Source organism: Pseudomonas sp. MWU12-2319 (assembly GCF_023242525.1).
Lineage (GTDB): Bacteria > Pseudomonadota > Gammaproteobacteria > Pseudomonadales > Pseudomonadaceae > Aquipseudomonas > Aquipseudomonas gingeri_D.
Map to the genome: position 1 here is coordinate 337932 of NZ_JALJES010000005.1, position 55348 is coordinate 393279.

Here is a 55348-nt window from a genome sequence, read left to right on the forward strand (position 1 = left end):
AAGCCGGCGGCGAACACCCCGGCAGTGTTGACCAGTTGCACCGTGGGGTTGTCGGAAGGAAAAAACGCCGGGGCGAAATAGATCGCGCAGAAGGCATAGACGTAGAAGTCGAACCACTCGACCAGGTTGCCGGAAGAAGCACCGACAATCGCAAAAATTCTCTTGTTACGTTCTTCGGAGGTGTACGGCATCGTTGTTGTTGTCATGTCTCATCACTCGAAGGAGGTAAGTTGCAGTCTAGACATACTTTGCAACAGACCTGTTTTGCAAGAACATTCGCCCGAATGACAGTGCGTGGCAGTCATCCGGGCGCCTGTTTTGTTGCCTGTGGATCTCAGATCCGCTCAATCGCCAGCGCCAGCCCCTGCCCGACGCCGACACACAGGGTTGCCAGGCCCTTGCTGCCGCCGGTCTTTTCCAACTGGTGGAGTGCTGTCAGCACCAGGCGGGCCCCGCTCATGCCCAGCGGATGACCGAGGGCGATGGCACCACCGTTCGGGTTGACCTGCGGCGCATCGTCAGCGATGCCCAGTTCGCGCAGCACCGCCAGGCCCTGGCTGGCGAAGGCTTCATTCAGTTCGATAACGTCGAAGTCGCTGACGGCCAGCCCCAGGCGCTCGGTCAACTTGCGCACGGCCGGTACCGGGCCGATCCCCATGACCCGGGGCGCGACACCGGCACTGGCCATGCCGAGCACTCGGGCACGGGCCGTCAGGCCATGTTTCTTCACGGCCTCGGCGGAGGCCAGGATCAGCGCGGCGGCGCCATCGTTGACACCCGAGGCATTGCCCGCGGTGACGGTCTTGTCCGGACCGTTGACGGGCTTGAGCCGGGCCAGGGCCTCCAGCGTCGTGTCCGCCCGTGGATGCTCATCGTGCTCGACCAGGGTTTCGCCTTTTTTGTGGGCGATTCGCACCGGCACGATTTCCTCACTGAAAAAACCGGCGGCCTGGGCGACAGCCGTGCGTTGCTGGCTGCGCAGGGCAAAGGCGTCCTGATCAGCGCGTGATACCTGGTAATCGTCGGCCACATTATCGGCGGTCTGCGGCATCGCATCGACACCATATTGAGCCTGCATCAGCGGGTTGATAAAACGCCAGCCGATGGTGGTGTCTTCCAGTTTCATATTGCGGGAGAACGCCGCGTCGGCCTTGCCCATCACGAAGGGGGCACGGGACATGGACTCCACGCCGCCGGCAATCGCCAGTTCCATTTCGCCGCTGGCAATGGCGCGGAACGCGGTGCCGATCGCGTCCATTCCCGAGGCGCAGAGACGATTGAGGGTCACGCCGGGCACCGTCTCCGGCAACCCCGCCAGCAACAGCGCCATACGGGCGACGTTGCGGTTATCTTCGCCGGCCTGGTTGGCGCAGCCGAGAAACACTTCATCGACCTCGCTCCAGTTCACCGACGGGTTGCGCGCCATCAGCGCCTTGATCGGCACAGCCGCCAGGTCATCGGCGCGCACACCGGCCAGGCCGCCACCGAAACGACCGATGGGGGTACGAATGGCGTCACAGATAAAGACATCGCGCATCAGGCTTCTCCAGGGGTTTGGCCGTGGGCCGCGGCGGTGCGGGTTTCGAGGTCGCGCAAGGCGTTCAGTTCGATCTCGCTGGGGGCATCGCTGACCGCAACCTGATCGGCAAAGCGCACGGCCCAGCCGGTGGCGGCGATCACTTGCTCGCGGGTCACCCCCGGGTGCAGCGCGGTCACCACGAACTCGTGGCTGGGGGCTTGCGGCTCCATGATGCACAGGTCGGTGATGATCCCCACCGGGCCGGCCCCCGGCAGACCCAGGCGTTTGCGCGAATCACCGCCTTCGCCGTGACCGACCGAGGTGATGAAGTCCAGCTTGTCGACGAAGGAACGTGCCGACTGTTTGAGGATGATCAGTACGCTTTTCGCCGAGCCGGCGATTTCCGGGGCTCCACCGGCACCGGGCAGGCGGACCTTGGGCGAAAAATAGTCGCCAACCACGGTGGTGTTGATATTGCCGAAACGGTCGACCTGGGCCGCGCCGAGAAAGCCGACATCAATGCGCCCGCCTTGCAGCCAGTAGCGGAAGATCTCGCCGGTCGGCACCACGGTGTCGGCGGTTTCCGCCAGTTCGCCGTCACCGATGGACAGCGGCAATACACTGGGCTTGGCGCCAATCGGCCCCGACTCGTAGATCAGCACCACATCCGGCGAAGAGGTCAGGCGCGCCAGGTTGGCGGCCTTGGAGGGCAGGCCGATGCCGACGAAGCAGACCGAACCGTTCTTCAGGCGGCGGGCGGCGGCCACCGTCATCATTTCATTGGTGGTGTAGGTCATCACTTAACCTCCGAAGCGTGGGCCAGTTTGCTCTGGAACTCGGCAAAGTTCGCGGTGCCATGGATGTACTCGTCGATCCAGGCAGTGAAGGTGGCGCGGTCGCGGGCGATCGGGTCCCAGGCCTGGTAGAAACGGTTATCACGTTCGGTATAGCCATGGGCGTAGGACGGATGGGCACCGCCGGGGACATGGCAGACGGCGCTCAGGGCCCAGGTCGGCAAGACGCAGGCGTTCATCGGGGCCTGCAGATCGTCGACGATTTCCTCGACGGTGACGATGCAGCGCTTGGCCGCCAGGGCCGCTTCCTTCTGCACCCCGAGAATGCCCCAGAGCAATACATTGCCCTTGCGGTCGGCTTTCTGCGCATGGATCACGGTAACGTCCGGGCGTACCGATGGTACGGCGGCCAGCACTTCACCGGTGAACGGACAGGTGACCGTCTTGATCAGCGGATTGACCTTCGGCAGATCAGAGCCGGCATAGGCCCGCAGAACCGCGAACGGCAAACCGGAGGCGCCGGCCACATAGGCGTTGGCCAGGTCGGCATGGCTGTGCTCTTCGATTTCCAGCGGGTGCGGCCAGTGTTTCTCGACGGCATCGCGCAGGCGGTGCAGCGAGCCCACGCCCGGATTGCCGCCCCAGGAGAAAATCAGCTTGCGGGCGCAACCGGCACCGATCAACTGGTCATAGACCAGATCGGGCGTCATACGTACCAGCGTCAGGTCTTTCTTGCCCTGACGAATGATTTCATGACCCGCCGCCGTCGGAATCAGATGGGTGAAGCCTTCGAGCGCGACGGTATCGCCGTCGTTGACGAACTGCTTCACCGCGTCATGCAGCGAAAGGATTTCAGCCATGGATGCAGACTCCCGGTTTCAAAACACCTGAGGGGCGGCGCGAAATTCAGCGCCGTGATGAGCTCAGGGTAAGCCGGGGGTCGGCGGCCAAACAATCCGATAATCGATTAACTGTTCGATAATCGAACGCATTGTTTGCAAGCTACCGTTTAATCCTTCAAGCGATTCGCCCAGGAAAGCGCAGCCGCGTCGGCTCAGGAAAACAGCTGCGCACTCAGTTCACGACTGGCCTTGAGCATGCTCGGCAGGAAACGTTGCTCCAGTTCGCTACAGCTGACACGCCCGGCATGAGCGCTGACGTTCAGCGCCGCCAGCACTTGCCCGGAGGCGTCGTAGACCGGTACGGCAATCGAACGCAAACCTTGCTCCAGTTCCTGGTCGACAATACACCAGCCTTGCTGGCGAACCTGTTGCAGGCATTCGAGCAAGGCGTCGGGGGTATGCAGGGTCCGGCTGGTCTTGGCCTGCAGGTCGGCGTGTTCGAGATACTCGTGCAAGGAAGCATCGTCCAGCGCCGCCAGGAGGATTCGGCCCATGGACGTGCAATAGGCCGGCAAGCGGCCGCCCACCGAAAGATCGACCGAGATCAGCCGCCGGGTGGTGGCCGAGCGGGCGATATAGAGGATGTCGTCGCCTTCCAGGGTCGCCATGTTGCAGGCTTCGTGCAGTTGCTCGCTCATGCGATCGAGATAGGGCTGCGCCGACACCGCCAGGGGCGTGGACGACAGGTACGCGTGTCCCAGGGTCAAGACCTTGGGCAACAGCGAATAGGTTCGTCCGTCGGTGGTGGCATAACCGAGCTTGATCAAGGTATGCAGGCAACGTCGCACCGCCGCCCGCGGAATTTCCGTACGGTGGCTGATCTGCGCAATGGTCAGGTGTCGCTTGCGTTCCTGGAACGCCTGCACCACCGCCAGGCCACGAGCCAGCGAAGTCATGAAGTCGGGGTCGCCGGTAAACGCCTGGATACGCTTGGCCGGCGAGGCGACGATGGGCGGTGCCACGGAGGCGAAGGCATCACGCAGTTGGTCGTTCATTACAAGTTCCTTGTCTGCCGTGGAGGCCCATTACAGGCCGGGCCCGGGCGGATAGGCAAGCCGGGGCCACTCAACTTTGTGCGATTATCGAACCACTGGCCGATAATCGCAATTGACCCTGATCGCCGCAGCTTATACCTTGGACGCGCCGCTGCGGGTTTCCCGGGATACTGGTCAGGTACCCACCGGGAGGGCTGCGTCGGTCCGGCCTCACCCACGAAGTGAGGCCGTTTTTTTAATCCTCTGGCGGTCACGCCCAGGGCGTCGATCAAGAAATTGAACAACCGCGCCTCAACAGAACCGGGATTGTATTTCCAAGTATCGGGTTTATTGCACTGCAACTTGAATTGATAACTGTCGTCAAAAAACAGGCAGCGGTTACCTCGCCCTCAAGTTACAGTTAAAAACTCCTACACCACAAAACTCACCAACAAAGTTGACGAATTCCCTTATCTTCGCGATAGTATCAGTCAAACCGACCGCTATAATACCCTGTACGACCTCAAGGCCGTCTGGCCCGACAGGGGTTCCGACTCTCAGCGCTCAAGCCCGAGATTGAACGTCTCGTCAGGGCGGTTGTGTTTAATTGAACACAATAACTCAACTCAAATTAGGTAGTACTGTGACGAAAGACGAACTGCGCGCGGAACTTGAGCGCCAGGAACAACGTTACAAGGATGTTTACGGCGGGGCTGTCACCACCTACGCCGCGCAACCCGATCCGGAGCGCAAACCCTGGCGCAAACGAGCCAGTCTTCTGGACCAGGCATTTACCCAGGAACTGCAAAAAATGGAAAAGGAACTCAAGGCCGAAGAGCCTTAGGCCTATCGGTATTGATACCTTGCCGGGCCTCGCCCCTCGCCGCCAGGCCTTTCCTACCCGGACAACGCCTGGTCCGCTGGACACCAAGACCTACGCCATCCGCGTGTCAACCGTCGGGCCTGACCGCCCACCCAGGTCAAATGGCGTCAGGCAGGCCCTCACCTGAAAGTTTTCTGGCATAATCGCGCCCCCTTATGACCGGGTCAGAAAACCTTCATGATCGATTTATTCAGCGGACTGGATGCCTGGGTGATTGTAAGCCTGGTGCTCGCCCTGGCCTTTGTCCTCAGCTTCGAGTTCATCAACGGCTTTCATGACACCGCTAACGCGGTGGCCACTGTTATCTACACCAAAGCCATGCCACCTCATCTGGCGGTGTTCTTTTCCGGTGTATTCAACTTTCTCGGCGTGCTGCTGGGCGGGGTCGGCGTCGCCTATGCGATCGTCCACCTGTTGCCGGTGGAACTGCTGATCAACGTCAACACCGGACATGGCCTGGCCATGGTGTTTTCGCTGCTGGCGGCGGCCATCGCCTGGAACCTGGGCACCTGGTACTTCGGTATCCCGGCCTCCAGCTCCCACACCCTGATCGGCTCGATCCTCGGTGTCGGCCTGGCCAATGCCCTGCTCAACGGTATTCCCGTGAGCGAAGGGGTGAATTGGCAGAAAGCAGTCGACATCGGCGCCTCGCTGGTCTTCTCGCCGATTGCCGGCTTGCTGGTGGCGGGCCTGATACTGGTTGGCCTGAAATGGTGGCGCCCGGAGTCCAAGATGCACAAGACCCCGGAACAGCGACGCAAGATCGACGACAAGAAGCATCCGCCGTTCTGGAACCGCATGGTGCTGGTGATCTCCGCCATGGGCGTGAGCTTCGTGCACGGCTCCAACGATGGCCAGAAAGGCATCGGCCTGATCATGCTGGTGCTGATCGGTATCGTCCCGGCGCAGTTCGTCCTCGACCTGAGCACCACCACTTACCAGATCGAACGCACCCGCGACGCGACCCTGCACCTGAGCCAGTTCTATCAGCGCAACAATGCCACCCTGAGCGAATTCCTCGCCCTGGGCAAGAATGTTGCCGACGATATGCCGGGCAAGTTCCGCTGCAACCCGCAACGCACCGAAGCGAACATCAACGCCCTGATGAGCAACCTCACGGGCGTGACCGACTACCATTCGCTGTCCCCGGACAAGCGCATTGAAGTGCGTCGCGACCTGCTCTGCCTGGATGACACCGCCAAGCAAGTCGGCAAGTTGCCGGGCCTGGATTCCCGGGAAAAGGCCGACCTGGAAAAACTGCGCAAGGACCTGACCGCCACCACCGAATACGCCCCGTTCTGGGTGATCATGGCGGTAGCCCTGGCCCTGGGCCTGGGCACCATGATCGGCTGGAAGCGCGTGGTCCTGACCATCGGCGAGAAAATCGGCAAACAGGGCATGACCTATGCCCAGGGCATGTCGGCGCAAATCACCACCGCCGGTTTGATCGCCCTGGCGAATATCGTCGCCCTGCCCGTCTCGACCACCCACGTGTTGTCGTCAGGCGTGGCCGGGACCATGATTGCCAGCAAGAGCGGCCTGCAAGGCAGCACCATCAAGACCATCCTGCTGGCCTGGCTGCTGACCCTGCCAATGACCATCGGCTTGTCCGCCGGCTTGTTCTGGCTGGCGACGAAGGTGCTCGGCAGCTGATTCCGGGCGGATAACAAAAAAGGTGCGCTCCCATCGGGACCGCACCTTTTTTATTGTCGATAAAAAGAGCAAAAAAAAGGGCGACCGAAGTCGCCCAAAATGCCTTGCGTGCTCGTTCCCTGGAAGCTCTACGGTTTTTTCCGTTTATGTGAGTCTTTCCAGATAAAAAATCCAAAACCGGCGAAGAACATCACCATGAGGCCGACGGTCAGCACTCCGGCGATCACCACGTTATCGAAGAACATGACTGGCCTCCTGCACTTGCCCTGTTGCGATGGGGCTAAGTTAGCCCAGGGGGCACAGTGAAAAATTGACCAGGATCAATGCCGCCCAAGGCCGGGCGCGGGAGAAGGGGAATAACTGATCCATATCAAGAATCAGCGGGGGTATCAGCGCTTTTTCGGTTTGTTCTTCGGTTTTTTCTTGCCCTTGCCCAGCGGCATGGCCTGTTCGAACGCCTGGCGAACTTCATTCAGGCGTTTTTCATTGAGATCATGGACACGCTTGGCCCGTTCGGCATTAAGGTCGATCAACTTGTCATCTTGGTTCATGGTCAGATTACATCGCTATCCGTCGAGTTACATCAAAGGGCCACTATCGGTAACCTTCAACACGCGCTATGGGTTAATAATGCGGGCAAGTCAGTCGGTTATCCAGACCTCACGCACAACAAGGTCTGGGCAGTCCCGCAATTTCCCAGCACAATCCCCCGACCACGATCAAATGCAAAGGAGCGCCGAAGTGGCGTTACACCGGGATCTGCCGCCCTTGATGGCCCTGCGCGCCTTCGAGGCCGTGGCCCGCCACCTGAGCTTCATCAAGGCCGCCGATGAGCTGTGCGTCAGTCAGAGCGCTATCAGCCACCAGGTGCAGAAACTCGAACAGCATCTGGGTCGACAACTATTTATCCGACGCACCCGCGCCATTGATCTCACAGAGGATGGCGACCAGTACTACCAGCAAATACGCCCGGCCCTGGAGCAGATCGCCCTGGCGACCCGCCAGCTCAGCCTGCCCCGAGCCAACCAGGTGCTGCGCATTGGCCTATTGGCCTCCTTCGCCACCCTCTGGTTGGCGCCGCGCCTGACCGACTTCACCCTTCGCCACCCACAGATCAAGGTCGAGCTGGAACCCACGATCCAACTGGCCGATGTGGCCGGCGCCCAAGTGGACCTGGCGATCCGCTATGGCAAAGGCGGCTGGCCCCATGTCGACGCTGTACGCTTGATGGGCGAGCGCCTCTTTCCGGTCTGCAGCCCGGCCTTCAAGGCCAACGGCATCGAACACGGTCCGCTGCTCATGTCACAGGCACCGCAACCGTTCGAATGGATCGACTGGTCCCGCCACTATCACCTGGACGTTCAGCACTACCCCAGCGTCATGCTCCACGACTACAACATAGTGGTCGAAGCGGCCATCGCCGGGCAGGGTATTGCCATGGGGCGCCAGCGCCTGATCGAGCGCCGCCTCAAGGAAGGTGTGCTGGTGAATGCCTTCGACCAACCGGCCTTTGAAAGCGAGATCGGCTACTGGCTGGTCAAACCCAACAGCGCATTGAGCCCCGCCGCCGAATGCTTCTGTGAGTGGTTGCTGGAGCAGTGCAGCGCCGCCGACCCATGAGTTATCTGGATACGTCGTATTGAATCTATCCGTTTGTCGGCCCCAGGCCGGCCCAGCATGCTCAGGCCTCTTTCCCCGAGGTTTGCCCAATGAATCATTCCCTGTCCGACCGAGTGGCCCAGCTGGGCCTGAACCTGCCGCAACCGGGGCAGCCGATCGCCAACTATGTGAACTACGTCATCAGCCAGAACCAGCTGTTCATTTCCGGACAGATTCCCCTGCAAGACGGCAAGCCGGCCTTTATCGGACGCCTGGGCGACAGCCTGGACGAGGCCCAGGGTGCACAGGCCGCCGAACTCGCCGCGCTCGGCCTGCTGGCACAACTGGGCCACGCCCTTGACGATGATCTGTCGCGCCTGGTGCGGATCGTCCGTCTGGGTGTCTTTGTCGCCAGCAGTCCCGATTTCCAGCGCCAGGGAGCCGTGGCCAACGGCGCCTCCAACCTGCTGGTCAATGCCCTTGGCGACAAGGGCCGCCATGCGCGCACCGCCGTCGGCGTCGCCAGTCTACCCAGCGGTGTGGCCGTGGAGATCGACGCGATTTTCGAGCTGCGGCCATGAACGATCTGCTTGCGGACGAAATCGTCCGCCTGCGTGCCGCCACCCCTGGCTGCGCCCGGGTGATCCATTTCAATCACGCCGGCGCCTCCCTGCCCAGCCAGGCCACGCTGGACGCCATCAACGCGCAACTGCTGCGCGAAGCGACCATCGGGCCCATGGAAGCCGGCGTTGAAGGGGCCAGGCTGCAAGAGCAGGCTCGCCACTGGGCGGCCCGACTGCTGGACACTGACAGCGCCGCCATCGCCTTTACCGGCAGCGGCTCGGCGGCCTGGGGCATGGCCTTCAGTGCCCTGGGGCAGTGGCGCCCGGGCGACCGGATTCTGGTGGGGCGGCATGAATGGGGCGGCAACCTGGCCTGCATGACCCAGGCCGTCCAATCCGGAGCCCGGATCGAGGTGATCCCCTGTGACGAGAGCGGCGCGGTGTCGGTGCCCGCCCTGGAACAGATGATCGATTCGCGCGTGAAGCTGATCGCCCTGACCTGGCTACCGGCCAACGGTGGCCTGATCAACCCGGCCCGGGCCATCGGCGAAGTGGCACGCCGACATGGCATTGCCTACTTCATCGACGCCGGACAAGCACTGGGCCAGTTGCCCTGTGATGTCCAGGCCCTGGGCTGCGATGTGCTCAAGGGCGCCGCCCGCAAGTTCCTGCGCGGACCAAGGGGAACAGCGCTGATGTATATACGCCCGGAATTCATGGCACGACTCAGGCCGGTCCAGCTCGATGTGCTCTCGGCCCCCTGGGACGGCCATGCCTTCACCCCGAGGAACGATGCGCGCTGCTTTGAAACCAGCGAAGTCTCCCTGGCGCTGCTGGCCGGACTGGCAAATGCGCTGAAAGAAGCCGTGGAGGTGGGAATCGAGCGCATTTATCAGCGAATCCAGGCGTTAAGCCAGCCACTGCGCCAGACCCTGGGCCAGATCAATGGCCTTGAACTGCGCGACCTGGGCCTGTCCGGGCAGCAATCAGGACTGATTGCGTTCACGCTGGAAGGTTGGGATGTTTTTGAATTGAAACAGCGGCTGGCCGCAAGCGGCATCAACCTGGGAGCCAATGGCACGGCTTATACGCCACTGGATATGCAAGCCCGGGACCTGCCGGCCATTGCGCGGATCGCCGTCAGTCATCTCAATACCGGGGAAGAAATCGACACCTTGCTCCGGGCCCTGCGGCTACTGGTCAACGAGCGCCGTCAGACCTCAACGTCCACCAGCAGGCCCTGACGCGGCTGATCGTCCATCAGCGCCACCACCGGTACGGTGTTGTCGGCATTCAACTCATCGCCAGGGACGGCCAGGTGCAACTCGGGGTCGTCGTCGGCTTCGCGGCGGCGTTGTTGCTGTTCCTGCTGGCGCCGCTGTTCCTCGCGCAGCAGCCAACCGGCCTCGTCCGGGTCACGTTTTTGCAGGTCGATGGTGCTCTCATTGGAGCTTTGCTGGACCGGCACCACGGGGGGGATATTCGGTTGCGGTCGAATCGGATCCGTCTGGGACGTAATCGGTACGACACTCAAGGGCAATATGGGTGGCAGCATTATGGCATTCTCCTGTCGTCAGGCTGTCGGCGGCGCGCTCGGCGACTTGAGCCCAGGATGGCCAAACTGTGACCGGATTAACAGACAAAGGTGCCCGAGATCCCGATGAGCTACCCTTTCCTTCAGGTCTCGCACCGACTAAAGGCGGGATGCTCGCTAAAAGCGCGGTATTTGTGAGCTTCTTTTGGCCTGAAAGCGTCGATTCCGTTAACATAGTCGGCTTTTTCAAGGCGGGAGTCAGGCAGCATGGCGCAGCAGTATCAACCGGGGCAACGCTGGATCAGTGACAGCGAAGCGGAGTTGGGTTTAGGCACCGTTCTGGCACAGGACGGCCGCTTGTTGACCGTGCTCTACCCGGCCACTGGCGACACCCGCCAGTATGCGCTACGGAATGCGCCCCTGACCCGCGTGAGGTTCTCGCCGGGCGACACCATCACCCACTTCGAAGGTTGGAAGATGACCGTGCGGGAAGTCGACGATGTCGACGGCCTGCTGGTTTATCACGGCCTCAACGCGCAGAACGAAGCCGTCACGCTGCCGGAAACCCAGCTGTCGAACTTCATCCAGTTCCGCCTGGCCAGCGACCGCCTGTTCGCCGGGCAGATCGACCCGTTGGCCTGGTTCTCGCTGCGCTACCACACCCTGGAACACACCAGCCGCCAGTTGCAATCCTCGCTCTGGGGCCTGGGTGGCGTGCGCGCACAACCGATCGCCCACCAGCTGCATATCGCCCGGGAAGTCGCCGACCGCATCGCGCCACGGGTCTTGCTGGCCGACGAAGTGGGCCTGGGCAAGACCATCGAAGCCGGCCTGGTGATCCATCGCCAGTTGCTCTCGGGCCGCGCCAACCGCGTACTGATCCTGGTGCCGGAGAACCTGCAGCACCAATGGCTGGTGGAAATGCGCCGGCGCTTCAACCTGCAGGTCGCGCTGTTCGACGCCGAACGTTTTATCGAAAGCGATGCCAGCAACCCGTTCGAAGACACCCAGTTGGCCCTGGTGGCCCTGGAGTGGCTGGTGGAAGACGAGAAGGCCCAGGATGCGCTGTTCGCCGCCGGTTGGGACCTGCTGGTGGTCGACGAAGCCCACCACCTGGTCTGGCACGAAGACCAGGTCAGCCCGCAATACGCCCTGGTCGAACAACTGGCCGAAACCATTCCCGGCGTCCTGCTGCTGACCGCGACCCCGGAACAACTGGGCCAGGACAGCCACTTCGCCCGTCTGCGCCTGCTTGACCCGAACCGTTTCCACGACCTCAAGGCCTTCCGCGCCGAGAGCGAGAACTATCGCCCGGTGGCCGAAGCCGTCCAGGAACTGCTGGACAAAGGTCGCCTGTCGCCTGCCGCGCACAAGACCATCCAGGGTTTCCTCGGTGATGAAGGTGAAGCCTTGCTGACCGCAGTCAACGACGGCGACGCCGAAGCCAGCGCGCGCCTGGTGCGTGAACTGCTCGACCGCCACGGCACCGGCCGCGTGCTGTTCCGCAACACCCGCGCCGCCGTGCAGGGTTTCCCGGAGCGCAAGCTGCACGCCTACCCGCTGCCATGCCCGGACGAATACCTCGAACTGCCCCTGGGCGAACACGCCGAGCTGTACCCGGAAGTCAGCTTCCAGGCCCAGCCGGACACCGACGACGAAGCTCGCTGGTGGCGCTTCGACCCGCGTGTCGAGTGGCTGATCGACCAGCTGAAAATGCTCAAGCGCACCAAGGTCCTGGTGATCTGTGCCCATGCCGAAACCGCCATGGACCTGGAAGACGCCCTGCGCGTGCGCTCCGGGATTCCTGCCACGGTGTTCCACGAAGGCATGAATATCCTCGAACGTGACCGCGCCGCCGCCTACTTCGCCGATGAAGAGTTCGGTGCCCAGGTGCTGATCTGCTCGGAAATCGGCAGCGAAGGCCGCAACTTCCAGTTCTCCCACCACCTGGTGCTGTTCGACCTGCCGTCCCACCCGGACCTGCTGGAGCAGCGCATCGGCCGTCTCGACCGGATCGGCCAGAAGCATGTGATCGAACTGCATGTGCCGTACCTGCAGACCAGCCCGCAAGAGCGCCTGTTCCAGTGGTACCACGAAGCGCTGAACGCCTTCCTCAACACCTGCCCGACCGGCAACGCCTTGCAGCACCAGTTCGGCCCGCGCCTGCTGCCGCTGCTGGAAAACGCCGACGACGGCCAGTGGCAGGCGCTGATCGACGAAGCCCGTGGCGAGCGTGAGCGCCTGGAAGCCGAGTTGCACACCGGTCGCGACCGCCTGCTGGAACTCAACTCCGGTGGCGCCGGCGAAGGTGACGCGCTGGTCGAGGCGATCCATGAGCAGGACGACCAGTTCGCCCTGCCTATCTATATGGAAACCCTGTTCGACGCCTTCGGCATCGACAGCGAAGACCATTCGGAAAACGCCCTGATCCTCAAGCCGAGCGAGAAGATGCTCGACGCCAGCTTCCCCCTGGGCGACGACGAAGGCGTGACCATCACCTACGACCGCAACCAGGCGCTGTCGCGCGAAGACATGCAGTTCATCACCTGGGAACACCCGATGGTGCAGGGCGGCATGGACCTGGTGCTGTCCGGTTCGATGGGCAACACCGCCGTGGCGCTGATCAAGAACAAGGCGCTCAAGCCCGGTACCGTGTTGCTGGAACTGCTCTATGTCAGTGAAGTGGTCGCGCCGCGCTCGCTGCAACTGGGCCGCTACCTGCCGCCGGCGGCATTGCGCTGCCTGCTGGATGCCAATGGCAACGACCTGTCGACACGGGTGGCCTTCGAAACCCTGAACGACCAGCTGGAAAGCGTGCCACGGGCCAGCGCCAACAAGTTCATCCAGGCCCAGCGCGACAGCCTGACGCCGAAGATCAACGCCGGTGAAGCCAAGATCGCACCACGTCACGCCGAGCGTGTGGCCGAGGCCCAGCGACGCCTGGCGGCGGATACCGATGAAGAGCTGGCACGCCTGACCGCGTTGCAGGCGGTCAACCCGAGCGTGCGGGACAGCGAGCTGGTGGCGTTGCGTCAGCAACGTGAGCAAGGTCTGGCCATGCTGGAAAAAGCCGCGCTGCGCCTGGAAGCGATTCGGGTGTTGGTGGCGGGCTGATAACTACCTGACGGTCCTGCATCGTTAGAACTGACGTCTTCGCGGGCAAGCCCTGCTCCTACAGTGCTGTGTCGTACACACCATCAGTGAACGACAATGTACTGTAGGAGCAGGGCTTGCCCGCGCAGAGACCCTTGAACCTTGCGAGGATCTGGCGTCAGGCGGTAACCGGCGCCACAGCCGGCGCATCCGCCACCATCCCCTCGCGCATACGCTGCGCATCCTTGCTGAAACACCGCGCCGCCTGGAACAGGAACGCCAGCGTCAATAACAAGGCACCCGGAATCAGGTACATCGCGTCATGCAGCCCGACCGCCTTGAACGCCTCGCTCATCTGCTCGGCCCCCGCCGCCAGCATCGCCGCATGGGCGAAATGATCGGACAGCAAGCCCACCACCACCGGGCCCAAACCACCCCCCAACAGATACAAACCGGCAAAGTACACGGCCATCGCCGTCGCCCGCAGCCGTGGCTCGACCACGTCCTGAATCGCCGTATAAACACAGGTGTAGAAGTTGTAGGCAAACAGCCAACCGACGCTGAACACCGCCACGAACACGCCGATCTCGATCCGCCCGGCATGCAGCGCCCAGCCGGTGGTCAATGTCGAGATCACCAGACTTACCGCGGCGAACAACAGCCGACCATTGGCAATCCGCTGGTGCAGCTTGTCCGCGACCCAACCGCCCAGCGTCAAGCCAACCAGGCCGGTGACCCCGACAATAAAACCGGTCGCCACCGCGGCTTCCTGCAAGGGCATGAGGAAATAGCGCTGCAGCATCGGCACCAGAAACGAGTTGCAGGCGTAGGTGGCAAAGTTGAAGGTCAGCCCCGCCAGCACCAGCCAGAGAAACGTCGGGATCGCCATCAGGCGACGCACAGGACGGTCGATCTTCTCCTGGGAGACCTTCACCGTTTCCGCCGCACCGCGCTTCGGCTCCTTGATCAAAAACATGAACCCCGCCAGCAGCAGCCCCGGCACCGCCGCGATAAAGAACGGTGCGCGCCAGCTGTCGAAGGCCTTGACCATGGCCCCGGTGGTGAAGAACGCCAGCACCAGCCCCAGCGGCAAGCCAAGCATGAAGATGCCCATGGCCCGCGCCCGGCGGTGCGCCGGAAACAGATCGCCGATCAGCGAATTGGCGGCGGGCGCATAAGCGGCCTCGCCAATGCCCACCCCCATGCGTACCAGCAGGAAAGTGGCGAAACTGCCCACCAGGCCGTTCGCCGCCGTCAGCCCACTCCAGACCGCCAGGCCCCAGCCCATCAGCTTGCTGCGCGAGCCGTTGTCGGCCATCCGCCCCAGGGGCAGGCCGGCAATGGCATAGACAATGGTAAATGCGGTGCCGATGATGCCGATCTGGAAGTCGCTCAGATGCCACTCCATGCGGATCGGCTCGATGATGATCGCCGGCAGGGTACGGTCGTAGAAGTTGAAGAGATTGGCGAGGAACAACAGGAACAGAATGCGCCAGGCATTCGCCGCTTGGGTCGAGTTCTGCATGGGGTCCGTCTCTTTTATTGTTATAGGGGCCTGCCCGCCAGACGCGTTGAGCCCGGAACCCTCAATCTAGTGAGCGGCGCCGGGCCTGTCTGCCACCATTCGCGGCGCTGATACCCGGCAATGCCCCGCGCGCCCTGCCCTATTGCCTGATTGCCGCAGCCCCGGACGTCGGCAAAGGTTATGCAAAAAATACCTTTCAAAGCCCGGGCCGAAGCCTAGAATAGCCCTCGATTGACTCCCCCCACTTTCTCCGTGACCTTCCATGCCCGACGCCAATCCGTGTCTGAATTGTGGTGCCTGCTGTGCGTATTTCCGCGTGTCCTTCTATTGGGGAGAATGCGCCTCGGCCGGCGGCCTGGTGCCCGACGAACTGGTCACCCAGGTCGGCGTCAACCACGTGGCCATGCTCGGTACCGAACGCAGTGCCCCACGCTGCACCGCCCTTGAAGGCAAGGTCGGCGAGCAGGTCAGTTGCTCGATCTATCATCAACGTTCAAGCACCTGCCGGGAATTCGAGGCCTCATGGGTCGACGGCGTGCACAACGAGTACTGCGACAAAGCCCGCGCGGCGGCCGGACTGCCACCGCTGGAGCCGGAACAGGCCGGTTTTTTAGTACCCATCGCTATTTAGGTCATTTCCAAATCATTGGTGTCGCTCTGCCATGCCCCCTTGCAGCCTGAGGTGAGCCTCTATACTCCATCGCACTGGTCGGTGCTGAGTCACCGGTAGTCCAAGGCGTCAAGTAGGGCATGCTATGGAATGGCTGGGCTTGCATTTTGTTAACGAGCTTCCCGAAACCGGGCAGCTGCTGCTCAATTGCAGCCACAATCCGTTGCTAGTGCTATTGGCTTATCTGGTGGCCTGCGCGGCCTCTTTTGCCATGCTGGACATGGCCGAGCGCGTCGGTCATGTGGAAAAACCTTCGCAACAGCGGATCTGGCGCTGGGTAGGTGCCTGTTGCCTGGCCGGTGGCATCTGGGCCATGCACTTCATCAGCATGCTGGCATTCCAGGTGCCCATCGACATTCAATACGACCTGTCGATCACCCTCTCCTCCCTGCTGATCGCCCTGCTGGCCTCCTTCCTGGCCATGCACACCCTGGGGCATCCCGAGCTGCGCACCTCACAGTACGTGCGCGCCGCGCTGTTCATGGGATTGGGCATCGCAGCCATGCACTACGTCGGCATGTCGGCGTTGCAATCGAGTGCGGTGCAGTACTACAACCCCGGTCTGGTCGGTCTTTCTGTCCTGGTGGCCATCGGCACCAGTCTCGGGGCCCTGGTCTTGTCACGGCGCTTTCGCACCGGCAGCGGGATCTTTCACCAACTGCTCAAATACACCGCCAGCCTGGTGATGGGCGCCGGCATCTTCAGCACCCACTTCATCGGGATGTGGTCGTTGCACCTGATGCTGCCGGCAGGCAGCGCCTTGCCCGCACTGGCGGACAACCATCACCAGCAATTGGGCATGACCATCGCCCTGATCACCCTGCTGATCATCGGCAGCAGCATCAGCGCGGCCCTGGCGGACAAGAAGCTGCAGGGCAAGGAACACGACCTGCGACGGGTCAACGCCCTGCTCAGCCAGCTCGACCAGGCGCGCCTGTCACTGGCGCAAGTAGCCCATTACGACGCCCTGACCAACCTGATCAACCGCCGCGGTTTCAATCAGATCTTCGCCGAACGGCTGATGGAGCGCAGCACCAACGGCGGCATGCTGGCGGTGATGTTCCTCGATATCGACCACTTCAAGCGGATCAACGACAGCCTCGGCCACGATGCCGGCGACGAACTGCTCAAGGTCATCGCCGGACATATCAAGAGCGCGACCCGCAGTCACGACGATGTGGTGGCACGCTTTGGCGGCGACGAGTTCTGCATCCTCATCGGCCTGCACAACCGCGAAGAAGCCCGGCACATGGCCCAGCGTATCATGCTGAAAATGAAGGAGCCCATCGAGCTGGCCGGGCGACGCATGGTCATGACCACCAGCATCGGCATCAGCGTGTTTCCCGATGACGGCAAATCCTGTGAGGAACTGCTGAAAAACGCCGACCTGGCGCTGTACCAATCCAAGGGCGCGGGGCGCAACAGCCTGCACTTCTTCAGCTCCAACCTGAAAACCCGCGCCACCCTGGAGCTGCAACTCGAAGAGGAACTGCGCCAAGCCCTGCGCGACGGCAGCGGCCTGGCGCTGCACTACCAACCGATCTACGACCTCAAGAACGGCCAGGTCGCCAAACTCGAAGCCCTGGTGCGCTGGCAACACCCCCAGCACGGACTGCTCTCGCCCGACCGGTTCATCGGCATCGCCGAAGCCAACGGGATGATCGCCGAACTCGACGGTTGGGTCATGCGCAAAGCCTGCGAGGACCTGGCCTGGCTCTCCGAGCGCGGCTGCGACGAACTGAAGATCGCGGTGAACTGCTCGGCCCTGAACCTGGCACGGGAAGAACTGGCCGATGAAATCGAAAATATCCTGTGTGCCGCCGGCATGCCACCCCAGCGCCTGGAACTGGAAGTCACCGAGAACGCCCTGATGGGCAATATTTCCAGCACCCTGCAACTGTTGCGGCAGATCCGCAGCCTCGGCGTGTCACTGTCCATCGACGATTTCGGCACCGGCTACTCGTCCCTGGCCTACCTCAAGCGCCTGCCCCTCAACACCCTGAAAATTGATCGCTCGTTCATCCTCGATGTGCCCAAATCGACCCAGGACATGGAAATCGTCCAGGCGATCATCGTCATGGCCCACACCCTGCACTTGCAAGTCGTCACCGAAGGCGTCGAAACCCAACAGCAGTACGAATTCCTCGCGCACTACGACTGCGACTTTATCCAGGGCTACCTGCTCAGCCGACCGGTTCCGCTCGAGGAGTTGTTACCGGTGCTGCGCCAGCTCGACCTACACTGGCAATTGCCCAGCACCGCGTTCAATCCGCTGATAGTACAAAATTCATAAAAAGTTCCACGCCAATTAAAGAACGCCAATTTTTGGCCGATCCATCGGTACTACAAGCAAGGATTCCCCCTAGGGTAGCCTAGGGATAAACCCTATCGCTCAGGCCAATATCGCGAGGTACAGTCGCGATCTCTCACTCCGTGATGGCGCGTTGATACCCCTTCGACCGCCGAACCAGACCAGGCAAATGGCGCACAATGACCTCTAAAAATACTCCAGCCAACGCAGTATCCGATCTGATAGCGCCCACGGTCGCGGAAAAACCCTACAAGGCCTATTCAACTCCCCGTCCGCTGTCGACTCAGCAATACCTGTACTTCACCGAAACCAACACCGACCGCATCCTCGACAACCTCGACGGCCTGCGCGACATGGTGTTCCCCCGCTCGCCCCATACCGAAGGCGAAAGCGAGGCGCGCCGCGAGCAGGAATTCCCATCGGTATGCCTGATCGGCCTGGGTCGCTGCGGTTCGAACATTGCCCTGGATGTCGCGGAACTGGTGTACAACGCCCGCAAGTTCTACCTCAACGAGTTCAACAACGAAGACAAGGTCAGCGACAAGGGCTACCGCCCGGCGCAATGGATCCGCAACAACCTGCGCCTGGTACAGAACAAATCCGCCAAACCGGTGTTCCTGGTGGAGCCACTGGTGATGCTCGGCGACCTGGACAAGGACATCGCCGGGCGCATCCGTTTCTCGCGCAAGGGCGAGAAAAGCGGTTTTATCCGCGACTACAGCAAGATGAAGATCATGGACCTGTCGGAAGTCCATGCCGGTGGTGCGGGCAACGCGCCGATCCTCGGCCAGTACCTGGCCAAGATCATCCTGAACAAGGACACCCAGCGCTTCTCCAGCCCCGACTGGAAGATGATCCACTCGTACCTGATCGACTCCTGCGGCATCAAGGCCAACCAGTCACGCCTGTACTTCTCGATCTTCAGCGCCGGCGGCGGTACCGGTTCAGGCATGGCCTCGGAATTCGGCCTGGCCCAGCAATACTCCTACATGAACAAGACCTTCGACACCAAGCCGGCCGACGAGCACGACAGCAAGAGCGGCCACTCCTTCGTGTTCGAACCGATCTTCACCAGCGGCATCTGCGTACTGCCGAATATTTCCGACCACCGCAGTGAAATGTCCGAAGCACTGCACATCAACGCCGGTCGCCTGCTCTGCAAGTACCTGTCCGAAGAGTGGGACTTCTCGTACAACTTCGACAATGACGACAGCAGCGAAGCCAGCGTCATGGGCCGTATTCGCCCATGGAACGCGATGATGCTGATCTCCAACGACATCATGCGTTATGCCGAAGAAAGCGATGACGGCAACATCCAGAACATTGATGTCAATGCCATGGAGAAACACGCCAACCAGTACATCTCCCAGCAGATCTTCAACATCCTGACCGCCCAGGCGGTAACCACTGACTACGACCAGAACTATTTCCGGCGTGCCGGCATCGACATCGGCGAGACCATTCGCCTGGATGCCAACGACCTGTTTATGAGCCTGGCCGGCCCGGTGGCGATTGCCTACGCCGAATCCGTGGTACCGGAACAGCCGGCGCCCACCGGCGACAAGTTCAAAGTGTTCGAGAAAGAACCCCAGCGGCTGAATATCGACGACCTGTTCTTCCGTTCCATCGACCTGCCGCACTTCAACAAAGTGACCCAGGCGATCGAAGGCATCAGCCTGCTGCCGATCGAGTCCAAGCGCTATCGCGCGGCCCTCGACCAGTACAAGACCTCGGGCTACGACGCCGCGGCGCTGCACGACCTGCACTTCTTCAAGAACTGCTCGTCGGTGGTCTCGATCGTCTCCCTGCCCAAGGACTACAAACTGTCCTATATGGACCTGAACCGGCTCAAGACCCACCTCAACAGCCTGTTCCCCAACACCACGCTCAAGCGCTACGCCCTGGTGATCGGTGCCTCGGCGAACCTGTCGCTGACCACCCTGATCGCCAAGAGCCCGTGCCTGTCGGACGACTTCCTGACCCTGATCGTGGCTTTTATCAAGCGTTGCTTCGCACGTAACCCGTACCGTTTCGACGATACGCTGGACAACTCGATGCTGGACTTCATCACCCGCGATGAGTTCGACGAAGACAGCCTCGACGAATTGCTCAACGAGTTCGAAAACCCGGCGAAAATCCTCGATACCAACTGGTACGCGATCAAGCCGATGTACGAGAAGAAGTACCGCGAGCTGATCAACGACAAGGAAAAGTTCGTCTCGATCAACGATATCCGCCTGTCCCGCGACTGCGTGAAGAAGGCGATCAAGTACCTGCGCGAGATCTACCGTCACCGCATCGGCAAGACCAAGGTCATTTCGCTGAACAACCACACCGGCAAGACCGAGTACTAGAAAAGCTCCCACGAGCCGCAAGCCATTGGCTGGCGACTCGTGGGGTGCATCTGTCTCTGTGCATTTTCTCCACGGGCAAACTGCCATTACTGCGCAACGCAGTTACTGACCTACACACCGGCAAGCTATAAACGCACAAGGGTTATGCACTATTAGTGGGCGCTGAATTATTTTGTTGCTCTTTCCTGGATCATCACCCAGGGCGAAACCACCACCGCCCACAACTCCGGATCGCGTTCGAAAAGATCCAGCGCCCGCGACTCAGACACCTTGGCGAGCTCCCCGCTCGCCAGCCATGCGGCGACTTTCCCAGCCTGGTTCTCGGCCACGGCCTCGGCGGCGGCGATCAGATCCAGTGCCGGCTCGACCCACAATAGGGCACCCCGGGCAAAGAACGGTTGCAGCTCTTCCCAGCGAATAGATGCAGTTTCACCAAGCAGCTTGGCATAGAGGGTGCTAGGTTCTTGAATCATGGGGTTCCACCTGAGAAAAAATCGGCGCAATCATAACGTCGAGGCTCGCTTGGAAACACCCAGATGAAACTGAAGGGGTGATCGAGGGGATGGAAGGCGCCAGGGATTGCAGCTGAAAGCTAGCAACATCCAGACAAAAATCTGCATGATAATCTGCCGCTATTCTGTCTTTTTCTTTCACTTAAGCGACATATCTCGATTTTGCCTCCGGCTGCCCGCTATCCAATCGATGAGGGCGCACACTAAACTGTATCGGTACAGTTGCCGGGGCAAGAACCGGGATATCGGCGTTAAATCTGACCCGGTCCCACAGCTCCGGCCGTAGGACTCTAAAAACTACAACAGCAAGAGTGGAGCACTAATGACTAAGCAGATTTCCAAACTGTTCGCCGCTATGGTTCTGGCCGGGGTTGCCAGCCATTCTTTCGCTGCAGACACCATCAAGATCGGCATTGCCGGCCCGAAAACCGGCCCTGTGACCCAATATGGCGACATGCAGTTCATGGGCGCGAAAATGGCCATCGAACAGATCAACGCCAAGGGCGGCGTCGACGGCAAGATGCTCGAAGCCAAGGAATACGACGATGCGTGCGACCCTAAACAGGCCGTAGCCGTGGCCAACAAAGTGGTCAACGACGGCGTCAAATTCGTAGTCGGTCACCTCTGCTCCAGCTCTACCCAACCGGCTTCGGATATCTACGAAGACGAAGGCGTGATCATGATCACTCCGGCTGCCACCAGCCCGGAAATCACCGCTCGCGGCTACAAGATGGTGTTCCGTACCATCGGCCTGGACAGCGCCCAGGGCCCTGCCGCCGGTAACTACATCGCCGATCACGTCAAACCGAAAATCGTTGCTGTCCTGCACGACAAACAGCAATACGGTGAAGGCATCGCCACCGCGGTCAAGCAGACCCTCGAGAAGAAAGGCGTGAAGGTTGCCGTCTTCGAAGGCCTGAACGCCGGCGACAAGGACTTCTCCTCGATCATCCAGAAACTCAAGCAAGCCAACGTCGACTTCGTCTACTACGGCGGCTACCACCCGGAACTGGGCCTGATCCTGCGTCAGTCCAAGGAAAAAGGCCTGAACGCCAAGTTCATGGGTCCGGAAGGCGTCGGCAACGACTCCATCTCGCAAATTGCCCAGGACGCTTCCGAAGGCCTGCTGGTGACCCTGCCGAAGTCCTTCGACCAGGATCCGGCCAACAAGGCCCTGGTAGATGCGTTTGCGGCCAAGAAAGAAGACCCGACCGGCCCATTCGTATTCCCGGCCTACTCGGCTGTGGAAGTCATCGCCGAAGGCATCAAGGCCGCTAAGAGCGAAGACACCGCCAAGGTGGCAGCCGCCATCCACGCCGGTACCTTCAAGACTCCGACTGGCGACCTCAGCTTCGACGCGAAGGGCGACCTGAAGGACTTCAAGTTCGTGGTCTACCAATGGCACTTCGGCAAACCGAAAACCGAAGTATCCCCTCAGTAAGTCAGGCCTGACCGGTCAAGAAGCCCACTGTGCAAGCAGTGGGCTTTGTTTTACGAGGTTTATGGGCCCGACACCCGCGATCCGGGAGCTGGCTCACCTGAAAATCTTAAAACCGTCACCAGCGGTTCGCTGGCAAACGCTCGTGCCGACGTGGCCACAGACCACGGCACCGGGCCGGAACATGACTCCACCAGTGAAATGCGTATCGGGTTTTTAGGAGCGCTGTAATGCCTGAGATCTATCACTTCTTCCAACAGCTGGTTAATGGCCTGACCATTGGCAGCACCTATGCCTTGATTGCCATTGGCTACACAATGGTTTACGGCATTATTGGAATGATCAACTTCGCCCATGGCGAGGTGTACATGATTGGTTCCTACGTGGCCTTCATTGCCCTTGCCGGGCTGGCCATGCTGGGTATCCACTCACTGCCGCTGTTGATGACCGCCGCGTTTATCGCGTCGATCGTCGTGACCAGTGCCTATGGCTACAGTATCGAGCGCGTTGCCTATCGCCCCTTGCGTGGCAGCAACCGCCTGATACCGCTGATTTCCGCCATCGGCATGTCGATTTTCCTGCAGAACACCGTACTGCTGTCCCAGGACTCCAAGGACAAGTCCATCCCCAACCTGATCCCGGGGAGCTTCTCCTTCGGTCCAGGCGGCGCAGAGGAAGTGCTGATTTCCTACATGCAGATCCTGGTATTCGTCGTCACCCTGGTGGCCATGACCGGACTGACGCTGTTCATCTCCCGTTCACGCCTGGGCCGCGCCTGCCGCGCTTGCGCCGAAGACATCAAGATGGCCAACCTGCTGGGTATCAACACCAACAACATCATCGCCCTGACCTTCGTCATCGGCGCCGCCCTCGCGGCGGTAGCGGCCGTGCTGCTGAGCATGCAATACGGCGTGATCAACCCCAACGCGGGCTTCCTCGTGGGCCTGAAAGCCTTTACCGCGGCAGTCCTGGGCGGCATCGGCAGTATTCCGGGCGCCATGCTCGGCGGGCTGGTGCTGGGGGTGGCCGAAGCCTTTGGCGCCGACATCTTCGGCGACCAGTACAAAGACGTGGTGGCATTCGGTCTTTTGGTTCTGGTGCTGTTGTTCCGGCCGACCGGCATCCTGGGCCGTCCGGAGGTTGAGAAAGTATGACTAAATATCTCAAATCGGCGCTGTTCAGCGCCTTGCTGGTGTGGGCAGTAGCGTTCCCAGTACTCGGGCTCAAGCTGAGTATCGTCGGGATCAACCTCGAAGTGGAGGGCACGGGTCCCGTCACCCTGGGCATCATCGCCCTGTGCTCGATCCTGATGTTCCTGCGGGTGCTCTTCAGCCAGCAGTTCAGTGCAATGTTCAAGTCGAACCGTGGTCCGCTGGTTTCGCCCAAGGTCGGTCAGTTCCTGACCCTGCCGCGCACCCAGCGCTGGATCATCATCGGCCTGATCGTGACCGCGTTGATCTGGCCGTTCTTCGGCTCGCGCGGCGCGGTCGACATCGCCACCCTGATCCTGATCTACGTGCTACTGGGCCTGGGCCTGAACATCGTGGTCGGCCTGGCCGGCCTGCTCGACCTGGGTTATGTCGGCTTCTACGCGGTAGGCGCCTACACCTACGCACTGCTGTCGCACTACTTCGGCTGGAGCTTCTGGATCTGCCTGCCGCTCGCCGGCCTGATGTCGGCCACTTTCGGCTTCCTGCTGGGCTTCCCGGTCTTGCGCTTGCGCGGTGACTACCTGGCCATCGTAACCCTGGGCTTCGGGGAAATCATCCGGCTGTTCCTGCGTAACCTCACCGACCTCACCGGCGGCCCCAACGGCATCAGCAACATTCCCAAGCCGACCTTCTTCGGGCTGTCGTTCGAACGTAGCGCCGCAGAGGGCGCGCGGACCTTCCACGAATTCTTCGGGTTGGCCTACAACCCGGTGAACAAGGTGGTGTTCCTGTACCTGGTGGCCCTGTTGCTGGCCTTGCTGGCGTTGTTCGTGATCAATCGCCTGCTGCGCATGCCCATCGGCCGCGCCTGGGAAGCATTGCGTGAAGACGAAATCGCCTGCCGCGCACTGGGCTTGAATCCTACCGTGATCAAGCTCTCGGCCTTCACCCTGGGCGCCTGCTTCGCCGGTTTCGCTGGCAGCTTCTTCGCCGCGCGCCAAGGCCTGGTGACGCCGGAGTCGTTCACCTTCATCGAGTCGGCGATCATTCTCGCCATCGTCGTGCTGGGTGGCATGGGCTCGCAACTGGGGGTGATCCTTGCCGCCGTGGTGATGATCCTGCTGCCGGAGCTGATGCGTGACTTCAGCGAATACCGCATGTTGATGTTCGGCGCCCTGATGGTGTTGATGATGATCTGGCGTCCACAAGGTCTGCTGCCCATGCAACGTCCTCACATGGAGCTGCGTAAATGAGCCCTGAGATCCTGAAAGTAACCGACCTGAGCATGCGCTTCGGTGGTCTCCTGGCAGTCAATGGCGTGGCCCTGACCGTCCAGGAAAAACAAGTGGTGGCCTTGATCGGCCCGAACGGCGCCGGCAAGACCACGGTGTTCAACTGCCTGACCGGGTTCTACAAGCCGAGTGCCGGCAGCATCCTGCTCGACGGCCAGCCGATCCAGGGCCTGGCCGGCCATGAGATTGCCCGCAAGGGCGTGGTACGGACCTTCCAGAACGTGCGTCTGTTCAAGGACATGACCGCAGTGGAAAACCTGCTGATCGCCCAGCACCGGCACCTGAACACCAACTTCCTCGCCGGCCTGTTCAAGACCCCATCGTTCCGCAAGAGCGAACGCGAAGCCATGGAATACGCCGAGTACTGGCTGGACAAGGTCAACCTGACCGAGTTCGCCAACCGCCCGGCGGGCACCCTGGCCTATGGTCAGCAACGTCGCCTGGAAATCGCCCGCTGCATGATGACCCGCCCGCGGATCCTCATGCTCGACGAACCCGCGGCCGGCCTGAACCCGCGGGAAACCGACGACCTCAAGGCGCTGATCAGTGTGCTGCGTGAGGAACACAACGTCACGGTGCTGCTGATCGAGCACGACATGAAGCTGGTCATGAGCATTTCCGACCATATCGTCGTGATCAACCAGGGCACACCGTTGGCCGACGGCACGCCACAACAGATCCGCGACAATCCCGACGTGATCAAAGCCTACCTGGGGGAAGCGTAAATGCTGCAATTCGAAAACGTTTCCACCTTCTACGGCAAGATCCAGGCCCTGCACAGTGTCAACGTGGAGGTTCGCCAGGGTGAAATCGTCACCCTGATCGGTGCCAACGGCGCGGGCAAATCGACGCTGCTGATGACCCTGTGCGGTTCACCGCAGGCCCATAGCGGCAGTATCCGCTACCTGGGCGAAGAGCTGGTGGGGCAGGAATCTTCGCAGATCATGCGCAAAAGCATCGCGGTGGTGCCGGAAGGCCGTCGCGTGTTCTCCCGCCTGACCGTGGAAGAAAACCTCTCCATGGGCGGCTTTTTCACCGACAAGGGCGATTATCAGGAGCAGATGGACAAAGTCCTGGGACTGTTCCCACGTCTCAAGGAACGTTTCAACCAGCGCGGCGGCACCATGTCCGGCGGTGAACAGCAGATGCTCGCCATTGGCCGGGCGCTGATGAGCAAGCCGAAACTGTTGCTGCTGGACGAACCGTCCCTGGGTCTGGCGCCGATCATCATCCAGCAGATCTTCGATATCATCGAACAGCTGCGCAAGGACGGTGTGACAGTATTCCTGGTGGAGCAGAACGCCAACCAGGCACTGAAAATCGCCGACCGTGCCTATGTGCTGGAAAACGGCCGGGTGGTGATGGAAGGCAGCGGCAACGACCTGCTGACCGATCCTAAGGTGCGTGAAGCGTATCTGGGCGGTTGATGCCCCGGCGAAACCCGCAAAGCCCCGATTTATCGGGGCTTTTCTTTGACCGGCGAAACATCGGGAAAGCCTTGCCGGGTACCGCCGCGAAAAATAGTCGATTATTTTTGCCGCTGGCTGTAACAACCACTAGCCTCGAGGCTCAAGTAAAGCAAGAAAGCAATGAAACCCAACCAACCCCTGCTTTCATCATTGAAGACACATCGGAGATCGACCATGAGCACTTCCACTACCCGCACCCTGTCCGCCGCCACCCTCGCCCTGGCCCTCGGTTCTGCCCTGAGCATGGCGGCATTGCCGATGAGTGCCCACGCCGCCGACGGCGTGGAAAAATGCTTCGGTGTGGCCATGGCAGGCAAGAACGACTGCGCCGCCGGTGCCGGTACCACCTGCGCCGGCACTTCGACCAAAGACTTCCAGGCCAACTCCTGGAAGTCCGTGCCAAAAGGTACCTGCTTGAGCACGAAAAGCGAGACCTCGCCCACCGGCAAGGGTCAGCTGGAAGCCTTCACCCCCAAGGCCTGATCAACCAGAGCCCTGCCACCTGTCAGCCTGAGCGCCGAAGATGCCCATGTCACTGCAACCCATCCCTCTTCACCGCGCTCAGGCCCTCGGGCCCGGGCTCCCGCCCCGTGCCGGGCTGGGGCTCAAGACCGAACATTTTCAGACGGTACTCGAAACGCGCCCCGACCTCGGTTTCTTCGAGGTCCACGCCGAAAACTACATGGTCGCCGGCGGGCCGTTTCATCATTACCTGGGTTTGATCCGCGAACAGTATCCGCTGTCGTTGCACGGCGTCGGTTTGTCCATTGGTGCCGAAGGCCCATTGGACAGCGAGCACCTGAAGCGCCTGGCGACACTGATCGAGCGCTATCAACCCCAATCCTTTTCCGAACACCTGGCCTGGTCGACCCACGGCCCGGTGTTTCTCAACGACTTGCTGCCGCTGGCCTACGACCCCGCCACCTTGCAGCGGGTCTGCGAGCATGTCGACCAGGTGCAAAGCACCTTGAAACGTCCAATGCTGCTGGAGAATCCCGCGACTTACCTGCAATTCCAGCGCTCGACCCTGGATGAGGCGGACTTCATCAGCGAAATCATCCGCCGCACCGGTTGCGGACTGCTGCTGGACGTGAACAACGTCTACGTCTCCAGCATCAACCACCAGCGCGATCCGCTTGCCTACATTGAGGCCCTGCCGCTGCACGCCGTGGGAGAAATCCATCTGGCCGGCTTTGCCGAAGATACCGACAGCCTCGGTGACCGTCTGCTGATCGACGATCACGGCGCGCCCATCGACCAGGCGGTCTGGGCCCTTTATCAACAGGTGCTGGCGAAGATCGGGCCGATGGCGACCCTGATCGAACGCGACAACCGGCTCCCCGCCTTCGCCGTGCTCCTGGCCGAAGCCGGGCAGGCCGAGGAATTACTGAAACAGGCCGAGGTGAGAACATGAGCGACCAGGCCAGCTTCAGCGCCGCGCTGCTCGACCCGCGGTTGCCTTGCCCACCCGGCCTGTGCAGCCGCAACGGGGCCGACCCGGCCAGTCGTTTCGCGGTGTATCGCAACAATGTCCAGAGTTCGCTGATCAACGCCCTGGCGGACAGCTACCCGGTGGTCATGGCCCTGGTCGGCGAGGAGTTCTTCCGTGCCATGGCCGGCCTTTATATCCAGCACTTCCCGCCCATCAGCCCGATCCTCAACGACTACGGCCAGGACTTCGACAGCTTTATCCAGGGCTTCGCCCCGGCGGCGAGCGTGCCTTACCTGGCCGACGTGGCCCGCCTTGAGCGCTTGCGGATCAACGCCTATCACGCCGCCGATGCAACGCCCCTGAGTCCGGAACAGATTGGCGTTTACCTCGCCGATCCCGAGGCCCTCAATCGCCTGCAGGTTCACCTGCACCCCAGCGTCGCCGTACTGAATTCGTCCCATGCGGTCGTGTCGCTATGGGAGGCCCATCAAGGCGAAGGCCATCTGGAACAGCTCGACCCGTCGCAAGCTGAAGCCGCACTGGTCCTGCGCCTGAACTGGCGGGTCGAGGTGTTCAAGATCGATATCGGCACCCTGGTATTTATCCAGAGCCTGCAAAACGACTGTCCGCTGGAGTTGGCCCTTGCCTACGCTTATGACGCCAGCACTGCGTTCGATCCGAGCCATGCCCTTGCCCTGTTGATTCGCTACAGCGCCATCATCCACCTGCACCCAGAACAAAAGGCCCGCCCATGAACACTCACACTCAATCGCAGAACCCCATCGCGCGCCTGATCGGGCGGATCATCCAGCTGTTCGAGATGATCCCCTACAGCCTGATTGCCTTTGTCGCACGCTTCTCCATCGCAGCCGTGTTCTGGAAGTCCGGACAGACCAAGGTCGAGGGCTTTGCCGTGGACCTGATCTCCGGCACATTCGATATCGGCCTGCCGCGCCTGGCCGACTCCACCATCCCGCTGTTCGCCAGCGAGTACAAGGTGCCGTTGCTGTCGCCGGAAGTGGCCGCCCACCTGTCGGCCTTTGGTGAACACTTTTTCCCGGTGCTGATCCTGCTGGGGTTCGCCACGCGCTTTTCGGCATTGGCGCTGTTCGGCATGACCTTGACCATCCAGCTGTTCGTCTACCCGAATGCCTACCCGACCCATGGCACCTGGATGGCTATCCTGCTGCTGTTGATGGCCAAGGGACCGGGTGTGTTCTCCATCGATCACTTGATCGCCAAGCGTTATCGCTGAAGCCGCTCCAAGGCCTCGCCGCTACGCTTGAACCAGCCGATCAGATAGTCGGCCAACACCTGCGTACGGCGCGGCAGGCCGCCCTGGTAAGGGTGCACCAGATATAGCGGCATATCGCGGGTACGGTAGTCGCGCAACAGCCAGCGCAGACGGCCATCAGCCAGTTCCGCGGGCAGGACGTAGGACGGCAGGCGGGCGATACCGGCGCCCACCAGTGCCGCTTTCTTCAGCAAGTTGTAGTGATTGCTGGCAAAGGGGCCACCCACCCGCACCCGTAGCAGCTCATGCTGCCGGTGGTATTGCCACTCCTCGCGGCCACTGTAGTGGCTATTGAGCAGACAACGGTGATTGGCCAGCTCCTGGGGCGTCTGCGGCTCGCCGTAACGTTCCAGATAGGCCGGGCTGGCACAGGTCAGTTCGTTCATCACCAGCAATGGCCGAGCCACCAGGCGTTCGTCGTTGCCGACTTCGGTGCGAATCGCCAGATCGAAGCCCTCGCGGGCCAGATCGCGGAAACCGTTGTTCAGGTCCAGCTCGATCTGGACATCGGGATAATCCCGGGAAAACTCCAGCAACAAGCCATCAAAAAAGGTTTCCCCCAGGGACACCGGCACGGTCATGCGCACGGGACCGGCGATATCGTCCTTGAGCCGGGCCAGGGCCTGATGCGCCCGCTCCACTTGCACCACCAGCGCCTGGGCCTGGGGCAACAAGGCCGCACCGGCGGCGGTGAGGCTCAGGCGCCGCGTCGTGCGGTGCAACAACACCACCGAGAACTGCGCCTCCAACTGGCTGATGCGCTTGGACAATTGCCCCTTGCTGCAGCCCAGTTGCTGGGCGGCCAGGGTAAAGCTGCCGGCCTCGACCAACACTGCGAACGCCGCCAGATCATCCATCTCGCTCACTGGATTGTTTCCAAAAGAAAACCAAAGGTTGCCTATTAGCGCGCTTATCAATGGAAAAATCCACTCTAGACTGAAGGCTCAATCACCCACTGGAGGAACCGCATCATGAAAATCCTATTGATTGGCGCCCACGGCACCATCGGCTCGGCCGTGGCAGAGGAACTGGGCCAGCGTCACGAGATCATCAAGATCGGCCGCAACAGCGGTGACCTGCACGTGGACATCAGCGACAGCGCGTCGATTCGCAAGCTGTTCGAGCAAACCGGCAAGTTCGACGCATTGGTCTGCGCCGCCGGTAACGTGAACTTCGTGCCGTTGGCCGAGATGAGCGAGAAGGACTTTGCGCTGGGTCTGCAGGACAAATTGATGGGCCAGGTCAACCTGGTGCTGATCGGTCGCGAGTACGCCAACGACGGCGCCTCGTTCACCCTGACCAGTGGCATTCTGAACCGCGATCCGATCCGTACCGGTGCCTCGGCCAGCCTGGTCAACGGGGCCATCGACGGCTTCGTCAAGGCCGCCGCCATCGAGCTGCCGCGCGGTCTGCGGGTGAACTCCATCAGCCCGAACGTGCTGGTGGAAGCCATGGGCAGCTATGCGCCGTACTTCCGTGGATTCAAGCCGGTGCCGGCGGCAGATGTGGCCTTGGCCTACGCCAAGAGTGTGGAAGGACTGCAGACGGGTCAGACCTACCACGTCGGTTGAATGCCAGCGAGGCTTGTGCAGCTCTCCTGGCCTGAGTAACGTGGCGGCACTTGCCAGGAGACCCCATGATGCGCGTTGCCCGTTCCTTGATGATTTTCGCCCTGCCGCTGTTCACCGCCGGCTGCCAGATGCTTGCACCGGCCACCTCGCATCCCACGGCGGGCCTGAGCCGGATGCAAGGCGAACTCACCAGCGTCGATGGCAAGCTGATGTTCCAGCCCTGCCAGGAACAGCGTCGCTTTGTCGTCAGCGACAGCGGCAACACCAGCGTCCTGCAGCAAGCCGCCAGCCTGTCCGGTCCGTCTGGCAAGCTGTTCGCCGACCTGCGCGGCAAGTTTTCCTCCAGCACGACCGACGGCAGCGACGGCCAGTTGAACCTGCAACAGTACTACCGCCTGGAACGCGGCACCTCCAGTTGCGACGAGCCCAACTTCAAATTCCAGACCGTGATTGCCAGCGGCCACAGCCCGGAATGGAGCCTGAAGGTCGGCGGCAACGGCATGATACTCGAACGCGAAAACCAGCCGCCCCTGGCCCTGCCCTATCTGGAAGAACAACTGGGTGACGGACGCTTCAGCCTGAGCAGCGAAGCCAATGCCCAGCACATCGAGCTGTGGGTCGCGCCGCAGTCCTGCGTCGACAGCAGCACCGGCAGCGTGCGCCACCTGAGCGCCGAACTGCGGGTCAACGGCCAGGTCCAGCGTGGCTGCGGCTATTTCGGCGGCGCCCGTAACGACTGATTCGACGAGCTGCTGTTTTAGCCTCACGGAATCTGGCCGTTGGGGCTTATAATCACCGGTTTGATGTAAAGCCGGCGCGCCCGCGTGGCCCGCACACTGGACCCTGTCATGTTACGAATCACCGAACTCAAGCTGCCGATCGACCATCCCGACGAAGACCTGCGCCCGGCCATCGTCCAGCGCCTGGGCATCGCCAGCGATGACCTGCTCGATTTCACCTTGTTCAAGCGCAGCTACGACGCCCGCAAGAAATCCTCCGAGCTCTGCTTCATCTACACCATCGACCTGTCGGCCCGTGGCGAAGACGCGCTGCTGAAAAAGTTCGCCGAGGACCGCAATGTCAACCCGGCCCCGGACGTCAGCTACAAGGTGGTCGGCCAGGCGCCGGCCGATCTGCAGGAGCGTCCCGTGGTCGTCGGCTTCGGCCCCTGCGGGATCTTCGCCGGGCTGCTGCTGGCGCAGATGGGCTTCAAGCCGATCATCCTCGAACGCGGCAAGGAAGTGCGCGAGCGGACCAAGGACACCTGGGGCCTGTGGCGTAAAAGCGTGCTCAACCCCGAGTCCAACGTGCAGTTCGGCGAAGGCGGCGCCGGGACCTTCTCCGACGGCAAGCTCTACAGCCAGATCAAGGACCCGAACCACCACGGCCGCAAGGTCCTGCACGAGTTCGTCAAGGCCGGCGCGCCGGAAGAAATCCTCTACGTCAGCAAACCGCATATCGGCACCTTCCGCCTCACCGGCGTGGTGGAAAACATGCGCCAGCAGATCGAAGCCCTGGGCGGCGAAGTGCGCTTCCAGCAGCGGGTCACCGATGTGCTGATCGACGACGGCCAACTGACCGGCGTGCAGCTCGACAGCGGCGAACAGATCCACTCCCGGCACGTGATCATGGCCCTGGGCCATAGCGCCCGCGACACCTTCCGCATGCTCCACGGTCGTGGCGTGTACATGGAAGCCAAGCCGTTCTCGGTGGGTTTCCGTATCGAACACCCGCAATCGCTGATCGACCGCGCGCGCCTGGGCAAATACGCCGGGCACCCGAAACTCGGTGCGGCCGACTACAAGCTGGTGCACCACGCCAAGAACGGCCGTTCGGTCTACAGCTTCTGCATGTGCCCGGGCGGCACCGTGGTGGCGGCAACCTCCGAGCCGAACCGGGTGGTCACCAACGGCATGAGCCAATACTCGCGCAACGAGCGCAATGCCAACTCCGGGATCGTCGTCGGCATCACCCCGGAAGTCGACTATCCGGGCGGCCCGCTGGCCGGTATCGAGCTGCAGGAGCGCCTGGAGTCCCACGCCTTTATCCTCGGTGGCAGCAACTACGAAGCCCCGGCGCAACTGGTCGGTGACTTTATCGCCGGCAAGCCTTCCACCGCCCTGGGCAGTGTGGAACCGTCCTACAAGCCAGGCGTGGCCCTCGGCGATCTGGCCCTGGCGCTGCCGGACTTCGCCATCGAAGCCATTCGCGAAGCCTTGCCGGCGTTCGAGCGGCAGATCAAGGGCTATTCCCTGCATGACGCGGTGCTGACCGGGATTGAAACCCGTACCTCCTCGCCGCTGCGCATGACCCGTAACGAGTCGATGCAGAGCCTGAACGTCAAGGGCCTGTTCCCGGCGGGTGAAGGCGCCGGTTATGCCGGCGGGATCCTCTCGGCGGGTGTCGACGGTATCCGTATCGCCGAAGCCGTGGCCCGGGACATGCTGGGGATCGGCGCCTGAGGGGCCGGACCATGACCTATAGCGTCTCCCCCATCGGTTTCGTGCGCTCCTGCTTCAAGGAGAAGTTCGCCATCCCGCGCCAGCCACAGCTGGCGCCGGCTGCCCGCGGCGTGCTGGAGCTGGTCGCGCCGTTCGACCAGGGCGAGGCCGTACAGGGGCTGGAGCAGGTCAGTCATGTCTGGCTGCTGTTCCTGTTCCATCAGGCCCTGGAAGACAAGCCACGCTTGAAGGTGCGCCCGCCGCGCCTGGGGGGCAATCAGTCCATGGGGGTCTTCGCCACCCGGGCGACCCACCGGCCGAACGGTATCGGCCAGTCGGTGGTCAAACTGGACCGGGTCGAGGCCCAGCGCCTGTGGATCTCCGGCATAGATCTGCTGGATGGCACGCCGATTCTCGATATCAAGCCGTACGTGCCCTACGCCGACATCATCCCTGGCGCCGTCAATGCCATCGCCAGTGCCGCGCCGGGGCTGATTCCCGTGCTCTGGACGGAGGGTGCACTGCAACAGGCCCATGAGCATGCTCAGCGCCTTGAAGAGCCCTTGGTCGAACTGATCGAGCAATGCCTGGCCCAGGACCCGCGTCCGGCTTATCAGAAGCCAACCCCCGAACGGGAATACGGCGCCCAGTTCTGGGATCTGGATGTACGCTGGCATTACCCGGAAACCGGGACGATACGCGTACTGGAAGTGATCCCCGCCCGCTAGAAACGCCAGAAACACAAAAGCCCGCGCTGCCTTTCCAGGCAACGCGGGCTTTTTGTTTCAACGCCGACGCTTTTTTCTGTAGGAGCAAGCTTGCTCGCGATGAACGATGACGCGGTGTACCTGAAAAACCGCGCTGCCTGCATCGCCAGCAAGCCGGCTCCTACAGATAAACCGAGGTTTATTTTTCGACGAACGCGCGCTCGATCAGGTAATCGCCCGGCTCACGCATGCGCGGCGAGACTTTCAGGCCGAAGCTGTTGAGCACTTCGCTGGTTTCGTCGAGCATGCTCGGGCTGCCGCACAGCATGGCGCGGTCGTCCTGCGGGTTGATCGGTGGCAGACCGATGTCACGGAACAGCTTGCCGCTGCGCATCAGGTCGGTCAGGCGGCCTTCGTTCTCGAACGGCTCGCGGGTCACGGTAGGGTAGTAGATCAGCTTCTCACGCAGGGCTTCGCCGAAGAACTCGTTCTGCGGCAGGTGCTCGGTGATGAACTCGCGGTAGGCCACTTCGTTGACGTAGCGCACACCATGGCACAGGATGACCTTCTCGAAACGCTCGTAGGTTTCCGGGTCCTGGATCACGCTCATAAAGGGCGCGAGGCCAGTACCGGTGCTGAGCAGGTACAGGTGCTTGCCCGGCTTGAGGTCGTCAAGCACCAGCGTACCCGTAGGTTTCTTGCTGATGATGATCTCGTCGCCTTCCTTCAGGTGCTGCAACTGGGAGGTCAACGGACCGTCCGGCACCTTGATGCTGAAGAATTCGAGATGCTCTTCCCAGTTCGGGCTGGCAATGGAATAAGCACGCATCAGTGGTCGGCCGTTTGGCTGCTGCAGGCCGATCATCACGAACTGACCGTTTTCAAAGCGCAGGCCCGGATCGCGGGTGCACTTGAAGCTGAACAGGGTGTCGTTCCAGTGGTGAACACTGAGGACACGCTCGTGATTCATGTTGCTCATTTGGATGGGGCTCCTGGAAATGTGGCCTGCGCCGTCAATTAGCGCGATTGCATAGCATTCTAATGGCGGCGACAATATCTGTTAACTGAATTATCAAGATAAGGGTTATCGGTTATATAGATATGCGATTTACTCTCCGTCAACTTCAGGTCTTCGTCGCCGTCGCCCAGCAGGAAAGCGTGTCCCGGGCAGCCGGGCTGCTGGCCTTGTCGCAATCCGCCGCGAGCACCTCGATCACCGAGCTGGAACGCCAGTCGAGCTGTCAATTGTTCGACCGTGCCGGCAAGCGCCTGAGCCTCAACGCCCTGGGCAAACAGCTGCTGCCCCAGGCCGTGGCACTGCTGGACCAGGCCAAGGAAATCGAGGACCTGCTCAACGGCAAGTCCGGTTTCGGCTCGCTGGCGGTGGGCGCCACCCTGACCATCGGCAACTACCTGGCAACCCTGCTGATCGGCCGCTTCATGCAGATCCACCCGGAAAGCCAGGTCAAGCTGCATGTGCAGAACACTGCCAATATTGTGCAACAGGTCGCGCACTACGAAATTGACCTGGGTCTGATCGAAGGCGATTGCAGCCACCCGGACATCGAGGTGCAAACCTGGGTCGAGGACGAACTGGTGGTGTTTTGCGCCCCCCAGCACCCGCTGGCCCAGCGTGGCCAGGCCAGCCTGGAAGAACTGACCCGTGAGGCCTGGATCCTGCGTGAACAGGGCTCAGGCACGCGCCTGACCTTCGACCAGGCCATGCGTCATCATCGCAGCGCGTTGAATATCCGCCTGGAGCTGGAGCATACCGAAGCGATCAAGCGTGCGGTGGAGTCGGGGCTGGGGATTGGCTGCATTTCGCGTCTGGCCCTGCGCGATGCGTTCCGCCGTGGCAGCCTGGTGCCGGTGGAAACCCCGGACCTGGACCTGGCGCGCCAGTTCTATTTCATCTGGCACAAGCAGAAGTACCAGACCTCGGCCATGCGCGAATTCCTCGAACTGTGCCGTTCCTTCACCGCCGGGGTTCAACGCAGCGATGAGATCGTCCTGCCGACCATTGCCTGACGCTACCGGCGCTTAAAGCAGAATCACCGCCCAGACCAGGGCGATCATGCTCAAGGCCACGAATTGCGCGGCACTGCCCATGTCCTTGGCATTCTTGGACAAGGGGTGACGATCGAGGGAAATGCGGTCAATGGCCGCTTCGACCGCCGAATTGAGCAATTCGACGATCAGCGCCAGCAGGCACACGGCAATCAACACCGCGCGCTCGACCCGACTGACGTGGAACAGGAACGTCAGCGGGATCAACACCACGTTAAGCCAGACTAACTGACGAAAAGCCGCTTCGCCGGTAAAGGCCGCACGTAAGCCATCGAAAGAGTAGCCCACCGCGTTGAGCATGCGTTTAAAACCGGTTTGACCTTTGAAGGGCGACGGCATAGGTAAGCAACTACGTGAAGTGGAGTAGGAAAACTAACTCAACCGACGTCAAACAAAGATGAAAGAACCCACGCCTACTGGCTCGAAATTGACTCAAGTTGTTGCAGCAGCAGTGCGGCCTGGGTCCGGGTGCGCACCCCCAGCTTGCGGAAAATCGCCGTGACGTGGGCCTTGATGGTCGCCTCTGAAACACTCAACTCGTAGGCAATCTGTTTATTCAACAAACCCTCACAGACCATGGTCAACACCCGGAACTGCTGGGGCGTCAGACTGGCCAGGCCGGCACTGGCGGCCTTGGCCTCGGCGGACACGCTGACGGCTTCGAACGCCTGGGGCGGCCACCAGACATCGCCATCGAGGACACTGCGCACCGCTTGCTGGATCACTTCCAGGGAACTGGACTTGGGGATAAAGCCGCTGGCGCCGAACTCACGGGAGCGCACCACCACCGAGGCTTCTTCCTGGGCCGAAACCATCACCACCGGAATCTGCGGGTATTGCCCGCGTAGCAGCACCAGGCCGGAGAAGCCGTAGGCGCCCGGCATGTTCAGGTCGAGCAGGACCAGGTCCCAGTCGGCTTTTTCGGTGAGACGGGTTTCCAGCTCGGCAATGCTGGCCACTTCCACCAGGCGTACATCGGGCCCCAGGCCCAGGGTCAGCGCCTGATGCAAGGCGCTGCGAAAAAGAGGATGGTCGTCGGCAATCAAGATGTCGTACGTGGTCATTTTTCCAATGATCCTGTTTTTATGCGTCAGGCTCGACGCTGTGCGTCCATTAGATTACAGGAAAGTCTTCAGATGCTCGTGGGCTTCGTCTTCAGTGTTGATCGGCAGCTGAAACTTGGCGCCCAGGTAGTGCGCGGTAAACACGTCCAGTAACGCGTCCAGCCCCTGGGCCGCACGGGTGTCCCCAGCCAGTTCCAGGCACAGGGCCGCCACTTCCGCGGTACAGAAATGATCATCGCGTTTGGAACGACGCAATTTGTAGCGGGACAACTGTTCGGATTCCAGGCTCAACACCGGAAAACGCTCCAGATAAGGGCTCTTACGAAACATCTTGCGCGCCTCGGTCCAGGTCGCATCCAGCAGGATGAACAGCGGGCGCTTGCCGGGTGCCGGCTGTACCTGCGTCACCACCCGTTCCGGCGCCACGAACTCCCCCGGGAATACGATAAACGGCTGCCACTGCGGATCGTCCAACAGGGCCAGCAGTTGCGGATCGACTTCGGTCCGCGACCAACTGAAGGCGCTGGTGTCGGCGATCACATCGGCGATCAGCCAGCCGGTATTGCTCGGTTTCATCGGTTCGACGTCGTGCATCAGCAGGCACATGGCGGAATTCGACGCCACCCTGGGGCGCCAGGCGCACAGGCAATACTGAGGAATCACACGGCAGCCCGGGCAACGCTCGGCGCGTGAGCCGCGTGCGAGGAAGGGTGTTTTGGCACGGGCCAGGCGCTCGGCACGTAAACGGGATACGGCGTGGCTCATCGTGAAGAAAGTCGGCGGGAGGAAGGGCTGAACACGAACAATACGACTCGCAAGGGCAAAAGTGCGCGGAGTTTAGCAGAGAGCCCGGCGAGGTTTGAGCGCTCATCCGTCGACATTTCCGTCAGTAGCGCCCTAGTAGGGCCTACAACCGCCCTCTATACTTCGCGACCACTGAACGCACGCCCCGGTAACGGGTCGAAGCACCAGTTACCGAATCAGGAGAGTTGCATGCTGCGCCTTATCGTACCGTCCCTGGCCCTTTTGCTGGCCCTGCCCTTCAGTGCCCAGGCGGCATCGCTGAAGGATTTCGAACTGAACAAGATGCTCAAGGACGTGGCCGAGCAGAGCAACGAAGGCCTGCCCCGTGAGATCGACGAGAACATCCTTGACGTCGGCTACACCGTTGAAGGCGCCGAACTGATCGACCACCTGAGCGTCCAGGCCGATTACGCGCAAAATATGCGCGATAACGCCAAGGCGGTTTACCTGCAACTGGGGGCCAGCGTCTGCCGTAACGCCAACTACCGCAAATTGATGGCCAAGGGTGCGGTCATGCGTTACGAGTTCACCGAGAACAAGACCAACCGTCCTGTGGCCTCCGCCCGTTTCGTGGAAAGCGACTGCCCGACGGAAACCCCGGTGAAGAAGAAAAAGTAACCCCTGCCATATCGCGCGCCGCCGTTCATCTTCGGCGCGCCGTTTCACCCCCGCGCCTGCGCGCAACGCCACTGACAAGCTGCTAAAGTCCTTTGCAAAGAGGCAATAAGCGGTTGCCAGACATGACTTTACAGGCTCATCATCAAATCGACATGGCACACATGCGACACATGCAGTGACGCGGCCTTGGCGAACTTTTCTTTCGGCCAAGCCAAGGGTTCCGTGCAGAAGGAGACGTTGAATGCCTTACCAACCGAATGACTTGCTGTCCCGTCATTTCCAGAACAATGGGATCGACCTCAGCCGGATCGAAGAGCAACTCGACCAGGTTGCTCCCAACAGTCCGAACCTTGAGCTTTACCGCGACATGATGCTGACCGTCCTGCGCATGGCCCAGGATGACCGCAACCGCTGGAATGCCAAGATAGTCCTGCAGACCCTGCGTGAACTGGAGAACGCCTTTCGCGTACTCGACCAGTTCAAGGGCCGGCGCAAGGTCACCGTGTTCGGCTCGGCGCGAACGCCCACCGAACACCCGCTCTATGCCCAGGCCCGCGCCCTGGGGACCGCGCTGGCCCAGTCCAACCTGATGGTCATCACGGGCGGCGGCGGTGGCATCATGGCCGCGGCCCACGAAGGTGCCGGCCTGGAACACAGCCTCGGGTTCAATATCACCCTGCCCTTCGAACAACATGCCAATGCAACCGTGAACGGCACGCACAACCTGCTGTCCTTCCACTTCTTCTTCACCCGCAAGCTGTTCTTCGTCAAGGAAGCCGATGCACTGGTGCTCTGCCCCGGCGGCTTTGGCACCCTTGATGAAGCCCTGGAAGTACTGACACTGATCCAGACCGGAAAAAGCCCGCTGGTCCCGGTAATTCTGCTGGATGCCCCTGGGGGCGGCTTCTGGCAGGGCGCGCTGGACTTTATCCGCAATCAGCTGGAGGCCAATCACTACATCCTGCCTGCCGACCTCAAGCTGATGCGCCTGGTCTACAGTGCCGACGAGGCCGTGGAAGAGATCAAGCAGTTCTACAGCAACTTCCACTCCAGCCGCTGGTTGAAGAAACAGTTCGTGATCCGCATGAATCATCCGCTCAACGACCGCGCGATGGCGCAGATGCAAAAGGACTTTGCCGACCTGTGCCTCAGCGGGTACTTCTATCAGGGCCCCTGCAGCGAACCGGAACACGATGAACCCCAGTTCAGTCACCTGACGCGCTTGTCGTTCGCCTTCACGGCTCGGGACCAGGGGCGCTTGCGGGAGCTGGTGGACTTTATCAACCGGACGGAAAACTGGAGCAAGGCCAAGGCGCTGGCACAGGAGCACGCGCGCGAGCCGATCAAGGCGACGTGATTACCACCCTGCCTCAGTCATCCAGCCCTCGGCCGCTGAACAGGCGGCCGATCATTTCCATGGAATAACCCCGATAACTCAGGAAGCGTCCCTGTTGGGCACGCTCACGGGCGTCGGTGGGCAAATGCCCGGCGAACTTTCGACGCCAGGTGTCTTCAAGCTGGGCTTGCCAGTCGAAACCGCTTTCACGCAGGGCCAACTCGATGTCGGCACGTTGCAGGCCGCGTTGGCCCAGCTCTTCGCGAATACGCAAAGGGCCGTAGCCGGAACGGGCACGGTAGGACACGAAGCTTTCGAGGTAACGGGATTCGGACAGCAGCCCCTCTTCCGTCAAGCGGTCGAGTTCGGTGTCGATCATTTCAGGGGAGGCGCCGCGCTGACGCAGTTTACGCGTCAGCTCGACTCGACCGTGCTCGCGTCGCGCGAGCAGGTCCATGGCAGTGCGCCGTACGGCGACCGGGGTATCCAGTACGGCGGTCATCGTCTTACTCAGAGATCAGCGTCAGCCAGGTCGTCTTCGGTTGCGACGACAGCGGCCGCACCGGAGTTGGCCTTGGTGTCTACGCCTGGAGTCAGCAGCTTGTCACGCAGTTGCTTCTCGAGGGTCGCGGCGATTTCCGGGTTATCCGCCAGGAACTTGGCCGAGTTGGCCTTGCCCTGACCGATCTTGCTGCCGTTATAGCTGTACCAGGCACCGGACTTCTCGACGAAACCGTGCAGCACGCCCAGGTCGATCATCTCGCCATTGAGGTAGATGCCCTTGCCGTAAAGAATCTGGAACTCGGCCTGACGGAACGGCGAAGCCACCTTGTTCTTCACGACCTTGACGCGGGTTTCGCTGCCGACCACTTCGTCGCCTTCCTTCACCGCGCCGGTACGGCGGATGTCCAGGCGCACCGAGGCGTAGAACTTCAGCGCGTTACCACCGGTGGTGGTTTCCGGGCTGCCGAACATCACGCCGATCTTCATGCGGATCTGGTTGATGAAGATCACCAGGCAGTTGGCGTTCTTGATGTTGCCGGTGATCTTGCGCAGAGCCTGGGACATCAGGCGGGCTTGCAGGCCGACGTGCATGTCGCCCATTTCGCCTTCGATTTCCGCTTTTGGCACCAGGGCGGCCACGGAGTCGACGATGATCACGTCAACGGCGTTGGAGCGCACCAGCATGTCGGTGATTTCCAGGGCCTGCTCGCCAGTGTCCGGCTGGGACACCAGCAGGTCGTCGACATTGACGCCCAGCTTGCCGGCGTACTCAGGGTCCAGGGCGTGTTCGGCGTCGACGAAGGCACACGTTGCACCGGCTTTTTGCGCCTGGGCGATGACGGAAAGCGTCAGGGTGGTCTTACCCGAGGATTCCGGACCGTAGATCTCTACGATACGGCCTTTCGGCAGACCGCCGATGCCCAGCGCGATGTCCAGGCCCAGGGAACCGGTGGAGATCGAAGGAATCGCCTGACGGTCATGATCGCCCATCCGCATGACGGCACCCTTGCCGAATTGACGTTCGATCTGACCCAAGGCCGCAGCCAAGGCTTTCTTCTTGTTGTCGTCCATTAAAGTCCTCACGTAATCAATAAGGCCTGACGGCCAACACCTGTATAAGTAGCCAGTATTATTCCACAGCGTTGGCGGATCGCCTACCCCTGATTTGCGATTTCTGCTTCCGCCCGTCGTAACAGGCCTTCCAGGGCGGCCTGCACCGTCTGTCGACGGACGGCGTCGCGGTCGCCGGGAAAGTGCCGGAGTTCGGCGCTGACGTCGTCGCCGCAGCCCCAGGCCAGCCAGACGGTACCCACGGGTTTCTCGGCGGAGCCGCCATCCGGCCCGGCCACGCCGCTGACCGCCACGGCGTAGCGCGCGTTGCTGTGGGCCTGGGCCCCCCGGACCATGGCTTCGACCACTTCCCGGCTGACGGCACCGACCTGATCGAACAAGGCCTCCGGCACCTTCAGTTGAAGGCTCTTCTGCCGGTTGGAGTAGGTGACATAGCCGGCTTCGAACCAGGCCGAGCTGCCGGAAATCCGGGTGATCGCCTCGGCGATGCCGCCGCCGGTACAGGACTCGGCGGTGGTGACATCGGTCTTGAGCGTCTGCAAGCACTTGCCGAGTTCAGCGGCAAGCCGGGTGATTTCGTCCATGTTCCTCTCCGGGTCAGGCAGCCCTCCACCCCCTCCCTGTAGGAGCGAGCTTGCTCGCGATGGTAGCCGGGACACCGCTGGGCATCAGATCCCCCGCGTTATCGTTGACGACCATCGCGAGCAAGCTCGCTCCTACAGGGGGAGACGCGGGCCAATCTATATTGGGTCAAAATGAACACCCTACACGAGCGCACTACGCTTTCAAGACACAACATTGCATCCGGATGTCAGTGAGAGACCGCCCCGGCATACGCCTGACAGGCCTTCAAGGCAATCAGGGCGCGGTCGCCGTCGTCGGTGATGGCGATAATTCGTTGAGCATGCGCCGGGTCAAGTCGGGCTCTTGTGGCTGCATGAACCACGCCGCCGGCGGCGGTGGCGGCTGGCACGTCGCAGCCACTGGCAGGATCGTTGGCGTCGAGGAGGACTGACAGCCGCAGATCAGCAGTGGCAATACGATCACGCAGGCGAGCTTGATCCTGTTGCACATCGTTCAGCTCCTTGGAATGGGTTTGGTCGCTGGCCTGGAGCCGTTGCTCCAGGACCAGGCGTTTGTCCTGCTCGGCCCGCTGTTGCGCGGCCGCGGCGAGGGAAATCCGGTTGAGCGTGTCGGCCAGCAACCGGGCTTGGTGCTCCAGTTGCTGGCCGTAGCGCCAGTCTTGAATATGCCAGGCGCTGGCCGCCGCAGCGCCGGCCAACAAGGCCAGCAATGCGACGACAACGCCCAGGCGCCAGGGCGCCGGGATCAGGTCGAGGAGGCGCATAGCACCGCCCTCGCCCGGGCCCAGAGTTGCAGTCGATCCTCGAGGCCGTTCAGGCCGCCGTTGATCTTGCGGGTGATGCTGTTGAACTGATCGGCGTCGGCCAGGGCGTTCAACCCTTGTTGCTCCCAGAACCAGGCCGCCGACTCAGCGGCCCATTGCGGTTGTTCCAGCAGTTCCGGTTGCTGCAACAGACGTTCGTCGCCGAACAGCCCGAGACTGCATTGGCGATAGTTGCTGCGACCGGTGATCTGGATCAGCCCACGACCGCGATAGTTCCAGCCGTCGCCGGACGATGCATCGCCGTTATCCATACGCGATGCATAGACGATGTTCGCAATCTGCTCCGGCTGCCGGGCGACCTGCGCGGCCAGGTCCGGAGTAAACCGGCTGGGCCAGGTGGCGACCAGGGCCTGTGCGCCATAGTTCAGGTTCTCGACCACCGACCGCAGTTGGCCTGACTCGTGGCCAGCTTGCGCCAGGAATGCTGCAACGCGCTGCGTGGTAACGATCTGATAGGCGTTCATCGCTGTGTTGAGCACAGGAACAAAAACGCCGGCTTGGTCGCCGGCGTTCGGGAGGATCTGCAGCAACTGCCGCTGGGTAATGGGCATGGCTTTCTCCGAGCACAAAAAAACCGCTCGATGGCGGCGGGTGGTGGCCTGGTTTTTGATCAGGCCGGTGGTGCGGGCCAGTCAATCGATGCTGGGAATCCGGGCTGCTGATCAATTCGGTTGACTGCAATCCGGTACTGTTTCCAAGCGTGCAGGCTCTCAGTGTCAGCGTCTGTAGCTAAACCCAGATCAAATGCATCTTGCAATGGAGCAATTCGAATGGCAGCTACCCCCAGCAACCCATCGCGACGACCTAAGGCCAGTGCGGTTAGCTCGACAGATGTAGGAGGTGGTGGCGTATCGGTTGCATCCACTGGAACGGTTAAACCAAGATCTTCAATCACATATGGATCTTGGCTACCGATGTAATAGACGGTACCGCGATAGTCATCAACAACCTTCCATGCGCCGCCGTCGCGAACAGCTACTTTATTCTTTCCTGTGACGGGTGGCGCATCGGTGTACGCATTAGCGGGAATAAGCCAGCGGCCCTCATCGAGCGGGTCAGAATCAGCTAAACTATCGCCCAAATATTCGCCAGTAACAGGGTGTGAATTATAAATTTTCATTTCTTTCCTCAATATTTAATGCAATACAACAAAGCAAGGTTACGCGGACGAGTTTCAACCCCACCAGTGGCGCTAGTAGTCCCACCATTAATACCGTTGGAGCCACCAACTTGGGCTGCGGCCCCAACCACGCCAAGAATTGTGCGGCTATCTTGTGCATGGGTATGACTCGAAAACGCATCTATTTGAAAGGACCCGAAAGTACGACCCACATCAACTCCACGCCCAGCGTCCCAGCCGCGAACAAATTCGCCACGCAAGTCAGGTAAATTGAATGTGGTTGACCCGTCGCCTCCCCCAAAGACGGTACCAATAGCAGAGAACAGCGCCGCATATGTTGTACGAGATATCGCAGCACCATTTGCTATCAAATAACCCGACGGCGCCGCGGAGGTAGCGGAAGAAATAATGGTCCCAGCGGGAAGAGTACTCAGTGGCAACGGATCAAGAACAACGATGTCGGTTCCGTCATACTCGACATCAGCGAGCTGTCCAGCGGCGAGGACCACTGCGATTTTGTTACCGCTGGAATCGTATTGTTTCAGGGTTTTCGCACCTAACCCAGAAATATTCAGGGTGTCATTGCCAACACCTGCTGCACTGAACTTCACGCGAAATCGCTGATTTGCTACATAAGCGGTGACGGCAGGAGAAGGTGTCAGCGTGAACGATGGCGCATTACCGGCCGTGGTGAAGGCGGTCAGTATCTGCGACTGAGTAGCAACTGCCAATTTTTTCGGTGTCACTATTGTCACATCGTCCACACCAGCGTTGGTAAGAGCTTGTGTGGCAACCTTGGCCCAACCAGGAGCAGCTTCAGTCGCCTGGGCTATATAAGCTACCAGCTTCTGTAGAAGTTTTTTGGGGGTCACAGCAGTTGCATCGTCAGTTCCTGCAATTACCTGAGTCCCAGTGGATAATTTCAATATCCCAGCAGTGATCTCCGTCGCAGACCCTGGGGTATTATTTGTAACAATCGTCAAAATTGCATTAGCCAATTGACCATTATCAACTTCATTAGGAGTTAATCCGGCTTGCTGAATCACACCCAGTATTTCGGTAGTAACCGCGTTCCCCCACTCAGCCGGAATCAACGACCCCGGTGTTCCATTCACCGGGTTTTCATCAACAAACTTGCCATTCACCAGCCCAACGCTGGGGACGCTTTTTGGATAATCCACGTTTCTATCCTCTAGTCATAATTGATATGCACCAGCGTATGCGCCGGTGCACTGCGATGTATCAGGCATTCCAGAGCACTGCCGGGGTTGGCGCCAAAACGCTCGCCCCAATAGCTCGCACCGAAACGCCGGCCCAGAAGCAGTCGGCCACCGGTGTTGAGCGTCCACATGAACTGCGCCTGCCAGGTGCCAAAGCGCGCCTTGCCGAACCGCGACCGCCCCATGCGCGGGGCTTGATATTCGGTCACGCTGGCGTTCGGATAGCCTTGGCTGCGGGCGATATCGATGAAGTAACCGACACTCTGCCCCCCCACCGCCAACAACCGCCGACGCACCGCCACACGGCGATCGTCGAACAAGGGAGTGGGCCCCAGACACGGATCGGGCAGGTTCATCACCCGCTCCCAATCCGGCACCAGCTCACTGACCGTCACCGGGTCCACTTCATTGATCAGGTCAACGGCCCGGGCATCAACCCGTGCCAGTTCCTGGGCGATCCCCAGCAGCACCTGCTGGATCTCCGGCACTTGCTCCGGATCCCAGGCCGGCCCCGCCGGCAACAGGCTGCGCAACTGCTCCTGGTATTGCTCGGCCGTTCTTACTCCAGCCATACGCAACCTCCGAAAGTCAGCAACTGGTTGGTGGCGGCTGGCACATCGGCGGACGGCGAGACCAGCAGGTGATCCTGCTCGCCGCTGGCACTGCTGATCGACTCGGCGATATGGGTCAGCAACAGCGTGTCGCCCAGGCCCGCCTCACGATCATGCAGGTCCTGCAACTCGGCCTCGACGGCTGCGCGGATGGCACTGGTATCCGGGATCAGGCGCAAGGTGTAGGTCACCGGGACCAACACCGGCGCCAGTACATGCAACTCGGCGGTCACCGGGCGCAACGGGTCGATATAGGCCTGGACCAACGCCAGTTGCCCATCGTCCGGCAGCGGCACCGGATCATCGTCGCGCATCACGAACAAGCCGACGGTACCCGGCCCCAGATAGCTGCCGCGACACCAGGCCCGGGTAATCCCCGGACACTCCAGTGCCCAGGTTTCGTAGTCGGCCGCCGAACCGCCGTTGGGAATAATGCGATAGGAACTGATCACCCTAGCCCGCAACGATTCGATACTTTCCGCCGCGACACCACCGCTCAAGCCCGGATCCAGCACCATGAAGGTGTTGCCGATTCCTTGCACCGGCTGCACCGGAAACAGGGTCAGACCGGCATCGCCATTCCCCAGGCTGCCGGCATCCAGCGCCTGGATCTGCGCGGTATTGGTCCCGCCGCTGGTGGTGCCACCCACCGTCACGGTGTAACTGCGTCCATCACTGGTCTGCAGCAGGGTCCCGGCATCGAGCACTGCCCCCGCCGCCGCGGTATAGCTGACGCTGCCGCTGGCCGATTGCGCCGCCTTGCGGGGTTGATGCAAACGCAGCGCGGCAATGCGTTCCAGGGTGGTGTCATCGGCGGTGTCAGGCAGGATCTGATCGGCGATCCAGTCGAGGTAGCCGTAGAGGCCGAAGGCCGCGCCACTCAGGGTGCGGGCCAGGACCTGTGCATCGGACTGGCGCAGCGAATCGCCGGCCAGGTCGCCTTGGGTGCGATTGATCAACACCGGTAGCGAAGGGGTTTCAAACGGCATAAGTCACCTGCCAACTATGGTTCGGGTTGATATCCAGGCGCTCGCCGCTGGCCAGGGTCAGAACCGTACGCAGGTTCAGTCGCTGGGCGTCGAGCCGTTCGGTTTGAATCTCGATGGCGCTGCAATGGCCGTCGTCGAGCAGCCATTGCAAGGCTTCGCGGGCATAGAACTCAGCATCGAGCTGGGTCTGCGCGGTGAGCTTGACCCGCCGCAACAGCCACAGCCGCGAGCCGATACGGTCGTCGGTCACCGAGGGAAAACTGTCGCCCCACCAACCGAAACGCTCGTCGTCATCGATCGGGTCATCGGTATTGGCGCGACGCCAGGTAAACAGGCTGATCAGCACCGAACGGGTCAGCGCCGTCTTCAGGTCGTTGGACACGAACATCAGGCACCTCCCGTCGGCGCGCCGGTCTGGCCGTTACCCGGCTGGATGCCGCCGTGCACATGTTTCATCTGGCTGATGCCGCCGGCGACCTGGTCGCCCTGGGAGACGATCTTGCCGGTCTGGGTCAGGCTCGGGGTGTCGATGTTCACCGCGGTACCGGCGCGAATGTTCAGGGTTCCGGTTTCGATATCGATGATCCGGCCACGCTTGAAGTGGATCTTGTCGCCTTCATCGGTGTAGAGGGCGATTTCGCCAGGGGCGAGGTTCTGCAGGCGGTAGCGGCGGTCGGCGACCACCAGGACGATAGCGTGGGAACGGTCGCCGCCGAGAAAGGTGGCAATGCCTTCGGCGCCGGCCAGCGGGTTGCTGGTGAAGCCGTAGGGTTCGAAGTGCTCCATGTCGTCGTTCACTTCACCGGCGGTCAGGCGCATTTGCAGCGATTGCAGTTTGTTGGCCGAGTTGGCGAGCACGACAGTGCCGCGCGCCAGCAGGCGTGTCAGTAGGCTCATAGGGGGTCCTTGGGCAAGCGGAGTGTCAGGAGGGCCGCCTTCGCGGGCAAGCCCGGCTCCTACAGTGTCCGAGTTGAAGCTGAGTTTTGTGCGCAACCGAAACCCTGTAGGAGCAGGGCTTGCCCGCGAAGGCGTCGCAACTGCCGCAGTCGTATCAGGAACTTCGGCACTGCCTTCAGGAAGGCCGATTACCTGGCTTTGGGCGGAGCCGGGGTAGCATCGAAGACCTGCGGTGGCGCCACCACCAGGGTGGTGATCGAGCCCTGTGCGGACAACGACCAGGTCACCTTGGAGATAAGCATGTCCTGATCCACGTCCAGCACCGGATCCTTGACCCGCACGGTCAGGTTGTGTCGCCACAGATCACCGTTGGACTGTCGCCAGCCTTGCACGGTGTAGGTGGTCGTCAGGGCCTTGGCGCGGCGTGTCGCCCGTTCCCAGTCAGCCCGTTGCTGGGCCAGCACTGGAGTGATCTGCGCGCTTTCGCTGATCACCGTGACGCGCTGGCGATCCGGACTGGTCTCGCTGGACACCCCGGAAACTTCGCTCACTGCGCTGCCGCTGTTCTGGTCGCTGCCCTTGTGCTGGCCGATCACCCGGTACTCGGAAAACACCGCGCTGTAGTCTCTCGCCGTATTGGCCGAAAGAATGTTCTTGCCCAGTTCCAGTACATCAGTCGCTCGCCCGGCACTGCCGGGCTTGGCGAGTACCAGGTTGCCGGCCGCATCATCGGTGGAGAACACCCGATACAAAGTCAGCAAGCGGTCGATGGACTTGAACACCGTCTCACCTGGCACGATGCTGTGGGTTTGCAGTTTGGTGGTTTCCGGGATCTCGCTGCGCACAGTGACCTTGTAGGGCTTGGCCAACGCCTCGACGATCTTCAGCACGCTCTGTTCACGCCATTGGCTCGGCTGGTTGATGGCCGCGCAATCCACCAGGTCCTGGGTCAGCGAACTGCCCTCGACGGTCAGGCTGATCTGATTGCCGTCATAGCTGATGGGCGCCTTGAACACGTAACCGGTCAAGACCTGGTCGCAGCCGATCATGACCGAACAACGGGCACCGGCCTTGATCGGCAGGGCCTGGGTCTGTCCCGGCCATTTCCAGGTGATACCGAGCTTGAAGGTGCGGAACTGACGCTCGAGATCGGCCGTGATCTCGATGGTCTTCCAGCCCTCATAACTCAGGCCGTCGACCAACAGGACGACAGCATTGTCGATGTCGTTCATGGCTTACTCCTTGGAGACCTGCAACGGCACCGGCGGTATGAAACCGGGGTGCGAAATCCGGTTGCGCTGCACCACCTCCCCCACCCGCGTGGCATCACCGAGCTTCTGGTAAGACACGACCAGGGCCGGCTGGGTGCTCTTGGGCGTCAGGTCAACCAGCCGCACTCCGTTGGATGCCACTGCGTTGAGATGCTGCGTCAGGGCCTGGCGGACGGTACTGAGTGCCTGGTACTGCACCGCGTCGGCCTTGAGCGCCGCCTGCCAGATCACATCGTTGAGGCTGTCACGCAGCGCCAGCACATCGTCGACCACCGGCACATCGGCCCGCTGCACCGGCTGCTGGGCTTGTTGGGCCAGCGACGGTGTGCTCGTCAGTTTCACCGCCGGCGTCGCCACCGGGATCATTGAGACAAACTGGGAGATCTGGACCAGCAAGGCATCCTGGATCAGGTTCACCGTGGCCTGTGAGGCCGCGGCGGAGTCCTTGCCAATGGTCAGTTTTGAGGCGTCGAGGGACTTGGCGTCCTCGACCTGTTTCGACAGGTCGGCCAGCATTCCGTGATAACCCTGGACGGCAAAGTCTTTCAAGCCCCGAACTTCGCCCACAACGCTTTTGACTTCGCCCACCAATCCGTTGAATTCCCCCAGCACGCTTTTAACCGCGGCACTCACTTGCTGGGGGAACTCCTTGACCGTGCGAACCAGGGCATAGATGTTCGCGTACGTTTCGATCAGCGGTTGCAACTCCTGCTCGATCACGTGATACGCCAGAGTAATCCCCTTGCGCAGGTTTTCCAGGCCGATCCGCGCCTGGTTGATCTGCGACATCGCCCCATCGAAACGCGCCACCGAAGCGTCGAGCAATTTGTCCGACGCCACCTGCAATTGCTTCTGGGTGTTGACGACGGCCTTGGGGAACGGCAGCGGTTCGTCCGGGTAGAACTTCAGGTTGAAGGTCACCAACCCGCCATCCTTGCGGGTCTGGGTCATGTCGCACTCGCCGACCTTGACCTGCATCCGTCCCTGCCACGGGTGAACCAGTTCGCCGCTGCCCTCCTCCAGTGCCTTGAGCAGCGCGTCACGCTTCTCAAGGCAATCGGCGCCAACGATAAAGGCGGTCAGTTCATAGATCTTCGACTGCTGGCCGAGACCTTCAAAAAACGACCGGTCGCGCTGCGGGTATTCATGCAACTGGCCTTTCTGGCCGACCGGGTTTTTCGCCTGATCGACCCAGAAGGGTACGCCGCGAAACGACGCCGGCAACAAACGATCACGCCAGCTAGTCGCCATAGGAACCTCCGTAGGAAAGCGAGCGATAGCCGACGCGAGGCGTCAGGTCCAGGCCCGGTTGATTGGTTTGCGCTTGGTCGACGCGCAAGCCCGCTGGCGCGTCCTTGAAGTTCACGGTCAAGCCGCCTTCGAGTTGCGTGCGGTTGTTGGCGGCGGTTTGCTGGACAAGGCCGCTGCCGTTGCCCGTCAGACCGGAGTCGCTGCTGCTCGACGAATCGCCCCAGTTCCAGAAGGAAGAACCGCTGTCATTGGCCGCCTTGGCATTGCCGGCCTCTTGTTGCTGCGCCAGGCCATCGACCTGGCCGGTGACCTTGGCGACAAAGTCACCGAAACCACCACTGAACAACGCCTTGATCGGCGTGATGAAGGTTTGCAACTTGCTCCACCAGCCAGCGAACCAGGCGACAATCGGATCCCAGTTCTTGATGATCATCCCCAACGGAGACCAGTCGAACATCGTCTGGAAAAAGTCCATGACCGGTGTCGCCAGGCTTTGCAGTACATCCCACAAGTCAGAAAAGACCTTGCCGATGGGCTCCCAGTTGGCGACGATCAGCCCGACAGGGGACCAGTCGAACAAGGTCTGGAAGAAGTCCTTGAGCGACTGCGCCGTGTCTTGCAACGCGGCCCAGATCGTGTCGAAGTAAGCGCTGATAGCGCCCCAGTTATTGATGACCAGCACCAGCGGCGACCAATCGAACAGCATCTTGAGGAAATCCACCGCCGGTGCGCTTGCCACTTTGATCGTGTCCCAGAGCTCACCGAAAAAGGCGCTGATCGCCCCCCAGTTATTAATGATCAGCCCCAGCGGCGACCAGTCGAACACGCCCTTGAGAAAGTCCATCACCGGCACGGCCAAGGCCTTGAGCAATCGCCAGATCGAATCGAAGAGCCCCGTTACAGCCCCCCAGTTGTCGATGACCAGGCCCAGTGGCGTCCAGGAAAACAGCTCCTTGAAAAAATCGAACACCGAAGCGGCTGCCGTCGTGATCGACTGCCAAAGGCCGGCGAAAAACACGCTGATCGTCTCCCAGCCCGCGCTGATCATCGGCATCGGCGACCAATCGAGCAGCGCCTGCAATCCCGACATGAAGCTGGCCGCCATGCCTTTGATATCGCCCCAAAGTCCGATGAAAAAGCCTGAAATCGGTTTCCAGTAAGCAACGATCAGCGCCGCGGCAAGGGCAAAACCCACCACGACCAAACCGATCGGCGAAGCGAGCACACCCACCACCGCTGCCACCCCGGCCACCGCACCTTGCAGGACGGTGAACGCCACCGCCCCCGCCGCCAGGCCCTGGACCAGATTCGGATTGGCCGCCACGAACTCGGCGACGCGGCTCACCAGCGGTACCAACGCCGTCACTACGGAATTCACCACAGGCAACAACGCCTGGCCGAACTTCAGGGAAACCTTGTCGACCGCCTCACTCAAACTCGCCAGATTTTTTGCCGTGGGCCCTGAATCAGATCCCTCGGCGCCCTTGCGGGCCTCGGCCAGCTTGTTTTCCGCCTCGATCGCTGACTTGACGCCCTCGACAAAAGGCGCCGCCAAGCCTTCGCCCTTGAACAGCTCCGAGAGATCCAGCTCGCCCAGGCCGCTGTCCTCCAGGCTCTTTTTGAAACTTTCGACTTTCTTGCTGACCCCTGACAGGTCGTCGTCCATTTTCTGGACGCCATTCACGACAAGGGCCATGTTCACAACCGTCTGGGTATTCGCCGTGAGCGTGTTATTGGTCGTAGCCATCACTGCACCTGCTGCATCGCATTGATCCGTTGCGCGTGCTCCAGGGATTCCCGGAGCACATCCAGTGGCCTGGCCATCATCTGTTCGGGGTCAACCTTCCAGAACCAGGCCAGGTCATAGGCGACCGCAATCAGCTCGCCGATGGCTGCGATGCCGCACTCATGAAAAAACCCGCCACCGCCCAGCTCAAGGTGTTGAGGTCGGACAGGTCCAGCTGGTTGACCGACGACGGCGGGATACCGGCGCAGACCGCGATGTACTTGGCCGCGACATCCATGTCGAGGCTGACATCTTCGCCCTTGTCGATCTTGTACGGCAGCGCCTTGATCGCCCGCACTTCCTGCACCGTCGGACGGCGCAGGGTGAGTTCGCTCAGGGGTTCGCCGTGGGCCTCGATGGGCACCTGCAACTTCACCGGATCAGTCATTGCCAGGTCCCCTTGATGCCTTCGAATTTCAGCGCGATGGTTGCGTCGTCACCCTTGGCGGACGGGGTGTCGCTCAGATAGGCACCGGCCAGGACGTAGACCTTGCCATTGCTGAATTCGCAGGTGACGGTCATGTCGGTGCCGGCGACCAGTTGCTTGAGCGGGAAGTCCGGCGTGTACAACGCGGTCACCGCGAAAGTGGGAGCGACGTCGGTTTCCTTGTAAAAACCCGGCACGACCGTTTCCCGTTTGACGAACATCAGCGGGGCTTCGCAGCCGCCATTGATAGTCAGTTGAGCGCCGTCCACTTTGACGTAGCAGGTGCCCGCAATCAGTTGACCCATGGTGTATCTCCTTGCAATAAAAAGCCCGCATCGAGCGGGCTGGGGTTACGCAGTGTGGGCAGGCGATCAGGCCGCCGCGTCGTACTGCAGGCGGAACTGGTTGAGCAGCGCGAACACACGCAAGCCGTTGATGTAGTCCGGCGGGAACAACACGTTGACCCGGCTCGGGTCCTGGCTGTCGCGCTCGACGATCAGGTGATCGGCGAACATCTCGGCGTTCTCCACGTGACCTTCCAGTTCGAGCTTGGCGTACTGGGCAATCAGTTCACCGCGAATGGTGCTCGGGGTGAGGATCGGCTGGCCGGCGCCGAAGCGGGTGCCATCGTCCGCCAGCTTGTGGCGACCGTACTTGCTGGTGATCACGCTTTGCAGGCGGCGCACGATAAAGGCCGACTGGTGCATGGTCTCGCTGTCCAGGTAGGAGTTATCCGCCTGGCCGTAAGCATTTTTCTGGTAGGTGGTGATCGCCCGCTGGATGCGCACGTAACCGCCTTCGTAGTACGCGGTGGCCAGACCGTAGCTGAGCAGCGACTGACGTTCGGTCAGGGTGAAACGCTCACTGGCCGCGGCCGGGTCGATACCCGCCAGGCTGCCGCTCTGGGTCGGACGGCTGGCATCGGCGGAGATGAACACCGAAGTCCGCGCGGCCAAGGCCGCGGCCTGGACCCAGAACGGTTGTGGCACACCCGGCTCCATGGCCAGGATGGTCATGTGCTGATCGTTACGGGTCTGACCGGCAGCCACCAGGGTGCCGACAGTACCGCGCTTGGCGGTGTAGACATGACCGAACAGTTGCTTGGACCAGGACCAGCGACCGACACTGTCGTCCATCGCCGATTGCCAGGTATTCAGGGTCGCCACATCGGACCAGGGCTGGCTGATGAACTCGAACGGTTCATCGCCGAGCGCCGCGAGTGCGGCCACCTGATCCGGCACACCGGTGCCACCGGCCATTGGCGCGGGGACGATGGTCAGGCCGGCAGGCGTCTGCTCGCCATTGCTCTTGCCCAGGCGATTGAACTGCAGGTTGATGTCGTTGCCGCTGTCACCGGTCCATTTGCAGCTCAGGGTCACGGTGCCATCAACGGCCACGGCGCTCACCGGCAGGTCGGTCGCGGCGTTGACTTGCAGCGCCAGGGTGGTGGCCGCCTGGGCGGCGGTCGCCCCGTTGACCACGGCGGCCTGGACCCGCACACCACCGACATACAGGTTGAGCACGCCGCTTTCGGTGGCGGCGCCGGTCAGTTTCAGATCAGCCTTGGCGATGCTGCCCACCGTGTTTTGCAGCGGCAGGCACCAGATCTCGCCGATCGGATCGGTCTTGCGCCAGGTGTCGTACATCGAGGCGAGCATCGAGCCCTGGCCACCAATGCTTTTCGCCAGGGCGACGCTGGAAACCAGCACCAGGCTGCCGATTTCGGTGCTGGTGGCGTTGTCGTTGACCTGGGCGACGATCAGGCCGCGCAGGGTCGACGACGCGCTATTGGCCGCCGAGTTGTCCATTTCGGCGTAGAACAGCGGAACACGCAGGTCCGCGGGGATGTTGCTGAATCCGATAGCCATTATTGGGCATCCTGTGGTTGTGCCGCTTGCACGGCGTTGAGGGTGATATCGCCATCAGCCAGACGACGGCGCCACCAGGCGCTGTCGGCCACTTCACGGCCTTCGAGCGGTAGCAGGTCGCCGGCTTCCAGATCCGGTACGGCGCGGCCCGGGGCCGGCACTACGGTGATGCGTTGGGTCATTGCGTTACGTCTCCAGAGAAAGTCAGCTCCAGGCGCCCGTCGGGGCCTGGGCGGTGCAGATTGGGGTCGGCGGGATCGATGGCATCGACCTTCACCGTGACCCCGGTAAAAGACGGCAAGCCGTCCAGTTCACGCTCGTGCCAGGTTTCGGCCGGGTCCGTGGAGCGGTTGCGCCCCAGTTGGAACTCGGCGAAGAAATGCAGGCTGTAGAGCAGACGGGTGGCGTTGATCGAGATCAGCCCGCCGCCGTCGTATTCGATGGGGTTGTAATAGGTGTCGGGTTTGAAGCCGACCAGGGCCCGCCAAAGTTCGGCACGCAGGCCGTGGAGTTGGTCGAAGGCCTGGGCGCCGTTGCTGGCGTCGAGCACCAGGGTCAGTTCCAGGCGATCGGTCAGGGTTTGGCGGGCGACGTTTTGTGAGGTGTCCTTGTTCGCCAGGTCGGTCATCAGCGTGACAAAGGCCGCCGGGGTTTGCAGCGTGGTGTTGCTTTGCAACAGATCGAGATCAAGGCCGGTGGAAATGTGATTGGCAAGACTGGGGCATTGAGCACGCAGTTGCGTGAGAATCGGGGTGATATTCATGGGGGTTCACCGGGTAATAAAAACCCGTCGATTGACGGGTTCGACAGACAATCATTCGCCTCCAGAAAGCCCGCGTCCTTGCGGGCTGGGCCCTGCTCTCGGGCCCGGTGGTTCCAGTCCGTTGGTGATTCCGAGGGAGTCATGAGCGCTTTATTCGGATTGCTATCCGGCTATTGTTCCGGCCTGGTCTCCGGGGGAGGCGTTTCGTCAATCCCCAAGCGCCTGGCCGCCCAGCGTTCATAAATGCCGATGGCGGCGTCCGCACCGGCCATGGCGGTCAGGCAGCCAAAGGCACCGGCGGTCCAGATCGACACGCCGGCTGCGTACAGCAGCATGATGGTCGACACGCCACAGATCATGCAGGCCCCGGAGCGCAATACCAGGCGCCGCAGCAGCACCCAGCCGCGGGCACCGTCCTTGTCGGCGCGCCACATTTCGCCGGAAACCCCGCCGACCACGGCCAGCAGGATGACCAGCCAGATAGGCATGTCCACCAACGCTTGTTGCTCGCTCGTCATGTCACGCCTCCTGCAATAAAAAGGGCCATTCATTGGCCGGTGATGGTTTGGGCTTGTCGTTCAAGGTGAAGGGT

Annotated in this window: 60 protein-coding genes (1 of these 60 running past the window's edge); 25 read left to right on the plus strand and 35 right to left on the minus strand. The window is 61.3% G+C overall.

Translation table 11 applies throughout. The annotated features are described in order from the left end of the window. The 5 genes from M5C01_RS11265 to pcaR form a co-directional block, all read right to left on the minus strand. Positions 1-206, minus strand: the start of a protein-coding gene (locus M5C01_RS11265; RefSeq protein ID WP_152737940.1) for an MFS family transporter. It extends 1090 nt beyond the left edge of the window; only the first 206 of its 1296 coding nucleotides appear in the window; its start codon is at positions 204-206; its stop codon lies beyond the left edge, outside the window. A 128-nt stretch (positions 207-334) separates the two neighbouring features. Then, positions 335-1540 carry a 3-oxoadipyl-CoA thiolase gene (gene pcaF, locus M5C01_RS11270; RefSeq protein ID WP_178129819.1) on the minus strand — a complete coding sequence of 402 codons (1206 nt, stop codon included), beginning with the start codon at positions 1538-1540 and terminating at the stop codon, positions 335-337. Then, positions 1537-2319 (minus strand): CoA-transferase subunit beta, encoded by a 783-nt coding sequence (locus M5C01_RS11275; RefSeq protein WP_178129803.1) that lies wholly within the window; start codon positions 2317-2319, stop codon positions 1537-1539. The genes pcaF and M5C01_RS11275 overlap by 4 nt, the downstream gene beginning before the upstream one ends. After that, the gene (locus M5C01_RS11280; protein ID WP_103496331.1) at positions 2316-3173 is read right to left on the minus strand and encodes a CoA transferase subunit A; all 858 of its coding nucleotides are present in this window, start codon (positions 3171-3173) and stop codon (positions 2316-2318) included. The genes M5C01_RS11275 and M5C01_RS11280 overlap by 4 nt, the downstream gene beginning before the upstream one ends. A gap of 194 nt (positions 3174-3367) precedes the next feature. Further along, on the minus strand, positions 3368-4210 hold the full coding sequence (gene pcaR, locus M5C01_RS11285; protein WP_152737931.1) for a pca regulon transcriptional regulator PcaR: 843 nt from the start codon (positions 4208-4210) through the stop codon (positions 3368-3370). A gap of 622 nt (positions 4211-4832) precedes the next feature. Between pcaR and M5C01_RS11290 the strand changes: the two genes are divergently transcribed. Then, a complete protein-coding gene (locus tag M5C01_RS11290; protein WP_040064907.1) occupies positions 4833-5033 on the plus strand; it encodes a hypothetical protein in 201 nt (66 codons plus the stop codon). A gap of 216 nt (positions 5034-5249) precedes the next feature. Continuing rightward, entirely contained in the window at positions 5250-6725 is a 1476-nt protein-coding gene (locus tag M5C01_RS11295; protein WP_152737925.1) for an inorganic phosphate transporter, read from the plus strand. 128 nt (positions 6726-6853) lie between these two features. On the opposite strand, the gene ccoM is transcribed toward M5C01_RS11295, so the two are convergent. Further along, positions 6854-6970, minus strand: a complete 117-nt coding sequence (gene ccoM / locus M5C01_RS32885; protein WP_017127681.1) for a cytochrome c oxidase subunit CcoM — start codon at positions 6968-6970, stop codon at positions 6854-6856. A gap of 144 nt (positions 6971-7114) precedes the next feature. Beyond that, positions 7115-7276, minus strand: a complete 162-nt coding sequence (locus tag M5C01_RS11300) for a hypothetical protein (RefSeq protein WP_177099862.1) — start codon at positions 7274-7276, stop codon at positions 7115-7117. A gap of 190 nt (positions 7277-7466) precedes the next feature. Between M5C01_RS11300 and M5C01_RS11305 the strand changes: the two genes are divergently transcribed. The 3 genes from M5C01_RS11305 to M5C01_RS11315 all read left to right on the plus strand — a co-directional run bounded on the left by M5C01_RS11305 (position 7467) and on the right by M5C01_RS11315 (position 10131). Continuing rightward, entirely contained in the window at positions 7467-8345 is an 879-nt protein-coding gene (locus M5C01_RS11305) for a LysR substrate-binding domain-containing protein (RefSeq protein WP_178129802.1), read from the plus strand. 89 nt (positions 8346-8434) lie between these two features. Further along, positions 8435-8905, plus strand: coding sequence for a RidA family protein (locus tag M5C01_RS11310; protein WP_152737922.1), 471 nt, complete (start codon positions 8435-8437; stop codon positions 8903-8905). After that, positions 8902-10131 (plus strand): aminotransferase class V-fold PLP-dependent enzyme, encoded by a 1230-nt coding sequence (locus tag M5C01_RS11315; protein WP_152737918.1) that lies wholly within the window; start codon positions 8902-8904, stop codon positions 10129-10131. Before M5C01_RS11310 ends, M5C01_RS11315 begins: the two co-directional genes overlap by 4 nt. Here M5C01_RS11315 and M5C01_RS11320 read toward each other — a convergent pair. Next, positions 10101-10442, minus strand: a complete 342-nt coding sequence (locus tag M5C01_RS11320) for an aspartate-semialdehyde dehydrogenase (protein WP_100938707.1) — start codon at positions 10440-10442, stop codon at positions 10101-10103. The two genes, M5C01_RS11315 and M5C01_RS11320, sit on opposite strands and share 31 nt — an antisense overlap. 246 nt (positions 10443-10688) lie before the next feature. Between M5C01_RS11320 and rapA the strand changes: the two genes are divergently transcribed. Further along, positions 10689-13535 (plus strand): RNA polymerase-associated protein RapA, encoded by a 2847-nt coding sequence (rapA, locus tag M5C01_RS11325; protein WP_103496325.1) that lies wholly within the window; start codon positions 10689-10691, stop codon positions 13533-13535. Between the two features lie 157 nt (positions 13536-13692). Here the strand turns inward: rapA and M5C01_RS11330 are convergent, their stop codons facing one another. Further along, positions 13693-15039, minus strand: a complete 1347-nt coding sequence (locus tag M5C01_RS11330; protein WP_152737916.1) for an MFS transporter — start codon at positions 15037-15039, stop codon at positions 13693-13695. A gap of 262 nt (positions 15040-15301) precedes the next feature. Here M5C01_RS11330 and M5C01_RS11335 point away from each other — a divergent pair, with 262 nt between their 5' ends. From M5C01_RS11335 to M5C01_RS11345, 3 genes are all read left to right on the plus strand, one after another. Continuing rightward, the gene (locus M5C01_RS11335; RefSeq protein ID WP_103496323.1) at positions 15302-15670 is read left to right on the plus strand and encodes a YkgJ family cysteine cluster protein; all 369 of its coding nucleotides are present in this window, start codon (positions 15302-15304) and stop codon (positions 15668-15670) included. 124 nt (positions 15671-15794) lie between these two features. Beyond that, positions 15795-18002, plus strand: a complete 2208-nt coding sequence (locus M5C01_RS11340; protein ID WP_152737913.1) for an EAL domain-containing protein — start codon at positions 15795-15797, stop codon at positions 18000-18002. 197 nt (positions 18003-18199) lie between these two features. Further along, the gene (locus M5C01_RS11345; protein WP_103496321.1) at positions 18200-20374 is read left to right on the plus strand and encodes a hypothetical protein; all 2175 of its coding nucleotides are present in this window, start codon (positions 18200-18202) and stop codon (positions 20372-20374) included. Positions 20375-20541: 167 nt separating this feature from the next. On the opposite strand, the gene M5C01_RS11350 is transcribed toward M5C01_RS11345, so the two are convergent. Beyond that, positions 20542-20847 carry a DUF2288 domain-containing protein gene (locus M5C01_RS11350; RefSeq protein ID WP_103496320.1) on the minus strand — a complete coding sequence of 102 codons (306 nt, stop codon included), beginning with the start codon at positions 20845-20847 and terminating at the stop codon, positions 20542-20544. A 361-nt stretch (positions 20848-21208) separates the two neighbouring features. On the opposite strand from M5C01_RS11350, the gene M5C01_RS11355 reads away from it, so the two are divergent. From M5C01_RS11355 to M5C01_RS11395, 9 genes are all read left to right on the plus strand, one after another. Continuing rightward, on the plus strand, positions 21209-22327 hold the full coding sequence (locus tag M5C01_RS11355; RefSeq protein ID WP_152737910.1) for a branched-chain amino acid ABC transporter substrate-binding protein: 1119 nt from the start codon (positions 21209-21211) through the stop codon (positions 22325-22327). A gap of 227 nt (positions 22328-22554) precedes the next feature. After that, positions 22555-23478, plus strand: coding sequence for a high-affinity branched-chain amino acid ABC transporter permease LivH (gene livH / locus M5C01_RS11360; RefSeq protein WP_103496317.1), 924 nt, complete (start codon positions 22555-22557; stop codon positions 23476-23478). Continuing rightward, entirely contained in the window at positions 23475-24728 is a 1254-nt protein-coding gene (locus tag M5C01_RS11365; RefSeq protein WP_103496316.1) for a high-affinity branched-chain amino acid ABC transporter permease LivM, read from the plus strand. The genes livH and M5C01_RS11365 overlap by 4 nt, the downstream gene beginning before the upstream one ends. Next, positions 24725-25492: a high-affinity branched-chain amino acid ABC transporter ATP-binding protein LivG gene (gene livG / locus M5C01_RS11370; protein WP_152737907.1), complete on the plus strand. Its 768-nt coding sequence runs from the start codon at positions 24725-24727 to the stop codon at positions 25490-25492. The genes M5C01_RS11365 and livG overlap by 4 nt, the downstream gene beginning before the upstream one ends. Then, entirely contained in the window at positions 25493-26194 is a 702-nt protein-coding gene (locus M5C01_RS11375) for an ABC transporter ATP-binding protein (protein WP_103496314.1), read from the plus strand. A gap of 216 nt (positions 26195-26410) precedes the next feature. Continuing rightward, the gene (locus tag M5C01_RS11380) at positions 26411-26719 is read left to right on the plus strand and encodes a DUF2282 domain-containing protein (protein ID WP_152737904.1); all 309 of its coding nucleotides are present in this window, start codon (positions 26411-26413) and stop codon (positions 26717-26719) included. A 46-nt stretch (positions 26720-26765) separates the two neighbouring features. Further along, positions 26766-27650 carry a DUF692 domain-containing protein gene (locus tag M5C01_RS11385; protein WP_152737901.1) on the plus strand — a complete coding sequence of 295 codons (885 nt, stop codon included), beginning with the start codon at positions 26766-26768 and terminating at the stop codon, positions 27648-27650. After that, positions 27647-28423: a DNA-binding domain-containing protein gene (locus M5C01_RS11390; protein WP_152737899.1), complete on the plus strand. Its 777-nt coding sequence runs from the start codon at positions 27647-27649 to the stop codon at positions 28421-28423. The genes M5C01_RS11385 and M5C01_RS11390 overlap by 4 nt, the downstream gene beginning before the upstream one ends. Next, positions 28420-28923 (plus strand): DoxX family protein, encoded by a 504-nt coding sequence (locus M5C01_RS11395; RefSeq protein WP_103496311.1) that lies wholly within the window; start codon positions 28420-28422, stop codon positions 28921-28923. Before M5C01_RS11390 ends, M5C01_RS11395 begins: the two co-directional genes overlap by 4 nt. Here the strand turns inward: M5C01_RS11395 and M5C01_RS11400 are convergent. Then, a complete protein-coding gene (locus M5C01_RS11400; RefSeq protein WP_103496310.1) occupies positions 28914-29828 on the minus strand; it encodes a LysR family transcriptional regulator in 915 nt (304 codons plus the stop codon). The genes M5C01_RS11395 and M5C01_RS11400 overlap by 10 nt on opposite strands. A 105-nt stretch (positions 29829-29933) precedes the next feature. On the opposite strand from M5C01_RS11400, the gene M5C01_RS11405 reads away from it, so the two are divergent. The 4 genes from M5C01_RS11405 (at position 29934) to tsaA (ending at position 33702) form a co-directional block, all read left to right on the plus strand. Continuing rightward, positions 29934-30533: a short chain dehydrogenase gene (locus tag M5C01_RS11405; RefSeq protein WP_152737896.1), complete on the plus strand. Its 600-nt coding sequence runs from the start codon at positions 29934-29936 to the stop codon at positions 30531-30533. Between the two features lie 68 nt (positions 30534-30601). Beyond that, a complete protein-coding gene (locus M5C01_RS11410; RefSeq protein WP_178129818.1) occupies positions 30602-31273 on the plus strand; it encodes a hypothetical protein in 672 nt (223 codons plus the stop codon). A gap of 108 nt (positions 31274-31381) precedes the next feature. Beyond that, positions 31382-32995 (plus strand): NAD(P)/FAD-dependent oxidoreductase, encoded by a 1614-nt coding sequence (locus M5C01_RS11415; protein ID WP_152737890.1) that lies wholly within the window; start codon positions 31382-31384, stop codon positions 32993-32995. Between the two features lie 11 nt (positions 32996-33006). Then, on the plus strand, positions 33007-33702 hold the full coding sequence (tsaA, locus tag M5C01_RS11420; RefSeq protein ID WP_152737888.1) for a tRNA (N6-threonylcarbamoyladenosine(37)-N6)-methyltransferase TrmO: 696 nt from the start codon (positions 33007-33009) through the stop codon (positions 33700-33702). 178 nt (positions 33703-33880) lie between these two features. On the opposite strand, the gene fpr is transcribed toward tsaA, so the two are convergent. After that, positions 33881-34660 carry a ferredoxin-NADP reductase gene (gene fpr / locus M5C01_RS11425; protein ID WP_047526369.1) on the minus strand — a complete coding sequence of 260 codons (780 nt, stop codon included), beginning with the start codon at positions 34658-34660 and terminating at the stop codon, positions 33881-33883. A 122-nt stretch (positions 34661-34782) separates the two neighbouring features. Between fpr and M5C01_RS11430 the strand changes: the two genes are divergently transcribed. Next, positions 34783-35709 carry a LysR family transcriptional regulator gene (locus M5C01_RS11430; RefSeq protein ID WP_152737885.1) on the plus strand — a complete coding sequence of 309 codons (927 nt, stop codon included), beginning with the start codon at positions 34783-34785 and terminating at the stop codon, positions 35707-35709. Between the two features lie 12 nt (positions 35710-35721). Here the strand turns inward: M5C01_RS11430 and M5C01_RS11435 are convergent, their stop codons facing one another. From M5C01_RS11435 to M5C01_RS11445, 3 genes are all read right to left on the minus strand, one after another. Beyond that, entirely contained in the window at positions 35722-36087 is a 366-nt protein-coding gene (locus M5C01_RS11435; RefSeq protein ID WP_103499721.1) for a diacylglycerol kinase, read from the minus strand. Between the two features lie 74 nt (positions 36088-36161). After that, positions 36162-36812, minus strand: coding sequence for a response regulator transcription factor ErdR (gene erdR, locus M5C01_RS11440; RefSeq protein WP_100938685.1), 651 nt, complete (start codon positions 36810-36812; stop codon positions 36162-36164). Between the two features lie 54 nt (positions 36813-36866). Continuing rightward, the gene (locus M5C01_RS11445; protein WP_152737883.1) at positions 36867-37577 is read right to left on the minus strand and encodes a tRNA-uridine aminocarboxypropyltransferase; all 711 of its coding nucleotides are present in this window, start codon (positions 37575-37577) and stop codon (positions 36867-36869) included. A 228-nt stretch (positions 37578-37805) separates the two neighbouring features. On the opposite strand from M5C01_RS11445, the gene M5C01_RS11450 reads away from it, so the two are divergent. Further along, entirely contained in the window at positions 37806-38234 is a 429-nt protein-coding gene (locus M5C01_RS11450) for a PA3611 family quorum-sensing-regulated virulence factor (RefSeq protein WP_103499723.1), read from the plus strand. A 241-nt stretch (positions 38235-38475) separates the two neighbouring features. Further along, on the plus strand, positions 38476-39591 hold the full coding sequence (locus M5C01_RS11455; protein ID WP_152737880.1) for a TIGR00730 family Rossman fold protein: 1116 nt from the start codon (positions 38476-38478) through the stop codon (positions 39589-39591). 13 nt (positions 39592-39604) lie between these two features. Here the strand turns inward: M5C01_RS11455 and recX are convergent, their stop codons facing one another. The 20 genes from recX to M5C01_RS11555 all read right to left on the minus strand — a co-directional run bounded on the left by recX (position 39605) and on the right by M5C01_RS11555 (position 55274). Next, on the minus strand, positions 39605-40072 hold the full coding sequence (recX, locus tag M5C01_RS11460) for a recombination regulator RecX (RefSeq protein WP_103499725.1): 468 nt from the start codon (positions 40070-40072) through the stop codon (positions 39605-39607). Positions 40073-40080: 8 nt separating this feature from the next. Further along, positions 40081-41145 (minus strand): recombinase RecA, encoded by a 1065-nt coding sequence (gene recA, locus M5C01_RS11465; protein WP_103499726.1) that lies wholly within the window; start codon positions 41143-41145, stop codon positions 40081-40083. Positions 41146-41228: 83 nt separating this feature from the next. Then, positions 41229-41729: a CinA family protein gene (locus tag M5C01_RS11470; protein WP_152737877.1), complete on the minus strand. Its 501-nt coding sequence runs from the start codon at positions 41727-41729 to the stop codon at positions 41229-41231. A gap of 227 nt (positions 41730-41956) precedes the next feature. Further along, positions 41957-42493 carry a lysis system i-spanin subunit Rz gene (locus tag M5C01_RS11475; RefSeq protein ID WP_152737874.1) on the minus strand — a complete coding sequence of 179 codons (537 nt, stop codon included), beginning with the start codon at positions 42491-42493 and terminating at the stop codon, positions 41957-41959. Beyond that, positions 42475-43104, minus strand: coding sequence for a glycoside hydrolase family 19 protein (locus tag M5C01_RS11480; RefSeq protein ID WP_152737871.1), 630 nt, complete (start codon positions 43102-43104; stop codon positions 42475-42477). Before M5C01_RS11480 ends, M5C01_RS11475 begins: the two co-directional genes overlap by 19 nt. Positions 43105-43163: 59 nt before the next feature. Further along, complete coding sequence (locus M5C01_RS11485; RefSeq protein WP_152737868.1) at positions 43164-43673, minus strand: tail fiber assembly protein; 510 nt, start codon at positions 43671-43673, stop codon at positions 43164-43166. A gap of 8 nt (positions 43674-43681) precedes the next feature. Beyond that, on the minus strand, positions 43682-44854 hold the full coding sequence (locus tag M5C01_RS11490; RefSeq protein WP_218171235.1) for a tail fiber protein: 1173 nt from the start codon (positions 44852-44854) through the stop codon (positions 43682-43684). An 11-nt stretch (positions 44855-44865) separates the two neighbouring features. Beyond that, positions 44866-45465, minus strand: coding sequence for a putative phage tail protein (locus tag M5C01_RS11495; RefSeq protein ID WP_152737866.1), 600 nt, complete (start codon positions 45463-45465; stop codon positions 44866-44868). Then, a complete protein-coding gene (locus M5C01_RS11500; RefSeq protein WP_152737863.1) occupies positions 45453-46493 on the minus strand; it encodes a baseplate J/gp47 family protein in 1041 nt (346 codons plus the stop codon). The genes M5C01_RS11495 and M5C01_RS11500 overlap by 13 nt, the downstream gene beginning before the upstream one ends. Further along, positions 46483-46881 carry a phage GP46 family protein gene (locus tag M5C01_RS11505; protein ID WP_152737860.1) on the minus strand — a complete coding sequence of 133 codons (399 nt, stop codon included), beginning with the start codon at positions 46879-46881 and terminating at the stop codon, positions 46483-46485. The genes M5C01_RS11500 and M5C01_RS11505 overlap by 11 nt, the downstream gene beginning before the upstream one ends. Beyond that, positions 46881-47390, minus strand: coding sequence for a phage baseplate assembly protein (locus M5C01_RS11510; protein WP_100938670.1), 510 nt, complete (start codon positions 47388-47390; stop codon positions 46881-46883). Before M5C01_RS11510 ends, M5C01_RS11505 begins: the two co-directional genes overlap by 1 nt. Before the next feature lie 188 nt (positions 47391-47578). Further along, positions 47579-48622, minus strand: a complete 1044-nt coding sequence (locus M5C01_RS11515; RefSeq protein ID WP_152737859.1) for a phage baseplate assembly protein — start codon at positions 48620-48622, stop codon at positions 47579-47581. Positions 48623-48625: 3 nt separating this feature from the next. Then, complete coding sequence (locus M5C01_RS11520) at positions 48626-49912, minus strand: DNA circularization N-terminal domain-containing protein (RefSeq protein WP_152737857.1); 1287 nt, start codon at positions 49910-49912, stop codon at positions 48626-48628. Then, a complete protein-coding gene (locus M5C01_RS11525) occupies positions 49902-51659 on the minus strand; it encodes a phage tail protein (protein ID WP_152737855.1) in 1758 nt (585 codons plus the stop codon). Before M5C01_RS11525 ends, M5C01_RS11520 begins: the two co-directional genes overlap by 11 nt. A 130-nt stretch (positions 51660-51789) precedes the next feature. Continuing rightward, the gene (locus M5C01_RS11530) at positions 51790-52086 is read right to left on the minus strand and encodes a phage tail assembly protein (protein WP_100938666.1); all 297 of its coding nucleotides are present in this window, start codon (positions 52084-52086) and stop codon (positions 51790-51792) included. Beyond that, complete coding sequence (locus M5C01_RS11535; RefSeq protein ID WP_100938665.1) at positions 52083-52430, minus strand: phage tail tube protein; 348 nt, start codon at positions 52428-52430, stop codon at positions 52083-52085. Before M5C01_RS11535 ends, M5C01_RS11530 begins: the two co-directional genes overlap by 4 nt. 66 nt (positions 52431-52496) lie before the next feature. Then, positions 52497-53993, minus strand: a complete 1497-nt coding sequence (locus M5C01_RS11540; RefSeq protein ID WP_152737853.1) for a phage tail sheath subtilisin-like domain-containing protein — start codon at positions 53991-53993, stop codon at positions 52497-52499. Next, complete coding sequence (locus tag M5C01_RS11545; protein WP_103498942.1) at positions 53993-54175, minus strand: DUF2635 domain-containing protein; 183 nt, start codon at positions 54173-54175, stop codon at positions 53993-53995. Before M5C01_RS11545 ends, M5C01_RS11540 begins: the two co-directional genes overlap by 1 nt. Then, on the minus strand, positions 54172-54756 hold the full coding sequence (locus tag M5C01_RS11550) for a hypothetical protein (protein WP_152737852.1): 585 nt from the start codon (positions 54754-54756) through the stop codon (positions 54172-54174). Before M5C01_RS11550 ends, M5C01_RS11545 begins: the two co-directional genes overlap by 4 nt. A 170-nt stretch (positions 54757-54926) precedes the next feature. Beyond that, entirely contained in the window at positions 54927-55274 is a 348-nt protein-coding gene (locus tag M5C01_RS11555) for a phage holin family protein (RefSeq protein WP_152737850.1), read from the minus strand. Positions 55275-55348 lie beyond the last annotated feature (74 nt).

Bases quoted from the DNA above. Each gene is read 5' to 3' on its own strand.
- M5C01_RS11530 (WP_100938666.1), bottom strand. From the start codon at position 52,086: ATGACTGATCCGGTGAAGTTGCAGGTGCCCATCGAGGCCCACGGCGAA.
- M5C01_RS11295 (WP_152737925.1), top strand. From the start codon at position 5,250: ATGATCGATTTATTCAGCGGACTGGATGCCTGGGTGATTGTAAGCCTG.
- M5C01_RS11355 (WP_152737910.1), top strand. From the start codon at position 21,209: ATGACTAAGCAGATTTCCAAACTGTTCGCCGCTATGGTTCTGGCCGGG.
- M5C01_RS11480 (WP_152737871.1), bottom strand. From the start codon at position 43,104: ATGCCCATTACCCAGCGGCAGTTGCTGCAGATCCTCCCGAACGCCGGC.
- fpr (WP_047526369.1), bottom strand. From the start codon at position 34,660: ATGAGCAACATGAATCACGAGCGTGTCCTCAGTGTTCACCACTGGAAC.
- erdR (WP_100938685.1), bottom strand. From the start codon at position 36,812: ATGACCACGTACGACATCTTGATTGCCGACGACCATCCTCTTTTTCGC.
- M5C01_RS11525 (WP_152737855.1), bottom strand. From the start codon at position 51,659: ATGGCTACGACCAATAACACGCTCACGGCGAATACCCAGACGGTTGTG.
- M5C01_RS11330 (WP_152737916.1), bottom strand. From the start codon at position 15,039: ATGCAGAACTCGACCCAAGCGGCGAATGCCTGGCGCATTCTGTTCCTG.
- M5C01_RS11445 (WP_152737883.1), bottom strand. From the start codon at position 37,577: ATGAGCCACGCCGTATCCCGTTTACGTGCCGAGCGCCTGGCCCGTGCC.
- M5C01_RS11555 (WP_152737850.1), bottom strand. From the start codon at position 55,274: ATGACGAGCGAGCAACAAGCGTTGGTGGACATGCCTATCTGGCTGGTC.
- M5C01_RS11550 (WP_152737852.1), bottom strand. From the start codon at position 54,756: ATGAATATCACCCCGATTCTCACGCAACTGCGTGCTCAATGCCCCAGT.
- M5C01_RS11430 (WP_152737885.1), top strand. From the start codon at position 34,783: ATGCGATTTACTCTCCGTCAACTTCAGGTCTTCGTCGCCGTCGCCCAG.
- M5C01_RS11535 (WP_100938665.1), bottom strand. From the start codon at position 52,430: ATGGGTCAACTGATTGCGGGCACCTGCTACGTCAAAGTGGACGGCGCT.
- M5C01_RS11365 (WP_103496316.1), top strand. From the start codon at position 23,475: ATGACTAAATATCTCAAATCGGCGCTGTTCAGCGCCTTGCTGGTGTGG.
- ccoM (WP_017127681.1), bottom strand. From the start codon at position 6,970: ATGTTCTTCGATAACGTGGTGATCGCCGGAGTGCTGACCGTCGGCCTC.
- M5C01_RS11485 (WP_152737868.1), bottom strand. From the start codon at position 43,673: ATGAAAATTTATAATTCACACCCTGTTACTGGCGAATATTTGGGCGAT.
- M5C01_RS11540 (WP_152737853.1), bottom strand. From the start codon at position 53,993: ATGGCTATCGGATTCAGCAACATCCCCGCGGACCTGCGTGTTCCGCTG.
- M5C01_RS11390 (WP_152737899.1), top strand. From the start codon at position 27,647: ATGAGCGACCAGGCCAGCTTCAGCGCCGCGCTGCTCGACCCGCGGTTG.
- M5C01_RS11385 (WP_152737901.1), top strand. From the start codon at position 26,766: ATGTCACTGCAACCCATCCCTCTTCACCGCGCTCAGGCCCTCGGGCCC.
- M5C01_RS11395 (WP_103496311.1), top strand. From the start codon at position 28,420: ATGAACACTCACACTCAATCGCAGAACCCCATCGCGCGCCTGATCGGG.
- M5C01_RS11320 (WP_100938707.1), bottom strand. From the start codon at position 10,442: ATGCTGCCACCCATATTGCCCTTGAGTGTCGTACCGATTACGTCCCAG.
- M5C01_RS11315 (WP_152737918.1), top strand. From the start codon at position 8,902: ATGAACGATCTGCTTGCGGACGAAATCGTCCGCCTGCGTGCCGCCACC.
- M5C01_RS11495 (WP_152737866.1), bottom strand. From the start codon at position 45,465: ATGGCTGGAGTAAGAACGGCCGAGCAATACCAGGAGCAGTTGCGCAGC.
- M5C01_RS11510 (WP_100938670.1), bottom strand. From the start codon at position 47,390: ATGAGCCTACTGACACGCCTGCTGGCGCGCGGCACTGTCGTGCTCGCC.
- rapA (WP_103496325.1), top strand. From the start codon at position 10,689: ATGGCGCAGCAGTATCAACCGGGGCAACGCTGGATCAGTGACAGCGAA.
- recA (WP_103499726.1), bottom strand. From the start codon at position 41,145: ATGGACGACAACAAGAAGAAAGCCTTGGCTGCGGCCTTGGGTCAGATC.
- livG (WP_152737907.1), top strand. From the start codon at position 24,725: ATGAGCCCTGAGATCCTGAAAGTAACCGACCTGAGCATGCGCTTCGGT.
- tsaA (WP_152737888.1), top strand. From the start codon at position 33,007: ATGACCTATAGCGTCTCCCCCATCGGTTTCGTGCGCTCCTGCTTCAAG.
- M5C01_RS11435 (WP_103499721.1), bottom strand. From the start codon at position 36,087: ATGCCGTCGCCCTTCAAAGGTCAAACCGGTTTTAAACGCATGCTCAAC.
- M5C01_RS11345 (WP_103496321.1), top strand. From the start codon at position 18,200: ATGACCTCTAAAAATACTCCAGCCAACGCAGTATCCGATCTGATAGCG.
- M5C01_RS11470 (WP_152737877.1), bottom strand. From the start codon at position 41,729: ATGGACGAAATCACCCGGCTTGCCGCTGAACTCGGCAAGTGCTTGCAG.
- M5C01_RS11505 (WP_152737860.1), bottom strand. From the start codon at position 46,881: ATGTTCGTGTCCAACGACCTGAAGACGGCGCTGACCCGTTCGGTGCTG.
- M5C01_RS11500 (WP_152737863.1), bottom strand. From the start codon at position 46,493: ATGCCGTTTGAAACCCCTTCGCTACCGGTGTTGATCAATCGCACCCAA.
- M5C01_RS11300 (WP_177099862.1), bottom strand. From the start codon at position 7,276: ATGAACCAAGATGACAAGTTGATCGACCTTAATGCCGAACGGGCCAAG.
- M5C01_RS11545 (WP_103498942.1), bottom strand. From the start codon at position 54,175: ATGACCCAACGCATCACCGTAGTGCCGGCCCCGGGCCGCGCCGTACCG.
- M5C01_RS11450 (WP_103499723.1), top strand. From the start codon at position 37,806: ATGCTGCGCCTTATCGTACCGTCCCTGGCCCTTTTGCTGGCCCTGCCC.
- M5C01_RS11405 (WP_152737896.1), top strand. From the start codon at position 29,934: ATGAAAATCCTATTGATTGGCGCCCACGGCACCATCGGCTCGGCCGTG.
- M5C01_RS11380 (WP_152737904.1), top strand. From the start codon at position 26,411: ATGAGCACTTCCACTACCCGCACCCTGTCCGCCGCCACCCTCGCCCTG.
- M5C01_RS11335 (WP_103496323.1), top strand. From the start codon at position 15,302: ATGCCCGACGCCAATCCGTGTCTGAATTGTGGTGCCTGCTGTGCGTAT.
- M5C01_RS11520 (WP_152737857.1), bottom strand. From the start codon at position 49,912: ATGGCGACTAGCTGGCGTGATCGTTTGTTGCCGGCGTCGTTTCGCGGC.
- M5C01_RS11455 (WP_152737880.1), top strand. From the start codon at position 38,476: ATGCCTTACCAACCGAATGACTTGCTGTCCCGTCATTTCCAGAACAAT.
- livH (WP_103496317.1), top strand. From the start codon at position 22,555: ATGCCTGAGATCTATCACTTCTTCCAACAGCTGGTTAATGGCCTGACC.
- M5C01_RS11340 (WP_152737913.1), top strand. From the start codon at position 15,795: ATGGAATGGCTGGGCTTGCATTTTGTTAACGAGCTTCCCGAAACCGGG.
- M5C01_RS11280 (WP_103496331.1), bottom strand. From the start codon at position 3,173: ATGGCTGAAATCCTTTCGCTGCATGACGCGGTGAAGCAGTTCGTCAAC.
- M5C01_RS11350 (WP_103496320.1), bottom strand. From the start codon at position 20,847: ATGATTCAAGAACCTAGCACCCTCTATGCCAAGCTGCTTGGTGAAACT.
- pcaR (WP_152737931.1), bottom strand. From the start codon at position 4,210: ATGAACGACCAACTGCGTGATGCCTTCGCCTCCGTGGCACCGCCCATC.
- M5C01_RS11375 (WP_103496314.1), top strand. From the start codon at position 25,493: ATGCTGCAATTCGAAAACGTTTCCACCTTCTACGGCAAGATCCAGGCC.
- M5C01_RS11310 (WP_152737922.1), top strand. From the start codon at position 8,435: ATGAATCATTCCCTGTCCGACCGAGTGGCCCAGCTGGGCCTGAACCTG.
- M5C01_RS11410 (WP_178129818.1), top strand. From the start codon at position 30,602: ATGCGCGTTGCCCGTTCCTTGATGATTTTCGCCCTGCCGCTGTTCACC.
- M5C01_RS11515 (WP_152737859.1), bottom strand. From the start codon at position 48,622: ATGAACGACATCGACAATGCTGTCGTCCTGTTGGTCGACGGCCTGAGT.
- M5C01_RS11415 (WP_152737890.1), top strand. From the start codon at position 31,382: ATGTTACGAATCACCGAACTCAAGCTGCCGATCGACCATCCCGACGAA.
- recX (WP_103499725.1), bottom strand. From the start codon at position 40,072: ATGACCGCCGTACTGGATACCCCGGTCGCCGTACGGCGCACTGCCATG.
- M5C01_RS11475 (WP_152737874.1), bottom strand. From the start codon at position 42,493: ATGCGCCTCCTCGACCTGATCCCGGCGCCCTGGCGCCTGGGCGTTGTC.